This is a genomic window from Rhodanobacter sp. Root480 (genome assembly GCF_001426645.1).
GTDB classification, from domain to species: domain Bacteria; phylum Pseudomonadota; class Gammaproteobacteria; order Xanthomonadales; family Rhodanobacteraceae; genus Rhodanobacter; species Rhodanobacter ginsenosidimutans.
In genome coordinates this window covers 632,835-688,270 of record NZ_LMEX01000002.1, presented here as the reverse complement: position 1 = coordinate 688,270, position 55,436 = coordinate 632,835, and the positions used below count along the sequence as shown (strand labels likewise).

At 66.9% G+C, this 55,436-nt stretch carries 55 protein-coding genes (2 of these 55 cut by a window edge); 14 read left to right on the top strand and 41 right to left on the bottom strand.

Translation table 11 applies throughout. The features are described 5' to 3' along the window. Positions 1 to 149, bottom strand: partial view of a FadR/GntR family transcriptional regulator gene (locus ASD22_RS10115; protein ID WP_082520210.1) — the start only. The gene continues 526 nt to the left of window position 1, outside the view; only the first 149 of its 675 coding nucleotides appear in the window; the start codon lies at positions 147 to 149; its stop codon lies off the left edge, out of view. A 294-nt stretch (positions 150 to 443) separates the two neighbouring features. Here ASD22_RS10115 and ASD22_RS10110 point away from each other — a divergent pair, with 294 nt between their 5' ends. The 3 genes from ASD22_RS10110 to ligB all read left to right on the top strand — a co-directional run bounded on the left by ASD22_RS10110 (position 444) and on the right by ligB (position 4,250). Continuing rightward, complete coding sequence (locus ASD22_RS10110) at positions 444 to 1,613, top strand: aldose epimerase family protein (protein WP_056082588.1); 1,170 nt, start codon at positions 444 to 446, stop codon at positions 1,611 to 1,613. A gap of 72 nt (positions 1,614 to 1,685) precedes the next feature. Further along, positions 1,686 to 2,453, top strand: coding sequence for an NRDE family protein (locus ASD22_RS10105; protein WP_056082585.1), 768 nt, complete (start codon positions 1,686 to 1,688; stop codon positions 2,451 to 2,453). Positions 2,454 to 2,567: 114 nt separating this feature from the next. Next, entirely contained in the window at positions 2,568 to 4,250 is a 1,683-nt protein-coding gene (gene ligB, locus ASD22_RS10100) for an NAD-dependent DNA ligase LigB (RefSeq protein WP_056082582.1), read from the top strand. 27 nt (positions 4,251 to 4,277) lie between these two features. On the opposite strand, the gene ASD22_RS10095 is transcribed toward ligB, so the two are convergent. The 3 genes from ASD22_RS10095 to dinG all read right to left on the bottom strand — a co-directional run bounded on the left by ASD22_RS10095 (position 4,278) and on the right by dinG (position 7,200). Further along, positions 4,278 to 4,679: a YchJ family metal-binding protein gene (locus ASD22_RS10095; RefSeq protein WP_056082581.1), complete on the bottom strand. Its 402-nt coding sequence runs from the start codon at positions 4,677 to 4,679 to the stop codon at positions 4,278 to 4,280. Positions 4,680 to 4,721: 42 nt separating this feature from the next. Then, on the bottom strand, positions 4,722 to 4,919 hold the full coding sequence (locus ASD22_RS10090; RefSeq protein ID WP_056082576.1) for a hypothetical protein: 198 nt from the start codon (positions 4,917 to 4,919) through the stop codon (positions 4,722 to 4,724). 160 nt (positions 4,920 to 5,079) lie between these two features. Beyond that, positions 5,080 to 7,200: an ATP-dependent DNA helicase DinG gene (dinG, locus tag ASD22_RS10085; RefSeq protein WP_056082573.1), complete on the bottom strand. Its 2,121-nt coding sequence runs from the start codon at positions 7,198 to 7,200 to the stop codon at positions 5,080 to 5,082. Positions 7,201 to 7,475: 275 nt separating this feature from the next. Between dinG and ASD22_RS10080 the strand changes: the two genes are divergently transcribed. Together ASD22_RS10080 and ASD22_RS16700 are read left to right on the top strand one after the other, a co-directional pair. Next, positions 7,476 to 10,379: an EAL domain-containing protein gene (locus ASD22_RS10080; protein WP_235577612.1), complete on the top strand. Its 2,904-nt coding sequence runs from the start codon at positions 7,476 to 7,478 to the stop codon at positions 10,377 to 10,379. 69 nt (positions 10,380 to 10,448) lie between these two features. After that, the gene (locus tag ASD22_RS16700) at positions 10,449 to 10,616 is read left to right on the top strand and encodes a hypothetical protein (protein WP_156458986.1); all 168 of its coding nucleotides are present in this window, start codon (positions 10,449 to 10,451) and stop codon (positions 10,614 to 10,616) included. Between the two features lie 55 nt (positions 10,617 to 10,671). Here the strand turns inward: ASD22_RS16700 and ASD22_RS10075 are convergent, their stop codons facing one another. The 10 genes from ASD22_RS10075 to rmuC form a co-directional block, all read right to left on the bottom strand. After that, a complete protein-coding gene (locus ASD22_RS10075; RefSeq protein ID WP_056082566.1) occupies positions 10,672 to 11,325 on the bottom strand; it encodes a DsbA family oxidoreductase in 654 nt (217 codons plus the stop codon). Positions 11,326 to 11,505: 180 nt separating this feature from the next. Further along, complete coding sequence (locus ASD22_RS10070; protein ID WP_056084131.1) at positions 11,506 to 12,852, bottom strand: type II toxin-antitoxin system HipA family toxin; 1,347 nt, start codon at positions 12,850 to 12,852, stop codon at positions 11,506 to 11,508. A gap of 32 nt (positions 12,853 to 12,884) precedes the next feature. Continuing rightward, positions 12,885 to 13,142, bottom strand: coding sequence for a helix-turn-helix transcriptional regulator (locus ASD22_RS10065; protein ID WP_082546030.1), 258 nt, complete (start codon positions 13,140 to 13,142; stop codon positions 12,885 to 12,887). A 77-nt stretch (positions 13,143 to 13,219) separates the two neighbouring features. After that, positions 13,220 to 14,860: an NAD(P)/FAD-dependent oxidoreductase gene (locus ASD22_RS10060; RefSeq protein ID WP_056082561.1), complete on the bottom strand. Its 1,641-nt coding sequence runs from the start codon at positions 14,858 to 14,860 to the stop codon at positions 13,220 to 13,222. Positions 14,861 to 14,973: 113 nt separating this feature from the next. Beyond that, positions 14,974 to 15,480 carry a DUF1993 domain-containing protein gene (locus ASD22_RS10055; RefSeq protein ID WP_056082558.1) on the bottom strand — a complete coding sequence of 169 codons (507 nt, stop codon included), beginning with the start codon at positions 15,478 to 15,480 and terminating at the stop codon, positions 14,974 to 14,976. Further along, positions 15,477 to 16,748, bottom strand: coding sequence for a TCR/Tet family MFS transporter (locus tag ASD22_RS10050; RefSeq protein WP_056082555.1), 1,272 nt, complete (start codon positions 16,746 to 16,748; stop codon positions 15,477 to 15,479). The genes ASD22_RS10055 and ASD22_RS10050 overlap by 4 nt, the downstream gene beginning before the upstream one ends. Positions 16,749 to 16,850: 102 nt before the next feature. Continuing rightward, complete coding sequence (locus ASD22_RS10045; protein WP_056082552.1) at positions 16,851 to 17,201, bottom strand: hypothetical protein; 351 nt, start codon at positions 17,199 to 17,201, stop codon at positions 16,851 to 16,853. 35 nt (positions 17,202 to 17,236) lie between these two features. Then, positions 17,237 to 18,439, bottom strand: a complete 1,203-nt coding sequence (locus ASD22_RS10040) for a GGDEF domain-containing protein (protein WP_056082550.1) — start codon at positions 18,437 to 18,439, stop codon at positions 17,237 to 17,239. 67 nt (positions 18,440 to 18,506) lie between these two features. Continuing rightward, positions 18,507 to 19,109 (bottom strand): GTP cyclohydrolase I FolE, encoded by a 603-nt coding sequence (gene folE / locus ASD22_RS10035; RefSeq protein ID WP_007081559.1) that lies wholly within the window; start codon positions 19,107 to 19,109, stop codon positions 18,507 to 18,509. A 100-nt stretch (positions 19,110 to 19,209) separates the two neighbouring features. After that, complete coding sequence (rmuC, locus tag ASD22_RS10030) at positions 19,210 to 20,655, bottom strand: DNA recombination protein RmuC (RefSeq protein ID WP_056082547.1); 1,446 nt, start codon at positions 20,653 to 20,655, stop codon at positions 19,210 to 19,212. A gap of 122 nt (positions 20,656 to 20,777) precedes the next feature. Between rmuC and ASD22_RS10025 the strand changes: the two genes are divergently transcribed. Beyond that, positions 20,778 to 21,971, top strand: a complete 1,194-nt coding sequence (locus tag ASD22_RS10025; protein ID WP_056082544.1) for an FAD-dependent oxidoreductase — start codon at positions 20,778 to 20,780, stop codon at positions 21,969 to 21,971. 8 nt (positions 21,972 to 21,979) lie between these two features. On the opposite strand, the gene ASD22_RS10020 is transcribed toward ASD22_RS10025, so the two are convergent. The 8 genes from ASD22_RS10020 to ASD22_RS09985 all read right to left on the bottom strand — a co-directional run bounded on the left by ASD22_RS10020 (position 21,980) and on the right by ASD22_RS09985 (position 28,432). Then, positions 21,980 to 23,050, bottom strand: a complete 1,071-nt coding sequence (locus tag ASD22_RS10020) for a DNA topoisomerase IB (RefSeq protein WP_056082541.1) — start codon at positions 23,048 to 23,050, stop codon at positions 21,980 to 21,982. A gap of 55 nt (positions 23,051 to 23,105) precedes the next feature. Then, positions 23,106 to 24,278: a class I SAM-dependent rRNA methyltransferase gene (locus tag ASD22_RS10015; protein ID WP_056082538.1), complete on the bottom strand. Its 1,173-nt coding sequence runs from the start codon at positions 24,276 to 24,278 to the stop codon at positions 23,106 to 23,108. Between the two features lie 49 nt (positions 24,279 to 24,327). Next, positions 24,328 to 24,663, bottom strand: coding sequence for a VOC family protein (locus ASD22_RS10010; RefSeq protein WP_056082535.1), 336 nt, complete (start codon positions 24,661 to 24,663; stop codon positions 24,328 to 24,330). Between the two features lie 25 nt (positions 24,664 to 24,688). Continuing rightward, a complete protein-coding gene (locus tag ASD22_RS10005) occupies positions 24,689 to 25,123 on the bottom strand; it encodes a hypothetical protein (protein WP_056082532.1) in 435 nt (144 codons plus the stop codon). A gap of 54 nt (positions 25,124 to 25,177) precedes the next feature. Further along, positions 25,178 to 26,359 carry a glutathionylspermidine synthase family protein gene (locus tag ASD22_RS10000; protein ID WP_056082530.1) on the bottom strand — a complete coding sequence of 394 codons (1,182 nt, stop codon included), beginning with the start codon at positions 26,357 to 26,359 and terminating at the stop codon, positions 25,178 to 25,180. Further along, complete coding sequence (locus ASD22_RS09995) at positions 26,359 to 26,901, bottom strand: DUF1190 domain-containing protein (protein ID WP_056082527.1); 543 nt, start codon at positions 26,899 to 26,901, stop codon at positions 26,359 to 26,361. The genes ASD22_RS10000 and ASD22_RS09995 overlap by 1 nt, the downstream gene beginning before the upstream one ends. A gap of 81 nt (positions 26,902 to 26,982) precedes the next feature. After that, complete coding sequence (locus tag ASD22_RS09990) at positions 26,983 to 27,945, bottom strand: serine/threonine protein kinase (protein ID WP_056082524.1); 963 nt, start codon at positions 27,943 to 27,945, stop codon at positions 26,983 to 26,985. 46 nt (positions 27,946 to 27,991) lie between these two features. Beyond that, positions 27,992 to 28,432 carry a hotdog fold thioesterase gene (locus ASD22_RS09985; protein ID WP_056084129.1) on the bottom strand — a complete coding sequence of 147 codons (441 nt, stop codon included), beginning with the start codon at positions 28,430 to 28,432 and terminating at the stop codon, positions 27,992 to 27,994. Between the two features lie 120 nt (positions 28,433 to 28,552). Here ASD22_RS09985 and ASD22_RS09980 point away from each other — a divergent pair, with 120 nt between their 5' ends. After that, positions 28,553 to 29,605, top strand: coding sequence for a 2Fe-2S iron-sulfur cluster-binding protein (locus ASD22_RS09980; RefSeq protein WP_056082521.1), 1,053 nt, complete (start codon positions 28,553 to 28,555; stop codon positions 29,603 to 29,605). A 30-nt stretch (positions 29,606 to 29,635) separates the two neighbouring features. On the opposite strand, the gene ASD22_RS09975 is transcribed toward ASD22_RS09980, so the two are convergent. The 3 genes from ASD22_RS09975 to ASD22_RS09965 all read right to left on the bottom strand — a co-directional run bounded on the left by ASD22_RS09975 (position 29,636) and on the right by ASD22_RS09965 (position 31,147). Then, positions 29,636 to 30,082 (bottom strand): rhodanese-like domain-containing protein, encoded by a 447-nt coding sequence (locus ASD22_RS09975; protein ID WP_056082518.1) that lies wholly within the window; start codon positions 30,080 to 30,082, stop codon positions 29,636 to 29,638. Positions 30,083 to 30,170: 88 nt separating this feature from the next. Next, a complete protein-coding gene (locus tag ASD22_RS09970) occupies positions 30,171 to 30,578 on the bottom strand; it encodes a hypothetical protein (protein WP_056082516.1) in 408 nt (135 codons plus the stop codon). Positions 30,579 to 30,646: 68 nt separating this feature from the next. Beyond that, positions 30,647 to 31,147 carry a YiiD C-terminal domain-containing protein gene (locus tag ASD22_RS09965; protein ID WP_082520261.1) on the bottom strand — a complete coding sequence of 167 codons (501 nt, stop codon included), beginning with the start codon at positions 31,145 to 31,147 and terminating at the stop codon, positions 30,647 to 30,649. Positions 31,148 to 31,210: 63 nt separating this feature from the next. On the opposite strand from ASD22_RS09965, the gene ASD22_RS09960 reads away from it, so the two are divergent. The 3 genes from ASD22_RS09960 (at position 31,211) to ASD22_RS09950 (ending at position 34,587) form a co-directional block, all read left to right on the top strand. After that, on the top strand, positions 31,211 to 32,005 hold the full coding sequence (locus tag ASD22_RS09960; RefSeq protein WP_056082512.1) for a uroporphyrinogen-III synthase: 795 nt from the start codon (positions 31,211 to 31,213) through the stop codon (positions 32,003 to 32,005). A gap of 180 nt (positions 32,006 to 32,185) precedes the next feature. Next, positions 32,186 to 33,334: a uroporphyrinogen-III C-methyltransferase gene (locus ASD22_RS09955; RefSeq protein WP_056082510.1), complete on the top strand. Its 1,149-nt coding sequence runs from the start codon at positions 32,186 to 32,188 to the stop codon at positions 33,332 to 33,334. After that, positions 33,331 to 34,587 carry a heme biosynthesis HemY N-terminal domain-containing protein gene (locus ASD22_RS09950; protein ID WP_056082507.1) on the top strand — a complete coding sequence of 419 codons (1,257 nt, stop codon included), beginning with the start codon at positions 33,331 to 33,333 and terminating at the stop codon, positions 34,585 to 34,587. The genes ASD22_RS09955 and ASD22_RS09950 overlap by 4 nt, the downstream gene beginning before the upstream one ends. Before the next feature lie 68 nt (positions 34,588 to 34,655). Here ASD22_RS09950 and ASD22_RS16695 read toward each other — a convergent pair whose 3' ends face one another. From ASD22_RS16695 to polA, 4 genes are all read right to left on the bottom strand, one after another. Further along, positions 34,656 to 35,330: a hypothetical protein gene (locus tag ASD22_RS16695; protein ID WP_156458985.1), complete on the bottom strand. Its 675-nt coding sequence runs from the start codon at positions 35,328 to 35,330 to the stop codon at positions 34,656 to 34,658. Between the two features lie 252 nt (positions 35,331 to 35,582). Beyond that, complete coding sequence (locus ASD22_RS09940) at positions 35,583 to 37,853, bottom strand: 3'-5' exonuclease (protein ID WP_056082501.1); 2,271 nt, start codon at positions 37,851 to 37,853, stop codon at positions 35,583 to 35,585. Positions 37,854 to 37,940: 87 nt separating this feature from the next. Next, entirely contained in the window at positions 37,941 to 38,162 is a 222-nt protein-coding gene (locus ASD22_RS09935; protein WP_056082498.1) for a hypothetical protein, read from the bottom strand. A gap of 322 nt (positions 38,163 to 38,484) precedes the next feature. Further along, on the bottom strand, positions 38,485 to 41,229 hold the full coding sequence (gene polA, locus ASD22_RS09930; protein WP_056082495.1) for a DNA polymerase I: 2,745 nt from the start codon (positions 41,227 to 41,229) through the stop codon (positions 38,485 to 38,487). Between the two features lie 135 nt (positions 41,230 to 41,364). Here polA and ASD22_RS09925 point away from each other — a divergent pair, with 135 nt between their 5' ends. Together ASD22_RS09925 and ASD22_RS09920 are read left to right on the top strand one after the other, a co-directional pair. Then, positions 41,365 to 41,838 (top strand): DUF2782 domain-containing protein, encoded by a 474-nt coding sequence (locus tag ASD22_RS09925; protein WP_056082493.1) that lies wholly within the window; start codon positions 41,365 to 41,367, stop codon positions 41,836 to 41,838. A gap of 51 nt (positions 41,839 to 41,889) precedes the next feature. Then, on the top strand, positions 41,890 to 42,321 hold the full coding sequence (locus ASD22_RS09920) for an EamA family transporter (protein ID WP_056082489.1): 432 nt from the start codon (positions 41,890 to 41,892) through the stop codon (positions 42,319 to 42,321). Positions 42,322 to 42,328: 7 nt separating this feature from the next. Here ASD22_RS09920 and ASD22_RS09915 read toward each other — a convergent pair whose 3' ends face one another. The 12 genes from ASD22_RS09915 to cutA all read right to left on the bottom strand — a co-directional run bounded on the left by ASD22_RS09915 (position 42,329) and on the right by cutA (position 53,474). Then, positions 42,329 to 43,039 (bottom strand): glutathione S-transferase, encoded by a 711-nt coding sequence (locus ASD22_RS09915; RefSeq protein WP_056082488.1) that lies wholly within the window; start codon positions 43,037 to 43,039, stop codon positions 42,329 to 42,331. Between the two features lie 170 nt (positions 43,040 to 43,209). Next, positions 43,210 to 44,820, bottom strand: coding sequence for a bifunctional phosphoribosylaminoimidazolecarboxamide formyltransferase/IMP cyclohydrolase (purH, locus tag ASD22_RS09910; protein ID WP_056082485.1), 1,611 nt, complete (start codon positions 44,818 to 44,820; stop codon positions 43,210 to 43,212). Positions 44,821 to 44,909: 89 nt separating this feature from the next. Then, the gene (locus ASD22_RS09905) at positions 44,910 to 45,209 is read right to left on the bottom strand and encodes a helix-turn-helix domain-containing protein (protein ID WP_056082481.1); all 300 of its coding nucleotides are present in this window, start codon (positions 45,207 to 45,209) and stop codon (positions 44,910 to 44,912) included. Between the two features lie 203 nt (positions 45,210 to 45,412). Further along, positions 45,413 to 46,210, bottom strand: coding sequence for a zinc-ribbon and DUF3426 domain-containing protein (locus ASD22_RS09900; protein ID WP_056082477.1), 798 nt, complete (start codon positions 46,208 to 46,210; stop codon positions 45,413 to 45,415). A gap of 91 nt (positions 46,211 to 46,301) precedes the next feature. Then, positions 46,302 to 47,198: a 50S ribosomal protein L11 methyltransferase gene (prmA, locus tag ASD22_RS09895; protein ID WP_056082474.1), complete on the bottom strand. Its 897-nt coding sequence runs from the start codon at positions 47,196 to 47,198 to the stop codon at positions 46,302 to 46,304. 95 nt (positions 47,199 to 47,293) lie between these two features. Next, positions 47,294 to 48,661 carry an acetyl-CoA carboxylase biotin carboxylase subunit gene (gene accC / locus ASD22_RS09890; protein ID WP_056082471.1) on the bottom strand — a complete coding sequence of 456 codons (1,368 nt, stop codon included), beginning with the start codon at positions 48,659 to 48,661 and terminating at the stop codon, positions 47,294 to 47,296. Between the two features lie 46 nt (positions 48,662 to 48,707). Continuing rightward, entirely contained in the window at positions 48,708 to 49,091 is a 384-nt protein-coding gene (locus ASD22_RS09885; RefSeq protein ID WP_056082468.1) for a four helix bundle protein, read from the bottom strand. A gap of 17 nt (positions 49,092 to 49,108) precedes the next feature. Then, on the bottom strand, positions 49,109 to 49,567 hold the full coding sequence (accB, locus tag ASD22_RS09880; RefSeq protein ID WP_056082466.1) for an acetyl-CoA carboxylase biotin carboxyl carrier protein: 459 nt from the start codon (positions 49,565 to 49,567) through the stop codon (positions 49,109 to 49,111). A gap of 65 nt (positions 49,568 to 49,632) precedes the next feature. Next, entirely contained in the window at positions 49,633 to 50,085 is a 453-nt protein-coding gene (aroQ, locus tag ASD22_RS09875) for a type II 3-dehydroquinate dehydratase (protein WP_056082464.1), read from the bottom strand. A 153-nt stretch (positions 50,086 to 50,238) separates the two neighbouring features. Further along, positions 50,239 to 50,772, bottom strand: coding sequence for a TlpA disulfide reductase family protein (locus tag ASD22_RS09870; RefSeq protein ID WP_056082461.1), 534 nt, complete (start codon positions 50,770 to 50,772; stop codon positions 50,239 to 50,241). Beyond that, positions 50,769 to 52,952, bottom strand: coding sequence for a protein-disulfide reductase DsbD (locus ASD22_RS09865; RefSeq protein ID WP_056082458.1), 2,184 nt, complete (start codon positions 52,950 to 52,952; stop codon positions 50,769 to 50,771). Before ASD22_RS09865 ends, ASD22_RS09870 begins: the two co-directional genes overlap by 4 nt. Positions 52,953 to 53,129: 177 nt before the next feature. Then, positions 53,130 to 53,474: a divalent-cation tolerance protein CutA gene (cutA, locus tag ASD22_RS09860; protein WP_235577611.1), complete on the bottom strand. Its 345-nt coding sequence runs from the start codon at positions 53,472 to 53,474 to the stop codon at positions 53,130 to 53,132. Positions 53,475 to 53,700: 226 nt separating this feature from the next. On the opposite strand from cutA, the gene ASD22_RS09855 reads away from it, so the two are divergent. Both ASD22_RS09855 and groL read left to right on the top strand, forming a co-directional pair. Beyond that, entirely contained in the window at positions 53,701 to 53,994 is a 294-nt protein-coding gene (locus ASD22_RS09855) for a co-chaperone GroES (protein WP_007081521.1), read from the top strand. A 129-nt stretch (positions 53,995 to 54,123) separates the two neighbouring features. Then, on the top strand, positions 54,124 to 55,436 hold the 5' portion of the coding sequence (groL, locus tag ASD22_RS09850; RefSeq protein WP_056082455.1) for a chaperonin GroEL. The gene runs 343 nt beyond the window's last position; the window shows 1,313 of its 1,656 coding nt (coding positions 1-1,313); the start codon lies at positions 54,124 to 54,126; the stop codon falls past the right edge of the window.

Sequence of the window (55,436 nt, the reverse complement as noted above, 5' to 3'; positions counted from 1 at the left end):
TCCACCAGCCCCTTGGCCGACAACACCTTCATCGCCTCGCGCAGTGCGGTGCGGCTCACGTTCATCTGTTCGGCCAGCAGTTCCTCGCGCGGCAGCACATCGCCGGGGCGCAACTCGCCACCCACGATGCGCCGCCCAAGCTCGTGCATGACGTGGCCGTGCAGGTTTCGGGGAGATGTCGACCTGATCATGGTCGCAGGCCTGCCGCACCGGCATCGATGGGTGGCCGGACGAGCGGGCGTCCAGCCACTCGCTGCCGGTCGCCTTGCTGAGAGCGGGGTGCAGTCGTCATAGTAAGTACGATGATCGGAAGGGGCGCTGGCAAGGGTGTGCGGAAGGCCGGATGGCGTTGGGTATCGGCCCGGCGGATAGTTCAATTAGTCATACAATATTATCACACGGGCCGGCCGCGCATGGTGCTGTGCCCTTCAACGAGGCCGGACATGAAGCGAGCGAATCGGATCAGGCGGTGGTTGGGTTGGGCGGTGGTCGCGCTGCCATTGACCGCGGTGGCCAGCACGGCCACCAGCGTCACCCGTGGCGATTTCGGCACCATGCCCGACGGCCGCAAGGTGGGCGAGGTCACGCTGGACAACGGTCATGGCCTGGTGGCGCAGGTGATCACGCTGGGTGCCGCGGTGCGCTCGCTCAGCGCGCCCGATCGCGACGGCAAGCCGGTCAATATCGTGCTGGGCTCGATCGACCTGGCGGAGTACCTGGCCAGGCCGCAGTGCTTCGGCGCCACGGTGGGGCGCTATGCCAACCGCATCGCCAAGGGCCGCTTCACGCTGGACGGCCACACCTACCAACTGCCGCTCACTGACGGCGTCAATTCGCTGCACAGTGGCCCGATCGGTTTCGACAAGGTGTTGTGGACGGTGGTCGATACCACGCACGACGCCAACGGCGCCAGCGTCACCCTGCGCTATGTCAGCCCCGATGGCGACATGGGTTTTCCGGGCAAGCTGACCGCCACCGCCGTCTACACGCTGGGCGCGGACAACCGGCTGACGATCGACTATACCGCCACTACCGACAAGCCCACGATCGTCAACATCACCAACCACATCTACTGGAACCTGGCGGGCGAGGCGTCGGGCAACGTGCTGGACCAGCGCCTGACGATCCCCGCGGATACGTATCTGCCGGTCGATGCGGGGGCGATCCCCACCGGCAAGTTCGCCGACGTCACCAGCACCGCTTTCGATTTCCGCCAAGGCAAGCCGATCGGCCAGGACATCCATCGCAACGGCGAGCCGCAGTTGCTGATTGCCCATGGCTACGACCACAACTGGGTGATCAGCCGCCATCCCGACAACAAAATGCGGCTGATGGCGCGGGCGGAAGATCCCGCTTCCGGCCGCGTGCTGACCCTGCATTCCAACCAGCCGGGCCTGCAGTTCTATTCCGCCAATCATCTGAACGGCACCTCGATCGGCACCAGCGGGACGCACTACCAGCACAACGCCGGGTTCGCGCTGGAGCCGGAGCTGTTTCCCGACACGCCGAACCAGCCGGCGTTCGGCTCGGCGCGCCTGATGCCCGGCCAGACCTACCGCAACCACATCGTGTATGCGTTCTCCACCACGGATGCCGTCGCGCCGTCGCCCTGAGGCCGGCCACGGCTGGCCGAGCCGTGGCGCATCGCCCACAATGGTCGGCATGTCGACCATCATTGTTCCGCCATGTGTCTGATCGCTTTCGCCTGGGATGCCCATCCACGCTGGCGCCTGCTGCTGGCAGGCAATCGCGACGAAATGCACGCACGCCCCAGCGCCGCGCTGGCGCGCTGGGACGACCTGCCGATCATCGGCGGGCGCGACCTGCAGGCTGGTGGCACCTGGCTGGGCGTCACCGATGCGGGACGCTGCTGCGTGGTCACCAATGTGCGCGATCCCAGCGATCCGCAATTGGGTGTGTCGCGCGGCATGCTGGCCACCGACTATCTGGCCGGTGCCGCCGATGCCGCCACCCACGCCACCCAATTGCTGGCATCGGCGGCCACGTTCCGGCCATTCAATCTGCTCACCTTCGACGGCCGTGACGGCTTCTACCTGGGCAACCGGCCGCAGCCGCGGGCGCAGGCGATCACGCCGGGCGTGCACGGCTTGTCCAACGCCGATTTCAATACGCCGTGGCCCAAGACGCGCAACTTGATGCAGCGCTTGCAGCAGTGGATCGACGAGGGCGGCGATGACGGTTTCGAGCCGCTGTTCGAGGCGCTGGCCGACGAACAGCCCGCCGCCGATGCGGAACTGCCGCAGACCGGCGTGGGGCTTGAGCGCGAGCGGCTGCTTTCGGCCGCCTTCATCCGCGGCGAACACTACGGCACGCGCGCCAGCACGGTGGTGGCGATCGACCGCCACGGTGCGGGCGTGATCGTCGAACGTCGCTACGGACCGAATGGCCGTATGGACGGCCAATCGTCGATACCCATCGGCGGCGCGGGCTAGCGATCGGCTGCGCCGCGTTGCGGCGACCGACTACGAAGGGTCAGGTCATGGGCCGCTACTCCGCAACCGGGCGTGCCCATCACGCTGCGGTGACGATCACGATGCGGAACACACATGCGCAAGCGATGGCGGTGGCTGGGCGTACCCGGTTTCCTGGCGGCCACGATGGCGGGGGCGACCTGTCCCCAGTGGCCTGCGGCGCAGGCCCGGCAGGAACTCGGCGCGCTGCATGACCGGCTGGATGGCTGGAACCACGCCTATCGCGTGACCGGCCAGTCGCCGGTCGATGACGCGGTGTACGACCAGGCGCTGCAGCGGTTCGACCGCTGGCGCGCCTGCTTTCCCCAGCAGGCACCCCCACCCCTCGCGCATCTCGCTGACGCGAGCGGTGCGGTCACCGCGCCAGTGGCGCAGACGGGGCTGGCGAAGTTGCCCGATGCCGCCGCGGTGGCAACGTGGATGCGGTCGCACGGCAGCGATCTGTGGGTGCAGCCCAAGGCCGACGGGGTGGCGGTGACCTTGCTATATCGCGATGGCGAACTGCGCCAGGCGACCAGCCGCGGCGATGGCCTGCATGGATCGAACTGGACCGCCAAGGCGTTGCGGATCGCTGCGATCCCGCGCCACCTGCCCAACGCGCCGTCGCGGGTGGTATTGCAGGGTGAGCTCTACTGGCGCCTGTCCAGCCATGTGCAGGCGCGCGATGGTGGCGTCAACGCACGTTCGGCGGTGGCTGGCGCCATGGCGCGCGACACGCTGGACGCGGCGACCGCGGCACACATCGGCTTGTTCGTGTGGGACTGGCCCAGCGGCCCGGCCGACATGCCCTCGCGGTTGGCCGGTTTGCGCGCGATGGGCCTGACCGACAGCGCGGATTACACCCAGCCGGTGGGCACACTTGCCGATGTTGAGCGTTGGCGTCGGCGGTGGTACCGGCAGCCGATGCCGTTTGCCGCCGATGGCACCGTGCTGCGCCAGAGCCGGCGGCCGGGAGCCTCGACCTGGCGGGCCGAGCCGCCGGAATGGGCCGTGGCGTGGAAATATCCTGCCGCCCAGGCGCTGGCCGAAGTGCGTGCGGTGACCTTCACCGTCGGTCGCAGCGGCCGCATCACGCCCGTGCTGGAACTGGAGCCGGTGCAATTGGACGATCACCGCGTGCAACGCGTCAGCGTGGGTTCGCTGCGACGCTGGCAGCAGCTGGATATTCGTCCGGGTGATCAGGTGGAAGTGGCGCTGGCCGGGCTGACCATCCCGCGCCTGCAATCGGTGGCGTGGCGGGCGCAGCAACGCCCGCCGGTGACGCCGCCCGATCCGGCGCAGCACGATACCCTCAGTTGCTGGCGATGGGCGCCAGGCTGCGAGCGGCAGTTCCTGGCGCGGCTGGTCTGGCTGGGCGGCAAATCCGGATTGCAGCTGGATGGCCTGGGTCCCGATACGTGGCAAGCCCTGATCGACGCCGGACTGGTGCACGGGCTGCTCGACTGGATGGATCTCACGGCCGCGCAGTTGGCGGCGGTGCCCGGCGTCGGCGATGCGCGTGCGGAGGCACTGCTGCACGCGTTCGCCGCCGCCCGTGCGCGTCCTTTCAAACGTTGGCTGCACGCGCTGGGCATGCCTGCCAGCGGCACCATCGCACTGACTGATTGGCACACCCTGGCGGCGCGCAACGATGATCAGTGGCAAGCCAGCGGAGGCATCGGGCCGGGGCGGGCGCAGCACCTGCTGGCGTTCTTCCGGCATGCCGACGTGCGTGCTTTGGCAGCGCACCTCCATGCCCTGGGCGTGATCGGGTTTTGAAGAAAGCCGCCGCGTCGCTGCGGGCGGTCAGGCCTTGATCTCGCCATCGCGATAGAACCAGCGATCGTTTACCCGCACGAAGCGGCTGGTTTCGTGCTGGCGTTGCGCGCGACCTCCACCGAGCCGGTAGCGGGCCACGAACTCGACGGTGGCGTGATCGCTGTCGATGACGTGATGCTGGCGGATATCCAGCCCCAGCCAGGTCGGCGCCGGTTGCTGCGCGGCCAATCGCAGCGACGCCGGCCGCGTATCGGCATGCCAGCTGGCCAGCAGGTAATCCTCACGCAACAGCACATACGCGCTGTAGCGCGAGCGCATCAACTGCTCGGCCGACTCAGCCGGCTTGCCGTCGTGCAGCGGGCCACAGCAAGCGGCGTAGCCGGCGTCGTTGCCGCACGGGCACGGCGTCATGGTGTCGATGGATTTCATGCCGCACTTGTACCCGGTTTGGCGGCATTGTGCAGGTCGCGCTCAGGCGGGACGCCCACGCAGCACGCGCGCCGGCAACATCATCAGCGCACCGAGGAAGGCAAACACCGCCGTCACTGTAATGCCCACCAACCGCAGCGGCAGCAACAGCAACCACACGATCGGGTACAGCACCAGCGCCAGCAGCGCCAGCGGCCAGCAGAACACCAGCAGCAACAACCAAAGCAGGAAACCGGCCATGTCGTGTGCCTCGCGGATCGGAGAATGCGGTCACTCTAGCGCAGGGCCGTCGTGCGGCGTAGATGACTTTCGGTACCTCCGGGTTGCGGGAGCGCGAGATCAAGAGCGACCTAACCCGGCCCTCCCCTGCGAGCAGGGGAGGCAGCAAGGCGCGCGCCGTTCAGGCGGTGCGCTCAATCACCCGCCGGAACGGAGGCAGTGCCTTCAGCATGCCGCTGCCGTAGCGCTTGGTGACCACGCGTCGATCCAGCAGCACGATGCGGCCCTGGTCGGTTTCGGCGCGGATCAGGCGGCCGCAATATTGGGTGAGCAGGCGCGTGGCCTCGGGGATGCTGACTTCGATGAACGGGTTGCGGCCGCGTGATTCCAGCCACTCGGCGTAGGTGGCGCCCACCGGATCGGTGGGTACGGCGAACGGCAGCTGGGTGATCACTACCGTCTCGCACAGCTTGCCGGGCAGGTCCAGACCTTCGCCGAAGGAGGCCAGCCCGAACAGCGTGCTGCCCTTGCCGGCTTCGATGTCGGCGCAGTGCTCGGCGACCAGTTGCGACTTGCCCAGCGAGCCTTGGGCGCGCACCTTGCGCACCATCGCGATGGGCAGTTTTTGCAACACGCGGTCCAGTTTCACCCGCGAAGTGAACAGCACCAGATTGCCCGCATCCCAGTCCAGATGCTCGGCCAGCCATTCACTGATTTCCTCGGCGTGCGCCTCGCGTGCGTCGGGCAGTGTGCGCATCATCGGCACTTCCAGCCGTGCCTGCGCGGCGAGGTCGAATGGCGAAGGCAAACTCAAGGTCACCGCATCGCCGGGCAGCCCCACCGCGTCGGCGAAGCCACGAAAGTTGCCGCCCGCGCTCAACGTGGCCGAGGTCAGCACCACGCCGCTGGCGTTGCCCCACAGCACGCTGCGCAGCAGGCCACCGGCGGAGACGGCCGAGGCGTGGCAGACCAGTTGCTGATCGCCGCCCAGGGTGACCCAGCGCGCCATCGGTGGGGCGTTGTCGGGGTCCTCCGCCGCCCATGCGCGCCAGCAGCGGGCCTGTTTGTCGATCCGCTCCAGCGCGATGCCCAGTTCGCGCGACAGCGCCTCCTGGGTGGGGCCGCCGTCGGTCATTTCCACCACCGCGCGGCGCACGGCGGCCAGCCAGCGCTGCACCTCGTTGGTGTATGCGCTGAGCACTTGCGCGTGCGCCACCCAGGCCTCCGGCAACTGGCCCAGCGAGCCGCGGTACATCGGCTCGGTCTCGGATGGATCGGGCAGCCAGCCGAGGTGGATTTCCTTCTCCAGTTCCTCCAGCGTATTGCTGAGTTCCTGCAGTTTCTCGTCGCCCTTGTCCAGGCTGAGCTTGCCCAGGGTTTCCTTGTCGGTCAGTGAATAGGCCGCGTGCACCTGCCGGCCAAGCCGGCTCAGCTGGCGCACGGTGACGTTCATGTACACCTCGGCGGCGCCTCGATCGATCGCCTTGCCCGGCACGTGGTGGCCTTCGTCGAAGATGTACAGCGTCTCGTCCGGTCGCGGCAGGATCACGCCGCCCCAGGCTGGCTCGCCGTTGCTGGCGCTCTCGCCCGGCATGGTCAGGTCGGCCAGCACCAGATCCTGGTTGGCCACGATGATCTCGGCGTCTTCCACCGCGCGCCGCGCGGTGAAGAACGGGCAGTTCATGAAGTGCGCGCATTTGCGGTTGGTGCAGCCGCCGGCGCTGGTGGTGAGCATCGGGCGCAGCAGGTCGCTGACCGGCTCCGGCGCGCTGTCCATGTCGCCATTCCACTCGTGGCTCTCGAACGCGGCGCCGAGTTTGACCAGTGCCTGCTTGTCGCGTGGCTGCGGCGGCTTGGTCCACAGCACCAGGTCGGCATCGAAGCCGGCCAGGCCCATCTGCGCGGTGTCGTTGATGCTGTTGGCGGCCAGTGCCAGGTTGCGCGGACACAGATAGCGGCCGCGACCCTTGGCCAGCGCCACTTTCGCCTCGATGCCGTTGAGCTGCAGGTACAGCGGGATGTCGCGTTGTACCAGTTGCTCCTGCAGCGCCACGGTGGCGGTGGCGATCAACAGTTTCTTTTTCTGGAAGCGCGCCACTTCCACCCCGGCAATCAGGTACGCCATCGACTTGCCGGTGCCGGTGGGCGCCTCGATCACCGCCACGCCGCCTGCCTGGCCGAACGCCTTGGCCACCTCGGCGATCATCCGGCCCTGCGAGGCGCGCGCGCGGAAACCCGGCAGGCCGTCTTTCAGGCGTGCATAGGCGGCGCGGATGGCATCTTTGGTGGTGTCGGCAAGCATGCGTGGGTAAACCTGTGACGCTGGAAGGGCATCGCCGCGGCCGATGATGGCAGGCGCGGATGATGCCGCGGGCACCGGCCGTGCGCGCGGTGCGAGCAGCACAGTTTATATCGGTATTGCGCCGACGCCCGCTTGCGGGCACGCTCATGCGACGCGCAAGGGAGCGATGCGCGACAATAAGCCGTCGGCGGCCAACAGGCGTTGGCGGGCCGCGATTGGGGAACCTCAGAATGATGCAGGCGGGTGCTGTGCGATCGACGCCGTCAGAAGGCTCTTTGCAGCTGATATGGCTGGCGCGCCTCGCCGCTGCGCACACGCCCGACGAAGTCGGCGTGACGATTGCTTCACTGGCGCAGGCCCAGCCCGGTTGCGAGAAGGCGTTCGTGGTGTGGGGGCTCGGTGATCCCTCCAACCATTACAGCGCGCCGCCATGCTGGGTCGATTCTTCCGACTGGCCGTGGTTGCAGGATGCCGCGCGCTCCAGTTCGGCGTGCCCGCATCCGGAACAGAACCGCGTGGCCCTGCGCATCTGCCAGCGGCCCGAGCCGGTGCTGCTGGTACTGACGATCGCGCAAGGTCAGGACGGCACCGCGCTCCTCGATGGCCTGGCGGCGCCGCTGCAATTGGCCGGTCAGCACCTGCGCCGGGCGCTGGAATGGTTCGAACTGCAGGATTCCCACCGTCAACTGGCGCGCTCGGAAACCCTGCAGCGTGCGCTGTTCGCCATTTCCGACCTGGCCGGTTCCGACCGCGACATGCCGGACATGCTCAGCGACATCCACGGCATCGTCAGCACGTTGATGTACGCGGAAAACTTCTGCATCGTGATGTACCACCCCGCCAACGACACGATCCGTTTCCTGTATTTCGTGGACGTGGAGGAGCCGGCCGTACCTGGCGATGGCCAGGACCTGCCGCTGAGCGCCATCGAGCACACGCTCACCTGGTACGTAATCCGCGACGGCAAGGCGCGCATGGGCAACACCCGCGAGCTGCGCAGCCAGGTGTCCGGCCCGATGAATCTGCAAGGCCCGGAAAGTTACGACTGGCTGGGCGTGCCGATGCTGCGCGACGGCCAGTTGGGCGGTGCCCTTGTGGTGCACAACTACCAGCAAGGTTTGGGCTTCACCAATGAGGACCTGGCCCTGCTGGAGTTCGTCGGCAGCCACATCCTCACGGCGCTGGAGCGCAAGCAATCCAAGGCCGATCTCGAGCAGCGCGTGCAACTGCGCACGCTGGAACTGGCCGAAGCCAACCGCGGCTTGCAGTTGGAGATCGTGGAGCGCCAGCGTGCCGAGCACCTGCAGGCGGCGCTGTTCCAGATCGCGCAGCTGGCGACCGCCGACATCGGCCAGGACGAGTTTTATCGCCGCGTGCATGCGGTGGTCGACGATTTGCTCAACGCCAAGAATTTCTACATCGCGCTGGTGTCCGACGACGGCAAGCGGCTGATGTTTCCGTACTCGGTGGATGCGGCCAATCCGCAGCTGGCGGAGCGCCCGCTGGGGCGTGGCCTCAGCGAATACGTATTGCGCCACGGCAAGGCGCTGCTGGCCAACAAGGCCGACATCCGCAAGCTCGTGCGCAGCGGCGAGGCATCGTCGGCGCAGGCCGGTGCCAAGGCGACCTGCTGGTTGGGCGTGCCGCTGATCGTGGGTGACGAGGTGATCGGCGTGGTCACCGTGCAGAGTTATTCGCGCGATGTCGTCTATGACCAGGCGGACCAGGAACTGCTCAGCTTTGTCGCCACCCAGATCGCCAGCAGCCTGATGCGGCGGCGCTCGGCCGAGTCGTTGCGTCGCGCCTATGAAGAGCTGGAGCAGCGCGTCGAGGAGCGCACGCTGGCGCTGCGCAAGGAGATCATCGAGCGCGAACGCGTGCAGGACCAGCTCAAGCATCAGGTCATGCACGACCTGCTCACCGGCTTGCCCAACCGTGGCTACCTGCGCGATCGCATGGATCGCGTGCTGGCCGCCATCCGGCGCGAGCCCTCGCGCCGCTGCGCCTTGCTCTACCTTGATGTCGATCGCTTCAAGATCATCAACGACAGCCTCGGTCACCTGGCCGGCGACGAGGTGCTGAAAGAGGTGTCCAACCGCCTCGCCAACTGCGTGCGTTACCCCGACCTGGTAGCGCGGTTGTCCGGCGACGAGTTCGCCATCCTGGTGGAAGAGGTGGACAAACCCGCCGACGCCATGATGGTGGCGCAACGCGTGCTCGACGCCCTCAGCGCCTCGATGATGATCGCCGGCAAGGAGCTGCAGACCACCGCCAGCGTGGGCATTGCCATCGGCGACGGGCAGTACAACGCGGCCGACGAGATGTTGCGCGACGCCGACATCGCGCTGTACCGCGCCAAGGCGCTGGGTCGCAAGCGCTATGCGTTGTTCGACGAGACGCTGGCCAGGAACGTGATCGACGTGCTGGCAATGGAGGGCGAATTGCGCCAGGCGCTGGCGCAGGATCAGTTCGAGCCGTACTTCCAGCCGATCTGCCACCTCGATGGTGGCAAGGTGGTTGGTTACGAGGCGCTGATCCGCTGGAACCATCCGCAACGCGGCGTGCTGCGCCCGGCCGACTTCCTCAAGATCGCCGAGGACAGCGGCCTGATCGAGGCGATCGACTGGCGCATGTTCGAGCTGAGCTGCACGCATCTGATGCGCGACGGCGCCGCCGACACTTTCATGACGATCAACGTTTCGGCGCTGCACCTGCGCCACGCCGATTTCGACGAGCGACTGATCGCCCTGCTGGAACGCACCGGCCTGCCACCTGCGCGGTTGATCGCCGAGGTCACCGAAGGCGCGTTGCTGGACAACCCCGAACGCGTGCGCGCGACGCTGGAGCGCCTGCGCGCCGCCGGCGTCGGCGCCGCACTGGACGATTTCGGCACCGGCTACTCATCGCTGAGCTACCTGCACTCGCTGCCGCTGCGGATGCTGAAGATCGATCGCGCCTTCGTGCACGAGCTGGACAAGGGCGCCAACACCAACAGCACCACGGTGGTCGCCGCGATTCTGGCGTTGTCGCGCGCGCTGGGTATCGAGGTGATCGCCGAAGGCATCGAAACCGACGTGCAATACGGTGCGTTGCAGGCGATGGGTTGCGAGCTGGGGCAGGGTTATCTGATGGGCTACCCCTCGCCCATCGCGCACTGGCTGACGTCCGAGAGCGCCTGACGCTCGCACGGCATCACGAATCCATCAGTGGCGGCGGCCTAATCTGGGCGAAAACCCCGGAGGAGCGCCATGACCCGTCCACCCGCTGACCGCAAGCACGGCACCGGCGATCGCAACGAGAGCGACGTCGCCAAACACGACGAGAAGCTGCAGGATCGCCGCGATGACAAAAAGGAAAAAGGCGCCGAGGAAGTGAAGCGCCAGTCGCATCGCGACATGGGCATCGAGCACCCCTGAAACGCTGGACTAGTACGTACCTGCGCGGTCAGCGAAAGCAACCCGCGCGGGGATTTCAGGCTGCCGCAACGATCTGACGCAGCGCCTGCTCGAAGGCCTCCGGCGGCTGCCCGCCGGAAATCAGGTGCTGACCGTTGACGATCGTGGCCGGCACCGAATGGATGCCGCGCGACTGGAAGAACTGCTCCTGCGCGCGCACCTCGTCGGCAAATTCGTCGCCGGCGAGAATCTGCCGCGCACGCTCCGCATCGAGGTCCGCTTCAACCGCCAGTCGCACCAGCGTGTCGTGCGCGCTGACGTCTTCGCCGTCGGTGAAATACGCGCGCAGCAGGATCTGCTTCAACGCGATGTGCCGCCCTTCCAGCTCGGCCCAATGCAGCAGCCGGTGCGCATCGAACGTGTTGTAGACGCGGCTGCGCCGATCCATGTTGAAGGTGAAGCCCAGCGCGGCGCCACGCTCGCGGATCATCGCGCGGTTCGCGTCGATCTGGTCGGCCGAGCTGCCGTACTTGCGCACCAGATGCTCGGTGGAATCCTCGCCCTCGGCCGCCATCTGCGGATTCAACTCGAACGGCTGGAAATGAATCTCGGCAGCCACCTCGCCATCGAGTTTCGTCAGCGCCTGCTGCAAGGACGTCAGCCCGATCGCGCACCACGGGCAGGAAACGTCGGAGACAAAGTCGATGCGGACGGAGGCGGGAGTGGTCATGGTTTGTCTGCCAATGAAGTGAACAGACAGGAGATTGGGGGTGGGGCTGACTGCTTCAAGGCGCTGCAGCGACGCCCATTGCAGGAAGCGCAGCGAATTGCACGGCGCCCGGCAGACGCTTTGCGACGACCTGCATGGCAACCACAGGCATGTGCGCGTGGGGCCTGGGCGAGGTTCAGCTCAACGTTTGCCGATTGACGTTGCTGATCGACGATCAGGCTCTCTGGCCAGCCGTTTGACGGCATCGGTCATGCCGCTTGCCACACGGTCGAACAGCTCCGCGGGGAAATCCTCCGGCAAGCGCTTTGCCATGGCATCGAGTGCGCGCGGGGTACGGTCGATGAGGTCTTCGATCATCGCCGAAATACGATCGCCGAGTCCCAGGCTTTCGGCCATGCCGACCCAGTGCCAGCGATGGATGTCGTGAATCAGGTAGTGGCGGTTGTCGCCTTCCACCGCCATCGCCAGCCGCGCCTTGCGCGCATCCATGCGGTTTGCGCCGCGGCCCTGGATGGGCCAAGTGGACAGGATGTCGTATAGCGGCGTGCGTCGATAGCGCCCGCCGGCGAGCAGGGTGAGGCTGAAATTCTTGGCGTGGCCGTCGGTGGCGCCCATGATCCAGAACACTATTTGCGTCCGGAAGAAGTTCTCGCGGTCCGTGTCGGCGTTCTCGGAACCGCGCAGGACATCCATGATCTGACGAATGCCCGGGCCGCCGTCGCTTTCGTACTTGCGGTTCGGCGGCAATCCGGTGACCTGGCAGAAATCCTCCTGCGGAATGCGCAGCCAGTAGTGGCCGTCGCGTGCGCGAACGCGATCGAAGCGCTCGACGATCAGGGCCTTCTGGTCTTCAAAACGGCCAATTTCAGCATGGGCAACGGGCAGGCCGTATTCGCGCACCAAGGCCATGCAAAGCCATTCCAGTTCGACCGACATGCGCATGTCGGCCTGCACATTGCCGACCAATCCCAGGGGCAACTTGAAAATGTGGGTGGATGGCGTGGCGCCGTGCGGGATACACCAGCGTCCGCGATGCCGCAGCAGCGCGGTCTTTTCCTGCGCACCGGCAATCGACAGGCGAAACGCGTCGTCATCGGCCGTTTGGCCCGGATATCGGGACAGCGTGGTGTTGCGCAATACATCCGCGACCCCCGCTTCGTTGAGCGACGTGGCCTCGATGTGGCGGATGTCGCCCGGGTCCACTCCTGCGGGCAACAACTGGATGGCGCCGACGCAGTCGCGGCCGATCGCCGCGAGCAGGTCGAAGGGGGTCGTGGAGCGCGCGCCATGGCGATCGCGCAAGCGTTGCAGGATGCGCTCGTTGTCCGGAATCAGGTTCTCGAAATAGGCCGCGACCTTGTCGCCGCGCAAGACCGGTATGTCATTGCTGCGTCCATGGGCGTGTCCGAACGGCAGCGACAGTGACAACGGGCGTCCTGCTTCGGACTGGATCCAGCCGGCGTCGTAGGTCAGCCGATCGGCGGCACCTTTGGAGCGTTCCCAGGTGCCGACGTACTGGCCGTTCATCCATAGGTCCAGGGCCAGCGAGCGCGGCGTGGTTACCACTCCGGCGCGCCTGCGTCGCGCAAGTTCATTGTGGGTTTGTCCTGCACAAGCAGTTCGAGCCCCAGCACCTGGCATAACCGGTGGATCCGGTCGAACGAGACCCGGGCGGCATTGTTCTCCAGCTTGGATACGGCTTGGGTACTGATGCCGAGTTGCCGGGCGATATCGGTTTGGGTCAGACCGCGATTCAGCCGGGCACTACGCAGAATATCGCCCAACTGAGTGGGAAGGAGGATTGGCGTCGAATGCATGCACTTCAACCTATAGGTTGATATGGTGATGTTCAACTTACAGGTTTAAATGCGGCATTTCAACCCTTGGGTTGAAATTATGCAGACAAGCCTCGCGCCGCGATATCCCGCGCCACCGCTTCCGCCACCTTGATCCCATCCACGGCGGCGGAAAGAATGCCGCCGGCATACCCGGCACCTTCGCCGGCGGGATACAAGCCGCGGGTGTTGAGGCTTTGCAGGTTGTCGTTGTCGCGGGTGATGCGCACGGGTGAGGACGTGCGGGTTTCGACGCCGGTGAGGATGGCGTCCGGCATCGCGTAACCGCGGATCTGCCGTTCGAACGCGGGCAGCGCTTCGCGGATGGCGGCGATGGCGTAATCGGGCAGCGCGCCGTCCAGGTTGCCCAGCGTCACGCCAGGTTGATACGACGGCTGCACGTCGCCGAAGTCGCGCGACGCGCGGCCGGCCAGGAAATCACCCACGAGCTGCGCGGGAGCACTGTAGTTTTCACCGCCCAGGACATAGGCGTGACTCTCCAGCGCGCGCTGCAAGGCGATGCCGGCCAGCGGGCCTTCGCCATACGGCGCGAAATCGGCGGGCTCGATGCCGACCACCACGGCGGCGTTCGCGTTGCGCTCGTTGCGCGAGTACTGGCTCATGCCGTTGGTGACCACGCGGCCGGGCTCGCTGGTGGCCGCGACCACGGTGCCGCCGGGGCACATGCAGAAGCTGTAGACCGAGCGTCCGCCTTTGCCGTGATGCACCAGCTTGTAGTCGGCCGCGCCGAGCATCGGATGACCGGCCTGCGGCCCGAAGCGGGCGCGGTCGATCACCGACTGCGGATGCTCGATGCGGAAGCCGATGGAGAAGGGTTTGGCTTCAAGATACACGCCGCGTGCATGCAGCATCTCGAAGGTGTCGCGGGCGCTGTGGCCCAGCGCCAGCACCACGTGATCGGCGCGGATCTGCTCGCCGCTGGCCAGCGCGACGCCACGGATCCGCTGTTGGCCATCCGCACCCGCTTCCAGCAGCAGATCATCCACGCGCTGGCTGAAGCGGATCTCGCCGCCCAGCGACTCGATCGTGGTGCGCATGTTCTCCACCATCGACACCAGCCGGAACGTGCCGATGTGCGGCTTGCTGACGTAGAGGATTTCCTCCGGCGCGCCCGCCTTGACGAATTCGGTCAGCACCTTGCGGCCGTGGTGCAGCGGGTCGCGGATCTGGCTGTGCAGCTTTCCGTCGGAAAACGTGCCCGCGCCGCCCTCGCCGAACTGCACGTTGGATTCCGGATGCAGCTCGCGCTTGCGCCACAGATCCCACGTGTCTTTGGTGCGCTCGCGCACTTCCTTGCCGCGGTCCAGGATGATCGGGCGAAAACCCATCTGCGCCAGGATCAACCCCGCGAACAGACCGCAGGGCCCGAAGCCGATCACCAGCGGACGGTGTTCGATTCGCGGTGGCGCCTTGGCCACGAAGTGGTAATTCGTATCCGGCGTGGGTCGTACATGCGTGTCGTCGGCGAAGCGCTGCAGCAGTTCGGCTTCGCGCGGCGTGTCGATATCCAGTGCATAGATCAGCACGATCGCGCCGCGCTTGCGCGCATCGTAGCCGCGCCGCGCCACCTGGTAACCGGTGAGGTCGGCCGCCTCGATGCCCAGCCGCCTGAGCAGCGCGGCGGTGAGTGCCGCCTCGCTGTGGTCGAGCGGCAGCTTGAGGTCGGTCAATCGCAACATGGGTAAATCCGGCGCATGGGTACTGCATTTTCGCAGATGTGGGTGGGGTGGGATCAAAGCGCCCCTCACCCCAACCCTCTCCCCGGACGTCGTCGGAGGAGAGGGAGCAGGGCTTACGCCTGGCCGACGAAATCCATCTTGCCGATCTCCGTGCCCGCCTCGCGCAGGATGTTGTACGCGGTGGTGCAGTGGAAAAAGACGTTCGGGATCAGGAAGTGCAACAGGTACGTCTGGCCTTCGAAATTCAATTCGCCGCTGCGCATTTTCAGCTGGATAGCGCGGGTTTCGCTGCCGTCGATCTGCTCGGGCTTGAAACTTTTGATGTAGTCGGTGGCGCGCGCAATGCGGTCGTACGCCTGCTCCAGCGTGGTTTCGTTGTCCTCGAAGCTCTGCGGTTCCACGCCGGCCAACCGGGCCATGCCGCGGGTCGCCATGTCGCAGGCAATCTGGATCTGCTTGATCAGCGGCAGCATGTCGATGATCAGCCGCGTTTGCAGCAGGGCTTCATCGGTGACGTTCTTGGCCTTGGCGTGGGCCTCGCCTTTTTTCAGCACATGGGTGAGGTTGCCCAGGGCGCGGATGAAGACGGGGGCGGAGGCTTGGTACATGGACAGGGTCATGGTTGTTCCTGGGTTTCGTGGAGAAGGGGCACGGCCACCGCCGGCGGTGGATGCCGGGTGACGCGGGCGGCAATCACCAGGCCCACCAGCATCAGCGTGGCCGAAAGCACGAAGGCTACACCGGGCAGGTGGATCGACGCGGAGGGCGCGATCGACAGCGCGAAAACCTGCGCGAAAAGATACGGTCCGAAGATGCCCGCGAAACTGCCGAGACTGCCGATCGCGCCCTGCAGCCGGCCCTGTTCGGAGGGCTCCACATGCTGGGTCATGATCGACTGGATCGGCGGCATCGCCAGTCCCCACAGCGCCAGCAACGGGACGCCGAACAGGAACACGCTGCCGCTGTCAGCCACACCCATCACCAGGAACGCGCCGACGCCGAACGCCATGCCGGCCAGCAACACGCGGCGCTCGCCGAAGCGCGGCGCCAGCTTGCCGGTCAGCACCGCCTGCACGAAACCGTCGCAGGCGCCGACCAGCATCAGCACATAGCCCACCGCCTGCGGGCCCCAGCTGTAGCGGTAATCCGCGTACAGCACGAACACCGTCTGCAACACGTAATGCGCCAGGTAAACCAGAAACAGCACCACCGCCAGCCCGAATACTTGCGGCTGGCGGCGCAGCAGCTTCAGCGCCCCGAACGGGTGCGCGCTGTGCAGTTCGATGCGTGCGGTGCGACGTTCCTTCGGCAACGACTCGGGCAGGATGAAGCAGCCGTACAGGAAGTTGCACAGCGCCAGCCCCGCCGCCACCCAGAACGGCAGCCGCAACGCGATGCCGCCCAGAAAGCCACCCAGCCCCGGTCCGATGATGAAGCCCAGCCCGAACGCGCTGCCCAGGATGCCGAACGCGGCCGCGCGCTTCTCCTTGGGCGTGATGTCCGCGATATAGGCATTGGCGGTGCTGAAGCTGGCCGCGGTCATACCCAGCAGGATGCGCGCCACGAACAGCAGCCACAGCGTGGGCGCCAGCGCCAACACCACGAAATCCACCGCCAGGCCGAGATTGGAGATGAGGATCACCGGCCGCCGTCCGAAGCGGTCCGACAACGCGCCCTGCACCGGCGAAAACACGAACTGCACGATCGCGAACACCGTGCTGAAAATGCCTACCCACCACGCGGCCTTGGCAATGCCGCCGCCGGCCAGCTGCTCGATCAGGTGCGGCAACACCGGGATGATGATGCCGAACGCCAGCATGTCCAGCAGCACGGTGACGTAGATGAAGGCCAGCGCGGCGCGATGGCGAGTGGCGGTCGGCGGGTTCATGGGGTGGCGCAGGAAAAGAAGCGCACGATAGCGGAATCATGGCGGCATGGCGCGCATTCGCCATCCGCGCCGTACGCTCGCATGTGGATGCTGCCCGACTGTTCAGCGTGGCGGCTGGGCCAGTTCCTTCGCACTCAGCGAGCCGTCGCCGTTGCGGTCCAGCCGGTGGAATTGTGCGGCGAGGTCGGCCTGGAACGCCGCCAGGCTGCGCGGCGTTTGGCGCGGGCCGGGCGGCAGTTCATCGGCATCGAGCACGTTGTCGCCGTTGCGGTCCATGCGGCGAAAGCCGGCGCTCAGGTAGCCCACGTATTCCGCCTCACTGATGCGGCCGTCACCGCTCGCATCGATCATGGCCAGATACCCGGACGGCGTGGCCGGATAGTCGCGCCCGTGCGCGGCGGCGCAGCACAGGGAAAACAGCAGGATCAGCGGCAGGGTCGGCGGTAAGCGCATCGGCGCATTGGATCAGTTTGGCCGCGCGCTTGCCATCAGCCGCCGCATTCCGCGACGCCGCGGGTCGGGGTGGGCTGCGTGGCGTCCAGCGTGGCCACCCGATCGCGGCCGGCGTTCTTGGCCGCGTAAAGCGCGCGGTCGGCGCGTCGAACCAGGGCGCCGGGGCCTTTGTCTTCCGCCTGCCGCACGGCGACGCCGATCGATATCGTTACCGTTTGCGGCTCGCCATCCAGTGTCACCTGGATGCCGGACACCGTCGTGCGCAACCGTTCGGCCAGCGTCAGCGCGTCGTCGATGCCGGTACCGGGCAGCAGCACCAGAAACTCCTCGCCGCCCACGCGGCCGAGCACGTCGTCCGCGCGCAGACACTGGCTGATACCGCGGGCCAGCGCAGCCAGCATGCGGTCACCGCCGGCGTGGCCGAAGCGGTCGTTGATCGTCTTGAAGTGGTCGATGTCGATCATCAACACCGCGCCGGAATGCGGTGAAGTCTGCTGGAAAAGCCGCTGCGCCATCTCGTCCAGCGCAAACCGGTTGAGCATGCCGGTGAGCGCATCGGTGCGCGCCAGGCGCCGCAATTCCGCCTGCGCGAGTTCGTTGTACATCAGCAGGAACCCGACGCTGGCGAATACCGGCTCCATCGCGCTGTAGATCATCTGCGCGATATTGCCCGGCGTGGCGGCCAGCAGGCCAGGTGTCGGCACGTCGCCGAATATCAACTCGCACACGCGGAAAAACCAGCCCGCCGTTGCACCCAGCAACACCAGCAGCATCACCCGCTGCGCGGTCGACCCGCCCGGTCGCAGCGCATGCCGCAGCGGCCACAGCAACAACAGCAGGAAGCCGCCCAGCGACACGGTCGCGATATACACCCGCATCGGGTAATCCGGTTTCACCTGGGCGAACCACACGATGCCGAGCCAGCCGCTGATGCCGATGGCCGCCAGCAGGCCGCGTCGCGGCGGCACGCCCAGCAGCAGGCGCAAGGCGCGCGTCGTCTCGGCGTAGGAGATCATCAATACGCCGTTGGCCAGCACGATCGACAGCCAGCCGCTGATCTGGTCGCGCGCACCCATCAGCGCCCAGCCCAGCGCCTGCAACACCAGCACCGTGCCCCAGATGCGCAGGCTCTGGCGCGCCACGCCGGTGTAGGCGCGGGTGGCGGCAAGCAGCAAAGGCGCCAGCAGCAAGGCCTGCAGCGCGCCGACCAGGCTCAGGGTGACCAGATCAATGTGCACAGTGGGGAGGGGTCAGGGCGGCCGTGCTACAGCCGGTGGCTCCTCATCGGCCGGTGCCGGAAACTCTTCAGTGATGGCCGCCCTGCAGGCCGATGAACTGCAGAAACTCCATCCGTGTGCGGGCGTCGTCGCGGAACGAGCCCAGCATCTGGCTGGTGACCATCGACACGCCGCGCTTGTGCACGCCGCGGGTGGTCATGCATTCGTGGCTGGCGTCGATCACCACCGCCACGCCGGCCGGCTGCAGGGTTTCCTGGATGCAGTGGGCGATCTGCGCGGTGAGCTTCTCCTGCACCTGCAGCCGCCGTGCGAAACCGTCGACCACGCGCGCCAGCTTGCTGATGCCGACCACGCGGTTGGTCGGCATGTAGCCGACATGGGCGCGGCCGATGATCGGCGCCAGGTGATGCTCGCAGTGGCTTTCAAACTGGATATCGCGCAGCACCACCATCTGGTCGTAACCGCCCACCTCCTCGAAGGTGCGCAGCAGGAACTCGGCCGGATCGGATTCGTAGCCGGAAAACCAGTCGCGGTAAGCCTTGGCCACACGCTTGGGCGTGTCGATCAGACCCTCCCGCGCGGGATCGTCGCCGGCCCAGCGCAGCAGGGTGCGGACTGCCTCTTCGGCCTGCTCGCGGGTGACATCGGGTTGGTTGGCGTGGTCGCTCATGCCGGATCCTTGAATGATCGAGCGGGCAGTTTACCCGCATGCGGGCCGGGTCTGGCCGTGGCGTGCCCGCCGCGGGGTGTGATCCGCGGGGTACGTGCCCTCAATCGTCGCCCGCGTCCTCGGTGCCATCGTCCAAGGCTGGCATGTCTTCCAGCAACGCCTCGCCGGCGCCGCCGGACAAGGATTCCACGTCGCGCAGTTTGCGTTCGATGGCGCGGGTGCGCTGGCCGGCGCTGTCGATGCTGTTGCGGGCGGCGTCGAGTTGTTTGCGGGTTCGGTCCAGCACCGTGCCGAACTTGCCGAATTCGTTCTTTACCGCGCCGAGGATTTTCCAGACCTCGCTGGAGCGTTTGGCGATGGCCAGGGTGCGGAAGCCCATCTGCAGGCTGTTGAGCAGGGCGCTCAGCGTGGTGGGGCCGGCGACGGTGACGCGGTGCTCGCGTTGCAGGTTTTCGAACAGGCCGGGGCGGCGGATCACTTCGGCGTAGAGGCCTTCGGTGGGCAGGTACAGCACGGCGAAATCGGTGGTGTGCGGCGGCGCCACGTATTTGCCGTGGATGCGTTTGGCCTCCTCGCGCACGCGCAGTTCGAGTGCGCGCCCGGCGGCCAGCGCGCCTTCGGCGTCGGAGACCTCCTGCGCGTCGAGCAGGCGCTGGTAATCCTCGACCGGGAATTTCGCGTCGATCGGCAGGTAGACGTGGTCGCCTTCGTCCTGGCCCGGCATGCGGATGGCGAACTCCACCCGGTCGTTGCTGCCCGGAATGGTGATGACGTTGGAGGCGTACTGCTCGGCGGTGAGCATGTCCTCGAGCAGTGCGCCCAGCTGCACCTCGCCGAAGATGCCGCGTTTCTTCACGTTGGTCAGCACGCGCTTGAGGTCGCCTACACCGGTGGCCAGGTTCTGCATTTCGCCCAGGCCGCGCTGCACCGCTTCGAGTCGTTCGGACACCAGCTTGAACGATTCGCCCAGGCGCGTTTCCAGCGTGGCGTGCAGTTTTTCATCGACGGTGGCGCGCATCTGTTCGAGTTTCGCGGCGTTGTCCTGCTGGATCGCGCCAAGCTTGGCCTCCAGCGTGGCGCGCATCTCGCCCATGCGTTTTTCGTTGTCGGCGGTGAGCGCGGCCAGCCGCTGCTGTTGCTGTTCGCCCAGCCGGTTGAGCGTGGCGGCGACTTCCTCGCGGCCCTTGCGGGCGTCGTCGATGAGGCGCTGGGTCAGGGACTGCAGGCCGTTGTCGGTGCGTTCGGTGAGCTGGGTCAGGCGCTGGCCGAAGCCTTCGATGCGCTCGGCCTGCTGTTGCGAGGCGTTGCCGAGTTGTTCACCCAGGTGGCCCCGAAAGCGGTCGAAGCCTTGCTGCAACTCCTCGCGGCCGGCGCGCTGCTCCTCGCGAAGGGTGCGTTCCACGCGAGCGCTGTCATCCTTGAGGGCGTCGAGTTTCACGCCCAGGCCGGGATCGCCGCGGCCGCGCAGCAGCGCCACCACCTGAAGCAGCAGCACGGCGGCGACCAGCACAACGAGGAGAATCAGCAGGATCTGGATGAGCGGCATGGAACGTTTTCCCGGGTAGATGCATCCAGTGTACGTCGCGCCGTCTCACCAGCTGCGTCGGGCTTGCCGCTCCGCCGCCGTCACTAGGCGCATCATGGGCTGACGTCAGCCAGGAGAACATCATGGAATACGTACACGATTACCTGATCATCGGCGGCGGCATGGCGGCCGATGCGGCGGCCAAGGCCATTGCCGAGATCGAGCGCGGCGCGAATATCGGCATCGTGGGCGATGATGTCTCGCCGCCGTACCAGCGCCCGCCGCTGAGCAAGGCGTTGTGGAAGGGCGACAAGTCGCCGGCGGACATCGACCTGGCCACGGCGAAGACCGGGGCGAGCTTCCACCTGGGCCGGCGCATCGTCTCGCTGGATCGCGCGGCCCACGTGGCGCGCGACGAACAGGGTGATACCTATCGCTATCGCCGCCTGTTGCTGGCCACGGGCGCCACGCCGCGCGCGCTGGGCTTCGATGGCGGCGAGCGGCTGATCGATTTCCGCACCCTGGCCGACTACGAGGCGTTGCGCCGCTATGCGAAACCCGGCGCGCACATCGCGGTGATCGGCGGCGGCTTCATCGGCAGCGAACTGGCCGCGTCGCTTTGCGGCATCGGCTGCAAGGTAACGATGCTGTTTCCCGGCAAGTCGATCGGCGCGGGCCGCTACCCGGACGGGTTGTGCAGTTATCTCGATGCCTACTATCGCGAGCACGGCGTCGAACTGCGTGCGGGCACCAAGGTGACTGGCGGTCGCGCCGTCGACGGTGGCGTGGAGCTGGAGCTGTCCGAAGGCGGCACCTTGCGTGTGGACGCGGTGGTGGCCGGCATCGGCGTGACACCGGACACCGCCCTGGCCGAACAGGCGGGCCTGACCGTCGACAACGGCATCGTGGTGGATGCGCAGTTGCGCAGCAGCGACGCGGATATCTGGGCCGCCGGCGACGTGGCCAATTTCCACAGCGTGGCGCTGGACCGGCGCATGCGGGTGGAACACGAGGATGCCGCCATCGGCATGGGCCGGCACGCCGGTCGCGCCATGGCCGGCGTCGCCGAGGATTACGTCAGCCAACCGTTCTTCTACTCGGACCTGTTCGACCTGGGCTACGAGGCGGTGGGCCTGCTCGACACCCGGCTGCAGGTGGTCGAGGACTGGCGCGAGCCCAACCGCGAGGGCGTGATCTATTACCTCGACGGTGGCCGCGTACGCGGCGTGCTGCTGTGGAACGTGTGGGATCAGGTCGACGCCGCCCGCGCCTTGCTGGCCGAACCCGGCCCGTTCGACGCGGCGAGTCTGCGCGGGCGATTGCCAGCTGCGGGCTGAGGCGCACCTCAGCCGCCGCGACGGGCAAGCCGCAGCTGGCGGCGCAGGTAGCGCAGCGTGTGTTGTTCAAGCTGGCGCGGATGGGCCGCCACGGTGGGCGCGATGGCCTGCTGCAGGCTGCCGTCCTGCCAGCCCTGCAGGATCAGCGGGTGGATGTAGGAGGCGCGGCACACCGCCGGTGTATTGCCGAGAATCGCGGCCACCTCCTTGATCGCCGCGGCCAGCGTGCTGCGTACGGCGCGCTCTCCGCCGGTTTCGGGCAGCGGCGTGCGCGCCAGCACGCCGGCGGCGTTCACGGTGCCGCCCCAGGTGCGGAAGTCCTTGGCACTGAAGTCCTCGCCGCAGGCCTCATGCAGGTAGTCATTCACCTCACCCGAGTCGATCGGCTGCCGTTGGCCGTCGTCGTCCAGGTACTGGAACAGGCGTTGGCCGGGCAGTTGCTGCACGCGGCGCACGATACGCGCCAAGCGGCGGTCGCTCAGTTCCACTTCCTGCTCCTGGCCGCTCTTGCCGCGGAACGCGAAACGCAGGCGGCCGCGTTCGGCGCGTACGTGGCGCGAGCGCAAGGTGGTCAGCCCGTAGCTCTTGTTGTCGCGGGCATAGCCTTCGTTGCCGACGCGGATCAGGGTGTCGTCGAGCAACCGCACGACCAGGGCCAGCACCTTTTCGCGGGGGAGGCCGGGTCGGGCCAGGTCGCGGCGCACACGTCGGCGCAATCCCGGCAGCGCCGCACCGAAGGCCAGCACGCGATCGAACTTGCCGTGGTCGCGCAGCGCCCGCCATTGCGCGTGATAACGGTATTGCTTGCGCTGGCGCGCATCGCGTCCGGTGGCCTGCAGGTGGCCGCGCGGGCTGGCGCAGATCCACACGTCCACGTAGGCCGGCGGAATGGCCAATGCGCGGATGCGTTGGAGATGGCCTGCGTCGCGCACACAACAGCCATCGGCGTCGCGATAACTGAATCCCTTGCCGCACCGCTGCCGGCGGATGCCGGGCTGGTCGTCGTGGACGTAGACGAGGCCGGCGGCGCGCACTTCGCGGCGCAAGGCGGGGTCGATGTCATCGGGAGAGCTGGCCATGCGCGGATGGTGCGCGAGGCCACGGTCAAGCCGATGTGAGCCTTAAGGCGTCGCCTTAATCCACCCGGCAGAACACCGCTTTCAGGTAGCGCCCTTCGGGTACGTCGGTGCGGAACGGATGGTCGGCGCCGGCACCGCGCACTTCGAGCACCTGGATCTCGCGGCCGGCGTTGAGTGCCACCCGGCGCAGCATTTCCAGGAATTCGCTCTCGCCGACCAGGCCGGTGCACGAGCAGGTCAGCAGCAGGCCGCCGGGCGGGATGATGTCCAGCGCCATGCGGTTCATCGCGAAGTATTTCTTCAGCGCGTCCATCACCTTGTTGCGGTCGCGGGTGAGCTTTGCCGGATCCAGGATCACCGCGTCGTACTGTTCGCCGCGCGCCACCGCGGCACGCACCCAGTCGAAGATGTCGGCCTGCTCGAACGTCACCGCCACGTTGTTGGCCTGCGCATTCGCGCGGGCGACGTCGAGGATGCCCGCGTCCAGATCCACGCCCACCGCCTCGCGTGCGCCGGCCGCCATTGCATGCACGGCGAAGCCGCCGGCGTTGCAGCACAGGTCGAGTACGCGGCGACCCTTGGCCAGCTCGGCGAAGCGCTTGCGGTTGTCGCGCTGGTCGGCGAAGAAGCCGGTCTTGTGGCCGGAGCCGGGCGCAGCGTGGAAGCGCAAGCCGTGCTCGTGCACTTCGAACGCGGCGGGAACGTCGGGGCTGCGGCAGTCGAAGGATTCCTGCTTCTGCACGTGTGATTCGGCGAACCAGTACAACTGCGCGCCGGGGAAATGCGTGAGCAGCGCGGCGTGGATGGCCTCGCGGAACTTCCACATGCCAGCGGCGAAATACTCGATCACCAGCACGTCGGCGTAGCGGTCGACGATCAGGCCGGAAAGCCCGTCGCCCTCGCTGTGCACCACGCGCCAGGCGTCGCTGACCTTGTCCAGTTGCAACCAGTCGCGACGCAGCTGTACGGCGCGGGCGATGCGCGCGGCGACCCATGCGGCGTCGACGGTTTCATCCGGATGCGTTTCCAGCAGGCGCAGTGCGATGCGCGCGTGGCCGTTCCAGAACGCGCGGCCCACGAATCGGCCCTTCGCGTCCTGCACCTCAACCACGCTGCCTGGCGGCAGTTTCGACTCGGGCTTGTAGATCTGTGCCGACCACACCCACGGATGGCCGGGGCTGCGGTCGGATTTCAGGCGGATGACGGGGAGCGTGGCGGGAGCATTCATCCGCCCATGATAGCTGGTGGCCGGGTGCCAGCTGCGCTGCGCGAAGTGCTCAGTCAGCCTGGACCACCGCCAACTCGTTGCCATGCGGGTCGAGGAACTGGAAGCGCCGGCCGCCGGGGAAGGCGAAGATCGGGCGCACGATGCTGGCGCCCGCGGCCGTCACCGCGAGCAGCGCGGCTTCGAGGTCGTCCACCGCGATCACCGGCAGCGGCGCGCGGGTGGCCTCGGCCGGATCGCCCTGCAGGCCGACGTCCACGTCGCCGGTCATGGTCGCCGCGTAGCTGGGGCCGAAATCCGTCAGTTCCCAGCCGAAGGCCTGGCTGTAGAACGTCCTGGAGGCCGCGATGTCGCTGGCCGGCAGTTCGATGTAGTTGGGACGTGCCATCACGGGTTCTCCGGGGTTGAACGCATCAGCGCAATCGCAACACCAGCCACGACAGCAGCGCCAGCAGGTTGATGCCCAGCCGCGAGACCGACGGCCCGGCCACCGCAAGCACGAAACCCTGCGAGCCGACATGCCAGTCGATGCCCAGCCGCGGGGTCGCCTGCAAGGTGGCAAACACATTGACGAAGGCACCACTGTGCAGCGCATAGCTGAACACCGGCGTGGCGATCAGCGGCAATTGCAGCAGTTGCGCCCAGCGTGAAAGCCGCACGCCCTGTTCGCTGCCCTCCACCAGCAGCACGCCGGCCACCAGCACGAAGGTGAACACGGCCAGGCCGATCAGCGCCAGCACGCTGTCATGGGAGCCGAGCGGCAGCAGGCGGTTCAACATCTTCACCGCGCCGTACAGGCCGCCAGCGATTTCGAAGATGCCGATCAGGCGGAACAGAAGAGTGCGCACGCTTGGGTCCTGTCCAGAAAAGACGACGAGCTTAGCCGATGCCGCAGCGGGCGGTTACGCGATCAACACGCCGCTGGGTTCCTCGACGATGAGGTGCGGCACGAAGCGGGCGGTGTCCTTGGTAATCAGCGAACTGTCCTCGCGGATACCGATGCCGCAAGCGCGATCGCCGACCACCCAACTGCCGATCAGCGGGTAATGGCCGTCGAAGCGGGGCAGCGGATGGCAGGCCTGGCGGATGCTCGCGCCATGCAGGTAGGGTCCGTCGGTACGCAGCTCGCGGCCGTCGTCCAGGTGCATCGCGATATTGGCGCCTTCGCGCGAGTGCAGCGGCTTGCGCACCCAGCCGCGCGGCAACGCGCCGCCGTTGTCGAACTCGGCCGGCAGCAGGTTGGGGTGGCCGCGGTGCGCGTCCCACAGCAGCGGCAGGATGCCCTTGTTGCTGAGCAGCGCCTTCCACGGCGGCTCGATCAGCTGCAGGCCGGAACGCGGCAGGTGCTGGCCGAACGATTCGCGGAACATGTCTTCCAGCGGATACAGCTTGAACAGGCAGCCGATCACGTTGTCGTCCAGATCGGTGAAACGGCCGTCATCGGAGACGCCGACGTCCTCGATCGCCAGCGCGCCGCATTCGATGCCGGCCTGCAGCGCGCAGTCACGCAGGTAATCCACGGTGCCCTGGTCTTCCATCGAGTCGCGTACCGCGGCGAAATGGAACGGCCGCGCGATGGTGCGCGCGATGGTGCCGAACGCTTCCACCAGGGTTTCGTAAATCGAATTGAACTGGTCGCTGCCGGCGGGCAACTGGCCACGTGCCAGCTGGTCTTCCAGCCATTGCCACTGGAAGAACGCCGCCTCGAACAGCGAGGTCGGGGTGTCGTAGTTCAGCTCGTACAGCTTGGCCGGGCCGCTGCCGTCGTAGGCGAAATCCATGCGGCCGTACAGGTGCGGCTGGCGGTCGCGCCAGCTCTGCGCGATCCAGTCGCGGTACGGCTCGGGGATCGCCAGCTGCTGCATGTGTTCTTCGCTGCCGACGATACGGTCGACCATGTCCAGCGCCATCGTGTGCAGCTCTTCGGTGGGCGCTTCGAGATCATCCTCGATCTCGCGCAGGCTGAACGCGTAATACGCCGACTCGTCCCAGTACGGCGCATCGTCGATGGTGTGGAAACCGAAGCCGCACGCGGCGGCCTTGTCGCGCCAGTCGGGGCGCTCGGCCGTGGCGACGCGGCGCATCAGCCGCCGAAGCCGCGGCTGTGGCCGGAGGTGCCGAAGCCGGAGCGGCTGGTGGTGACGGCGCGGTTTGGTGTGGCGCTGATCGGCACCATCGCCGTGCGGCTGCTGCCGCGATACACGCCGCCGGTCGCGCCGCCGGCGGCCGGGCGCTGCCAGCTGCCGCTGCTGTCGCGGAAGGCCGGGCCGCTGTTGAAACCGTTCATCGGTGCGCCGTTGCGCGACAGCATCTGCGACAGGAAGAAGCCGGTCATCAGTGGCCCGAAGAACGAATGCTGGGCACCGTCGCTGCGTTCGGCGCACTTTTCCTTGCCGTAGTTGGCCTCGCACTCCTCGCGATTGGCGAAGCGCGGCGCGGTGGTGGCGGCTTGCTGCTCGGCCTTGGCATAGGCCTGCTGGCAGGTGTAGCTGTCGTTGGTCTGCGCCACGCAGGCCTCGACCGAGGTGTACAGGCCTTCGCGCGCCGGGCTTTCGCTGTCGCAGGCGGTCAACAACAAGGGGGCCGCGCTCATCAGCAACAGGGCGGCGGTCTTGGATCGCTTCATGGGGATGCTCGGGGAAAGTATCCGGTCAAGCATGCCTGCTCGCGCGCGTGGGGGAAAGCCCGGTTTTCGCGCGCGTGGCGCTTATTCCAGATCGTCGGCCAACTCGTGCAGGTCGGCCACGTGCTGCTCCCACCAGCGCGGCTCGGCGGCGAATGGGAAGGCGGTGGGGAAGGCGGGATCGTGCCAGCGCTCGGCGATCCAGCCGGCGTAGTGCAGCTGGCGCATGGCACGCAGCGCGGGGACCAGCGCCAGCTCGCCGGGATCGAAATCGCGGAATTGCTGGTAGCCCTCGAGCAGCGCCTCCATCGCCGCATCGTCGCCGGCCAGCATCCACAGATCCTGCACCGCCGGGCCGCTGCGCGCGTCGTCGAAATCGACGAAGTGCGGGCCGTTGTCGGTCCACAACACATTGCCTGGATGGCAATCGCCGTGCAGGCGGATCTGCCGCACCGCGCCCACTGCCTCCTGTCGCTGCGCGATGGCGTTATCCAGCCGATGGGCGGCCGCGCGGTAGTTGCCTTGCAGCGATGCAGGCAACAATGTGGAGGTGAATACGGCCTGCATCGGCTGCTGCACCATCGTGTCGCGATCGAGCCGGCTGCGATGGACGAACGGCTGGCGCGCGCCCACCACGTGCATGCGGGCGATCAACCGACCCAGCCACTGCAGCTGTTCGGCCGATTCCAGTGACGGCGCCCGTCCGCCACGTCGCGGCGTCAGCGCGTAGCGAAAACCGTCGTGGTGCAGCAGCGTCTTTCCATCAAACGCCAGCGGCGCCACGACGGGTAGCTCGTCGTTCGCCAGCTCCTGCGCGAAAGTGTGCTCCTCCTCGATCGCCGCATCGCTCCAGCGACCGGGCCGGTAGAACTTGGCGATGACCGGCGTCGCCGGCGCGTCGCCCGTGGCTTCCAGTCCCACCTGCCACACGCGGTTCTCGTAGCTGTTCAACGCCAGCAACCGGCCATCGGGCCGCAGGCCGCAGGCGCCGACGGCATCGAGCACCAGGTCGGGGCTCAGCCGCGCATAGGGTGCTTGCGCGGTCATGGCGTGCCGCACGCCGAGAGGTTGGGTGGAGCGTGGCGAGGCGCGTTCAACGCGGCGCCACCACACGTGCCGGGATCACCGCCATGGTGATGCGCGAAATGCACACCAGCACGCCGTTGTCACCTTCGATGCGGATCTCCCACACCTGCGTGGTGCGGCCCAGGTGCAGCATGCGCGCGGTGCCGGTGACGGTGCCTTCGCGCACGCCGCGGACGTGGTTGGCGTTGATGTCCAGGCCGACCGCCACCTCCTTCTCCGGGTCCAGCGTCAGCATCGCCGCGGTGCTGCCCAGCGTCTCGGCCAGCACCACGGAGGCGCCCCCGTGCAGCAGTCCGTAGGGTTGGTGGGTTCGGTGGTCGACGGGCATGGTGCCCTGCAGCCAGTCGTCGCCGACGGCGGTAAAGCGGATGCCCAGGGTCTCCATCATGGTGGCCTTGCTCCAGCCGTTGATGCGGGCCAGATCGGTCGGCTGTTTCCAGATGCTCATCGTTGCTTCCTCTCGGTCGAAACCGTATTGTTGATCGCTGATATCGCCGCAGCAATGCGATACGTCACCTGTGTCGTTGTATTTACGCTGCCGCGTGCAGCGGATCATTCGGGGCTTGCCTTGTTTACCGTCACTCTCCAAGCGTCTGGCCGCCAGTTTCCCGTGGCCGTTGGTGAAACCGTATTGGGGGCGGCGCAACAAGCCGGAGTGGCCTTGCCCTATTCGTGCCGCGCCGGCGTGTGCGGCAGCTGCAAGGCGATCATGCTGGAAGGCAGTTGTGAATATCCCAGCAATCCGCCGCTGGCACTGAGTGCGGGCGAGCTGGCGCAGCACGCAATCCTGCCGTGCCAGGCGGTAGCCACCAGCGACATGTTGCTGCGCGCGCGCGAGGTCACCTCGGTCGAGGACATCGCCCGTCGCCAGCTCAGCGTGATGGTGGTGGAGAAATGGACGCTGGCGTCCGGCGTGATCGGCTTGCGCCTGGTGCCGGCCCCCGGCGAGCGCCGCCTGCTGCGGTTGCCGGGCCAGTATCTTGATGTGGTGCTGGACGATGGCCAGCATCGTCCGTTCTCGATCGCCAACGGTCCACAGGACGACGGCATGATCGAGCTGCACGTGCGCCACGTGAACGGCGGCGAGTTCACTTCCTGGGTGGACGGCAAGCTGCAGGTCGGCGACCGGCTGCGCATCGAAGGGCCGTTGGGTACGTTCGTGCCGCGCGAGGATTCGGAGCGGCCGATGATCTTCATGGCCGGCGGCACCGGTTTTGCGCCGGTCAAGGCCATCGTCGAACACTTCATCGGGCTGGGTTCGCGCCGCCCGATCGACGTGTACTGGGGCGCGCGCAGCGCGGCCGACCTGTACCTGCGACCGCTGGCCGAGCGCTGGGCGGCGAGCACGCAAAACGTGCGTTTCCACGCGGTGATTTCAGGGGCCGACGTGGGTGCCGGCGAGCGGCCCGGCCTGGTGCACGAGGCGGTGCTGGCCGATCACCCGGACCTGTCCGGCCACGATCTCTACATGAGCGGCCCGCCGCCCATGATCGACGCCGGCCACCAGCTTTTCGTCGAGGCGGGCCTGCCGGAAGAGCGGCTGTACTACGACTCGTTCGATTACGCGCCCGAGGTGCTGGCGCGCATCATCACCGGTCGCGCGGGTTTCACCGGCTTCTGACCGGCGGCGCTTTTCGCCGCCACGCGGCGGTTATTTGTTGCCTTTGGCCATCGGCAACTGCGCCGCCTGCCAGGCCAGCACGCCACCGGCGAGGATGTGGACCTTGCTGAAGCCGGCCTTCACCAGCCGCTGCGCCGCCTTCGGCGCGTTGCCGCGGCCGTCCTTGTCCATCAACACCACGGGCAGGTCGCGCGCGTTGGCGAGGTCTTTTTTCTCGGGGTCGAACTGGCTCATCGGCAGGTGCTTGGCGCCGGGCACGTGCCGCTTCTCGAAATCGTTGATCGCGGACAGGTCGATCATCAGCGGGCTTTCGCGGTTGATCAGCGCGGTCAGGCCGGCCGGGGTCAGCTCGCGCGTCTTGCTGAAAAGCATGCTGACCTGGATCACGATCAGCGCCAGCAGCAGAATCACGAACAGGGCCGACAAGGCCAGGTGGTTGCCGACAAATTCCGGCAGCTTGTGCAGTATTTCGTTCATCGTGTGTCCACAGGCGCGGCGACCGCGCGGGTTCGGGTGAACCGGCGATTATACGGGCAGCGTGGCGGCAGCGCCGCCGTGGCCGGGCTTATTCCTGGGTGACGTCCGGCAGGCCGCTGGTGAGCCACCAGCGCTTCGCTTCAGGGTCGTAGCGCCAGGTCTGGCGGTCGATCACGGTGCGCTCGGACTGCGTGTGGATGTTGATCAGGTGAAGTTGCACCACCTGCTGCACCTCGTTTTCCGCCACCACGCTCGGGCCGGCGCCCTCGTCGTAGTCGCTCACGCGCACCTGCTGGTAGCGCGCCATGTCCAATGAGGTGGGCGGGTTTGTCTCCAGCACCTTGGGGTCGACGAATTTCAGCGCGCTCTGGAAATTGCCCCAGCGCAAGGTGGCGGCGTAGGTGTTGAGGGTGCTGGTCAGCGCGTCTTTGCGCTGGGCCGTGGCACAGCCGGCCAGCAAAACGACGGCGGCAACGACGATAAGGATGCGACGCATGGATGGCTCCCCCGGCAAGCGCGATACCCCGCATTCTGCCGCAAGACGTGCGTCGCTGCGCGCGGCTCTCAGTGCGTGCCGTCGGCGACGGCCGCCGACGCGTCGCGGCGTTTGGCCACGAAGCGCGCGATCAGGGTGGCGGCGGGCTTGCTGTTGTCGCCCGGAATCAAGCAGCTGACCTCGATGCGTGCCTTGCCGCGGCTGTCCAGTGAACGGAAGAAGCTGGTCCAGCTGACATCGACCGGCAAGCGGGCCACGCTGGTGAAGTCGGCCCACACCGGGCTCAGGTAGCGCACCGTCGATTCGCCCACGAAAACGTCGCAATCATCGCCGCGCTGGCGCAGGGCCAACTCGACCAGGGCCCAGCCGCTGAGGGTCATCACGCTCACCAGGCTGCCACCGAACGCGCAGCCCTTGTCGTTGATGTTGGGTTGCAGCGGCGCGAACAGGGTGAGGCTGTCGGCGTCACAGCCGCCAAGCTGCAGATCCATGGCCTTGGCCAGCGGAATCGTCGAGCGCATGAACTGGATCAGCTGCCGGGCCAGCAACGGTGTATCGGGCAAGGTCACGTCGGTGGAATCCAAACCAAAGGAGCAAACCGCATAGTGTAGGGCGCCGCTACACTGGTCACCATGATTATCGGTGAATCGAATCACGCGCGCGCTGTTGCCGGCACGTCGCCGGCGGGGCCTTTGCGCGGCCGCACGGTGGTGATCACGCGCCCGGTGGGCAGTGGCGCGGGGCTCGCGCGCAAGGTGCGTGCGCTGGGCGGGCTGCCGCTGCTGCTGCCCGGGCTTGCCCTGCGCGAGGTGGTGGACAAAGCCGCGGCGCGCCGGGAATGGCAGGCGGCATGCGCCGGCGAGGTGCTGATTTTCACCAGCCCGGCGGCGGTGCGCTATGCCGTGGCGCTGGCGCCGCCGCGAACGGCCGGGTTGGTGCTGGCGGTGGGCCAGGGCACCGCCCGGGCATTGCGGCGCCACGGTTTCAACGACGTGCGTGCGCCGCAGCGGCAGGACAGCGAGGGCTTGCTGGCGCTGGCTGAACTGCGCGAGCTGGATGGCCGCGCCGTCGCGCTGATCAGTGCACCCGGCGGTCGCGGCATCTTGCGCACGACGCTGGCCGAGCGCGGCGCCGCCTTGCGCGAGGTGCATGTCTATCGACGCGTGCCGGCGCGGCTGGACCGGCGCCATGTCGACGCCGTGCGGCGATTGTCGGCGTCGGCGTCGCTGCTGCTGTCCAGCGCCGAGAGCTGGCACAACCTTGCCACCGCGCTACCGCCGGACGCGTTGAGCCGCCTGTGCGCCACCACCGCGGTGGTGAGCAGCGAGCGGTTGGCAGGCATCGCGGCCGCGGCCGGCTTTGCGCGGATCAGGCAGGCCGCTTCGGCGATGGCGGATGACCTGCTGGCGGCGGCCATGGGCAAATGACTTGCCGCTGTCTTCACGCCGGGTCGCCAGGCTGACGGGTTAAGGTCGCTGGCGGTAGCCACGGCGCGCGGTGTGCTGCCGGGGCCGTCGATGAGCCACCCTTCCACGTCGAAAAAGCGCGCGGCGTTTCGCGTTTCATCCTCGCTCGCTTTCTCCCTTCCAGCCTCTTAGCATGCCGTTATGACCACTCCAGACGAACCGATTGCGCCCCGCGATTCCCGCCCCGACCCCGTGCCGGCACGTCCCGCCCGGACTCCCGCCGCCGCGCGCCCCGGTGGCGGCATGCTGGCGCTGGCGATCCTGCTGGCGCTGGTCGCCATCGCCGTGGCCGCGTACGTGGGCTGGCGGCAGTGGCAACAGGAGCAGGGCAGCGACGCCAGCCGTCGCGGCGCCGTGGCGCTGACCCAGCGCATCGACGCGCTGGAGACCACCGTGGCCACCATCAGCGGCGAGCGCGGCAGCGTCGACCATCGCCTCAACGAGGCGGCGCAGGTCAACCAGTCACTGCGCGAAAGCCTGCTCAGCCAGGCCCAGCGCACGCGGCATCTGGAGGACGCGGTGGCGCAGCTGGCGGAAAAGAGCCTGTCCGGCCATGACGCCATGTTGCTGGACGAAACCGAATCGCTGCTGCGGATGGCCAGCGAGCGCTACACCCTGTTCCATGACGCGCAAGGCGCCGCCGCCGCGTACACGCTGGCCGACCAGACCCTGGCGGGCGTGGACGATGGCGCTTTCACCGGTCTGCGCCAGAGCATCGATGCCGAGCGCGACGCCCTGGCCAAGAGCCAGCCGGTCGATCTGACCAGCACGCTGCAGCAGCTGAATGACTTGCGCGGCACGTTCACCCAGTTGCCGCTGAAACCGCTGGATAGCGCCGCCTCGGCGCCGGCGGCGGATGGCTGGGCGCGCATCGGTCGCGCGCTCGCCAGCGTGGTCAGCGTGCAGCGTGATAACGGTGCCCCGCTGGCCGTAGCCGACGCGCGCTTTGCGCGCGAGTTGACCGCGATCGACCTGGCCCAGGCGCAAGCCGCTTTGCTGGCCCATGACGGCAAGGCCTACGCCGAGGCGTTGCAGCGGGTGGACGCCAGCCTGTCCACCTGGTTCGACCCCGATGCCAGCCCCGTGCAGCAGGCGCGGGCCACCATCAAGAAGCTCATCGCCGCGCGACCTGCCGGCGACGAAGTGGTGTTGGGCGCGGCCCTGATCGAGTTGCACAACCTGCGCGCCGTGCATGCGTTGAATGCGGGCGGTAGTGGCCCCGCCCATGCGGCCAGCAACGCGGCACCGGCGCGCTCGGGCAGCGCCGCGGCGGGCGGAGCGCGGCGATGAAGCTCTGGCGCTGGATCCTGCTGCTGGTGGTCGTGGCGGCGCTGGCTGCCTTCGGCTGGCATTGGATTGCCGAAGACCCCGGCTACGTCCTGCTGCGCCTGCGCGGCTGGCGGGTGGAGACCACGGTGGTGGCGGCCGTGGTCATCCTGGTACTGGTGTGGGCCTTGCTCAGCCTGGCGTGGCGGCTGCTGCGCTGGCCGTTCGGCGCGCTCTCGCGACGCCATCGGCGGCTCAGCCAGCAACGCCTGGGCGAAGGTCTCATCGCCCTTTTCGAAGGCCGCCATGGCGACGCCGAGCGCGATCTGAACCGCGCCTCGCGCCTGCCCAGCGTGCGCGGCCCGGCTCTGCTGGCGTCCGCCGAGGCCGCATCACGCCGCGGCGAACACGGTCGCGCGCTGGAAGCGCTCAACCAGGCGGCGCAGTCGGCGCCGCAGGCAGCACGCGTGTTGCGGGCCCGCGTATTGCGCCGCGAAGGCAAGTCGGCCGAGGCGCTGGCCCTGCTGGCACCCGAGGCGGACAAGGGCAGCCTGGCACCGGCCGGGTGGCGTGAACTGGCACTGGCCGCACTGGCCAGCGGTGACCTGCGCCGCGCCCGCGAGGCCCTGGCGCCGCTGCAGAAAAGCGCCGCACTGGGCACGCGCGGCTACGCCGCGCTGGAAATCCAGGTGCTGTCCGCCACCATCAACGCCGCCCCCGATGGCGCCACGCTCAATACGCTGTGGTCGCAGCTGCCCAAGGCGCAGCGTCGTGTACCCGCCATCATCGATGCGTATGCCCGCCGTGCCGCAAGCTTCGGCCTGACCCTGCCGGCCATGGACGAAGTGGAATCCGCGCTGCGCCGCGAATGGTCGCCACTGCTGATCGAAACCTACGGCGCGCTGGCCGGCGAGGACATCGAGGCGCGCCTGCATCGCGCCGAAAGCTGGCTGGACGCACACCCGAACGACGCGAACCTGCTGCTCACCCTGGGCCGCATGTGCGTACGTCTGAAGCTGTGGGGCAAGGCCCATCAATACCTGGACCGGTCGCTGGCGCTCGCCCCCAGCGGTGCCGCCTGGGAAGCCTCCGGCGACGCCTTCGCAGGGCGGGGCGACTTCACCAATGCACAGCGCTGCTATCGCAACGCGCTGGCCGCAACCCGCGGCGAAACCGTTGCACCGCTGGCACCGGCCGCCAACCCGGCCTACCCCGACACCCACCCGACGGCGGTGGAAGAACGCGACGTGCATGGCGTGCCGCGTTTGCGGGAGTGATCAGCGGAACATCTGTACAAATGCCGCGATGACGTGGCGTGCCTCTTGGCGCGCCTCCTCTTCGCGGATCAGAAATGCAGCCCCGGCGGCCTGTTGCAGTCGTACTTCTCGTCAGCTTTGTCCACATCGCCGGGCGAGAGATGTCGCGTACTCAACTCCTCCGGGGTGAGCTGGCGCCGGACATCGACATCGATGCAATGGCTGCTTCGGATACCAAGGGCGCGCTGCGCCGTGCGCATCACGGCGCCGAGGCCCTGATCCATCGGATCGACCAGACGGATGCCCGGCACAAGAGACGTATGGAATCCAGGCAACCCGCGAACGTCGTAGGCGCGTTGGGCACGGCGTAATCGCGCGTGAAAGCCTCCGTCGTCGGGAAAATCGTCGCCACTTCCGCTCGGGTGCAGCGCGAGGGACGGAAACTCTTCCGTTTGCACGTCAGGCCGTGCGGGTCGCTGAACCGCTCGCGGCTTCGACAACGGCCTTGCCGGCGTCATCGTCTGGCTCTGCAAAGTCGCCACAACGGGACGACTTGTCGGATGTGTCGGTGTTGGTGGGCGTGGCAGGAAGCGCAACTTGAGCATCCGCGGATCATTCCTGACGAGGCGAGGGCTCCGATGAAAGACGGCTGGCTGCAACAACACTATCGACGCACCAAGATGCCCGGCGATCACCACAACCAGAATCGCGATACGGCGGGCCGAATCGCGCAGATTGCGGGAATTTTCCGGCACACTTTTCAAAGTCGGCCTTACCCTGGCACAGACTTGGAAGACTGTTCGATCACGCGCCAAGTTCCCGGTTTCCCGCACGCGTCAGGTTATTCAGCCGACGGCATCGGACGATCGCGATGTGCATAGTGTTGCTGCGCTTGCCGGAGTGGCCAGTGGGAGCGACTTCAGTCGCGATGCTCCTGGCTCGGAAGCTTCAGAGCAAAAGCATCGCGACTGAAGTCGCTCCCACAAGAACAAGAAGCCGGCGCCACTTCAGCCGTTTTACAGCGGCGTGAGGTTGGCGTACGCCGCCACCAGCCACTTGCTGCCCGCGCCTTCGAAATTCACCTGCAATCGGGTGTGCGCGCCGCTGCCTTCGGCGCTGATCACCACGCCTTCGCCGAAGCTGGGATGGTTCACGCGCTGGCCCAGTTTCACCGGCAGGGATTCTTCCAGTGACGAGGAAACTTCGCTGGGGCGGCCGGCGTACATTGGGCGCGTCACGTGGACGCGCGGACGGACTTCGTCGATCAGTTCGGCCGGCATTTCGCCCAGGAAGCGCGACGGGCGGGCCAGCATCTCGGTGCCGTGCATGCGCCGCGATTCGGCGTGGCTAACGATGAGTTTTTCGCGGGCGCGCGTGATGCCCACGTAGGCCAGGCGGCGCTCCTCCTCCAGCCGGCCTTCGTCGTCCACCGAGCGTTGGCTGGGAAACAGGCCTTCCTCCATGCCGACCAGGAAGACCACGGGGAATTCCAGGCCCTTGGCCGAGTGCAGTGTCATCAACTGCACGCAATCGTCGCCGGCCTCGCCCTGGTTTTCGCCGGCTTCCAGGGTGGCGTGCGACAGGAAGGCGGACAGCTCGCTGAGTCCCAGCTCGTTGTCTTCGTCGGTGCGTTCGAAGCGGCTGGCCACGTTGATCAACTCGTCGAGGTTCTCGACGCGTGCCTCGCCATTGCCGCGGCTGTCTTTCTCGTAGAAATCGCGCAGGCCGGTGTGGGTGATGGCGTGGTCGATCTGTTCGGCGAGGGTAAGGACGGGAATCAGGAATGGGGAATCGGGAATGGGAGGATCAACAGCGGGAAGCGTGGTATCTGTTTTATCGATTCCCGATTCCCCATTCCCGATTCCCGTGAAGCTGCGCGCCATTTCATCGATCAGGCCAAGAAACGCCTTCACTGCATTCTTCGCTCGCCCCGCCAGTTCGCCGCCGCTGCTCAATTCACCCAACGCGGCTTCCCACATCGAGACATCCTCGCGACGGGCACGGCGACGCAGCGCATCCAGCGTGCGATCGCCGATGCCGCGGGTGGGTGTGTTCACTGCGCGCTCGAACGCGGCGTCGTCATGGCGATTGGCGGTGAGGCGCAGGTAGGCCAGCGCGTCCTTGACCTCGGCGCGGTCGAAGAAGCGTTGGCCCCCATAAACGCGGTAGGCGATGTTGCGCTGGACCAGTTGCTCCTCGAAGTTGCGCGACTGCGCGTTGGAGCGATACAGGATGGCGCAGTCCTTCGCATCGCCGTGCTCGGCGATGAATTCACGGATGCGTTCGATCACGAAACGCGCCTCGTCCTGCTCGTTGTAGGCCGCATACAGCGCGATGCGTTCGCCCTCGTCGCCCGCCGTCCACAACTGCTTGCCCAGGCGGCTGCCGTTGCGCTGGATCACGCTGTTGGCGGCTTTCAGGATGGTGGAGGTGGAACGGTAATTCTGTTCCAGCTTGATGGTGCGCGCACCGGGAAAGTCGCGCAGGAATTGCTGCACGTTTTCCACCTTGGCGCCGCGCCAGCCGTAGATCGCCTGGTCGTCGTCGCCGACCACGAACACCTGGCCGGTGGCGCCCGCCAGTACGCGAATCCATGCGTATTGCAGCGTGTTGGTGTCCTGGAATTCGTCCACCAGCAGGTAGCGCCAGCGCTGCTGGTAATGCTCCAGCACGGCGGGATCCTTCAGCCACAGTTCGTGCGCACGCAACAGCAGTTCGGCGAAATCGACCAGCCCGGCGCGGCGGCAGGCGTCTTCGTAGGCCTGGTAGATCTGCACGAAGGTGCGGGTGACGGGGTGGTCGCGGTGTTCGATGCCGTGCGGGCGCTTGCCCTCGTCTTTCCAGTTGTTGATCTGCCAGCTGGCTTGGCGCGCGGGGAACTTGGCATCATCCAGGCCCAGGCCGGCGACCACGCGCTTGACCAGACGCAGCTGGTCGTCGGCGTCGAGGATCTGGAACGTGTCGGGCAGCCCGGCTTCGCGCCAGTGCCGGCGCAGCAGGCGGTGGGCGATGCCGTGGAAGGTGCCCACGGTGAGCCCCTGCGTGCCGCCGGGGATCAGCGCACCCAGCCGCGCGCGCATTTCGCCGGCGGCCTTGTTGGTGAAGGTGACGGCCAGGATCGCCCATGGCGGCACACGCTCGGCCTGGGTCAGCCAGCCGATGCGGTGAGTGAGCACGCGGGTCTTGCCGGAACCGGCGCCGGCAAGTACGAGGTAGTGGCCGGGCGGGGCGCAGACGGCTTCGCGCTGCGCGTCGTTGAGCGGGTCGATCAGGTACGAAACATCCATCGCGCCATTGTAAGGGCGCGTTGCGCCGCAAACGAAAAAAAACCGCCGCAAAAGCGGCGGCTTTTCGTTTCTTCCCAAGCTCCGAGATCAGCGTTTCTTGTTGGCGATGCCGCCCACCAGCAGCAGGCCGCCGACCACGATGCCGGCGATACCCACCCATTGCGGCACGGCGCGGTCGTGGGTGGCTTCGATCTTGGCCGGCCCAAGCTGCGCCACCGTGTCGGTGTCCTTGTAGCTGGCATTGCCCACGGTTACCCAGATGCCGGCAATCAGCACAATGATGCCGGCGATGATCAGTCCCATACGCATGGATACGTCCCCTCTGTGGATGTGCAGAGGAGTATGCCGGCCGAGGGTGTGCAGGAAAGGTGGAGATGCGCCACAAAAAAGGCCCCGAAGGCCAGGGGGGACCTTCGGGGCCGGGGGAAGGCGAGGCCCAGGGGAGAGGCTCGCATTCCGGTCGGGTGGTTCAGGGAGGTGAGCCAACCGTGGATGCCATTGCGTGCATCCGATGGATTGGAACGCGCCGGGCCCACAAAGTTGCACGATGGCCGAAAGAATTCAGAGCCGATTCATGCTTACGGAACGTTAACCTGCAAGCCGTTGTGCGCCATGGGAATCGCTCTCCCCATCAATGCGCCTCGTCCCAATTCGCGCCCACGCCCACGTCCACCAACAGCGGCACCTCCAGTTCCGCCGCGCCGGACATCCGCTCGATCACCGCGGCGCGCACGGTGTCCACGGCGTCGTCGCGCACTTCGAACACCAGTTCGTCGTGCACCTGCATCAGCATGTGCACGTCGTCGCGGTCGTCGATCCAACCGGCCATGGCGATCATCGCGCGCTTGATGATGTCGGCGGCGCTGCCCTGCATCGGCGCATTCACCGCGGCGCGTTCGGCGCCCTGGCGCAGGCCGTGATTGCGCGAGTTGAGGTTTTCCAGATACAGCCGACGGCCGAAGATGGTTTCCACGTAGCCATCGCGATGGGCCTTCTCGCGGGTGGCATCCATGTAGCCGCGCACGCCGGGATAGCGGGTGAAATAGCGGCCGATGTAATCGCTGGCCTCGCCGCGATCCACGCCCAGCGCGCGGGCCAGGCCGAACGCGCTCATACCGTACATCAGGCCGAAGTTGATCGCCTTGGCCGCGCGCCGCTGGTTGGTGGTCACCTCCTGCGGTGCCACGCCGAACACCTCCGCCGCGGTGGCGCGATGCACGTCGCCGCCTTCGCGGAAGGCGCGCAGCAGGCCTTCGTCGGCCGACAGGTGGGCCATGATGCGCAACTCCACCTGCGAGTAATCCGCCGCCATCACCTTCCAGCCGGGCGGCGCGATGAAGGCCTGGCGAATGCGTCGGCCCTCCTCGGTGCGTACCGGAATGTTCTGCAGGTTCGGGTCGGACGAGGAAATCCGCCCGGTCGCCACCGCACCCTGGTGGTAGCTGGTGTGCACGCGGCCGGTGCGCGGATTGACGATGCCGGACAGCTTGTCGGTATAGGTGGAACGCAGCTTGGCCAGGCCGCGGTATTCCAGGATCAGCCGCGGCAGCTCGTGCATGTCCGCGATCGCCTCCAGCGCCTCCTCGTTGGTCGATGGCTGGCCCTTCGGCGTTTTCAGTTTCGCCTGCAGGCCCAGCTTGTCGAACAGGATTGCCTGCAGCTGCTTGGGCGAATCGAGGTTGAACTCGCGCCCGGCCAGGCCGTGGCATTGCTGCTGCAATTCCAGCATGCGCTTGCCCAGTTGCTGGCTCTGCCGGCGCAGCTCGTCGCCGTCGATCAGCACGCCGCGCCGCTCCATCGCCGCCAACACCGGCACCAGCGGAATCTCGATGTCCTCGTACACGCTGCGCAGGCTGGGTTCCACCTGCAGCTTCGGCCACAGCGCGTGGTGCAGGCGCCAGGTGATGTCCGCGTCCTCGGCGGCGTAGCGGCAGGCGGTGTCCAGATCCACTTGCGAGAACGAGATCTGCTTCGCCCCCTTGCCGGCCACCTCTTCGTATTTGACGGTGTCGTAGCCCAGGTATTTCTTCGCCAGCGAATCCATGTCGTGGCGCGTGGCGGTGGCGTTCCAGATGTAGGACTCCAGCATGGAGTCGTACTTCAGCCCCTGCACCGTGACGCCGTAGTGCGACAGGATGTTGATGTCGTACTTCGCATGCTGGCCCAGCTTGGGCTTGGCCGGGTCTTCAAAAATAGGCTTCAGTGCGCGCACCACCGTGTCGCGATCGAGCTGCGCGGGTGCGCCGGGATAGTCGTGGGCCAGCGGGATATAGCAGGCCTTGCCCAGCTCCACCGAAAAACTGATGCCGACCATGTCGGCGCGCATCGCGTCGATGCTGGTGGTTTCGGTGTCGAACGCGATCAGCTCGGCGTCGTGCAGTCGCTGCAGCCAGATCGCGAACTGTTCGGGCGTGGTCACCAGTTCGTATTCGCCCGGCTGCGACAGCGAAGGGTCGGGCGCGTCGGAGGCAGCGGGCGTTTGGGCAGCGGCCGTGACCGCCACCACTTCGACCACCACGTTACTACCGCCGGCTTCCGCGTCCAGATCCTTCAGCGCCGCCTTGAAACCGTAGCGGGTGAACAGCGCGCGCAGGGTGTCGGTGTCGCGTTCGCGCAGGGTGAGGTCGGTGGGCGCCAGTGGCAGCGGCACGTCGGTCTTGATGGTGACCAGCTCGCGCGACAGCGGCAGCTGCGGCAGCGCGTCGCGCAGGTATTCGCCGATCTTGCCGCCGACCTTGTCGGCGTTGGCCATCACGCCATCCAGCGAGCCGTATTCGGCCAGCCATTTGGCGGCGGTCTTGGGGCCGCATTTGTTGACACCCGGCACGTTGTCCACGGTGTCGCCGGTAAGCGCCAGGAAATCGATGATGCGCTCGGGCGGCACGCCGAATTTCGCGGTGACGCCCTCGATGTCGAGCGTGGTATTGGTCATCGTGTTGACCAGCGTCACCTGCGATCCGACCAGTTGCGCCAGGTCCTTGTCGCCGGTGGAAATCTCCACCTCGATGCCTTGCGCCTGCGCTTGCAGCGCGATGGTGCCGATCACGTCGTCGGCCTCGACGCCGCTCTCGCACAGGATGGGGAAGCCCAGCGCGCCCACGATCGCCAGCATCGGCTGCACCTGGCTGCGCAGGTCGTCAGGCATCGACGGGCGGTTGGCCTTGTACTGGTCGTACAGCTCGTTGCGGAACGTGGGGCCGGGCGCGTCGCAGACAAACGCCAGGTAATCCGGCGCCTCGCGCAAGGTGGCGCGCAGCATGTTGACCACGCCGAACAGCGCGCCGGTAGGCTCGCCGAATTCGTTGGTCAATGGCGGCAACGCGTGGAACGCGCGGTACAGGTAGGACGAGCCGTCGATCAGGACAAGTTTGGGCATGACAGGGCAACCGTTGCTGGCGGCCGGCTTCGCGCTGGCCGTTGGCCGATCATTCTCGCACGCGTGGCCAGCTGCGCTTCACGGTTGGCGGGCATGGGCGCTGTTATTCTGCGGGCTCCGATCGAGGATACCGTCATGAAATCCGTTGTCCTGCTGGCCACCTCCAGCTTGCTGTTCGCCGCCAGCGCGTTCGCGCAGACACCGCCGACCAAGGCGCTGCCACCGCCGGGCATCAACGATCCGGGCGTGCACGCCACGGCTCCCGCCGCCACGCCCGCTAGAAAGCCGCTCGACCTGAAGCCACACGCGGTGCCGTCAACGCAGGCGAACGTGGTTGCGGCGCCGGACACCAGCGATGCGCTGCCCGACGTCGCCGTGCGCAAGGAGGGCGACAACACCATCCAGGAATACCGCCGCAACGGCCAGCTCTACATGGTGGTGGTGACGCCGAAAACCGGCATTCCCCACACCTACACCGTCGACCCGCAGGGCCGGCTGGTGGATGAGCACGGCCAGAAGCCCACCCGCCCGGTGATGTACAAGGTGCTGGAGTGGGGCAAGAGCCCGCCGGCCACGGATGACTCGACCCCCGCCGACACCGGCCGCTGATCGTCCTGACCGCGTAAGCCCAGGAGCGACAACTGGAAGCGGAGACGCGCCATGCCATTGCGTGAAAGCTGGTTGCTGTTTGCGTTGGGCTCGGCGTTGTTCGCGGCGCTGACTGCGTTGTTCGGCAAGCTCGGCGTGGTCGGTATCAACTCCAACCTCGCCACGTTCATCCGCACCGTGGTGATTCTTGTGGTCACCGCCGGCATTCTCAGCCTGCGCCACGAATGGGCCAGGCCTGCCGGCCTGCCGCTGCACAGCTGGCTGTTCCTGGTGTTGTCCGGCATCGCCACCGGCTTGTCGTGGTTGTGCTACTACCGCGCGCTTCAACTCGGCCCGGTGAGCAAGGTGGCGCCGATAGACAAGCTCAGCGTGGCGCTGGCGATCGTGTTGGGGCTGGTGTTCCTGGGCGAACGGCCAAGCTGGCCGCTGCTGATCGGTGGCGTGCTGATCGTGGCCGGCGCGATGGTGATCGCGCTGTTCTGAGCGCAGGTCAGCGCGGGTCGTCCAGTTCCGGGTAGTGGCGGAAAATGCCGTCCTTGTTGAACGCCAGGCGGCGCGGCGATGCCAGGTAGGCGGCAATCCGCGGCCGCTCCGCCACGCGCTGGCTCAACGCGCACAGCAGCGGCAGTTCGCGCTTCAATCGCTGCATCGCGCGGGGAAAGGCGTAGTCCAGGCCGCTCATCAACTGGAACAACGACAAGTCGACGTACGAGTGCTGGCGCAGCGCATGCCGGCCACCGTTGCGTTCCAGCACCTGCTCGAAATAGCCCAGGAATTTCGGCAGGCGGTTTTCGCGCAGGTCTTTGGCGCGGCGTCGTGCTTCGCTGCGCTGGTCCTCGTAATAGAGGCTGCTGGCTATCGGATGATGGCTGTCGTGGATCTCGGCCACGACGTCGGTGATGGTCAGCTGCAACTGGTGCGCGTACAGCCGACGCGAGTCCCCGTCGGGCACCAGCTTCAGCGGTGGCCCCAGGTATTGCAGGATTTCCGCCACCTGCGCGATCACCAGCCGGCCCGCTTTGAGGAACGGTGGCGCGAATGGCAGCGCGCCTTCGTGTTTGCCTTCGAGAAAGGGCGTCATGGCATCGTCGCCCTGGTCGCGGGCTACGTCGTCGTAATCGGCGCCGGCGTCTTCCAGTGCCAGCCGGATGAATTCACCGCGGCCCTGGATACCCGACCAGTAATACAACGCATAGCGCATGGCAGCCTCCCGTCTGGGGCACCAATGCTGTGACTAAAAGCTTCAACAGCGCGTGAGCGCAGTGCTTCCTGTGGGAGCGGCTTCAGCCGCGATGCTCCTGCTGCGGAACCCAAAGCAAAGGCATCGCGACTGAAGTCGCTCCTACAAAAGCCGCTCTGCTGGGGCTGTCATCAATGCCGGAAATGGCGCATGCCGGTGAACACCATCGCGATGTCGTGTTCGTCGGCGGCGGCGATCACCTCGCTGTCGCGCATCGAGCCGCCGGGCTGGATCACCGCGCTGATGCCGGCTGCCGCGGCGGCGTCGATGCCGTCGCGGAACGGGAAGAACGCATCGGACGCCATCACCGAACCGCGTACTTCCAGCTTCTCGTCGGCGGCCTTGATGCCGGCGATCTTCGCGCTGTAGACGCGGCTCATCTGGCCGGCGCCGACGCCGATGGTCTGGCGGTCGCGGGCGTAGACGATGGCGTTGGACTTGACGAACTTGGCCACCTTCCAGGCGAAGATCAGGTCGTCGATCTGTGCGGGCGTGGGCGCGCGCCGGGTCACCACCTTGAGGTCGCCCGCGCCGATCATGCCGGTGTCGGCGGTCTGGATCAGCAGGCCCGAGCCCACGCGTTTCACGTTCATGCCCGGATGCGGCGCACGCAGGTTGCCATCTGCCGGCGGCGGGATTTCCAGCACGCGCACGTTGCCCTTCTTCGCGAACGCCTTCAGCGCATCGTCGGCATAGCCCGGCGCCAGCACCACTTCGACGAATTGACGCTCCACGATGGCCTGCGCGGTGGCGCCGTCCAGCTCGCGGTTGAACGCGATGATGCCGCCGAACGCCGAGGTGGGATCGGTCTGGTAGGCCAGGTCGTAGGCCTTGCCGATGCCGTCCAGGCTCACTGCCACACCGCAGGGGTTGGCGTGTTTCACGATCACGCAGGCCGGCTTCACGAAGCTGCGCACACACTCCCACGCGGCGTCGGCGTCGGCGATGTTGTTGAACGAAAGCTCCTTGCCCTGCAACTGGCGGAACGTGGCCAACGTGCCGGGCACGGGTGCGAGGTCGCGGTAGAACGCGGCCTGCTGGTGCGGGTTTTCGCCGTAGCGCAGATCCATCACCTTTTCGTGGCGGCCGTTGGCCTGCGCCGGGAAGGTCGCGTGGCCGGCTACCGTGGTGTGTGCGTCATCGAGCTGCAGGCCGGAGAGGTAGTCGCTGATGGCACCGCCGTAGTTGGCCACGCGGTTGAACGCGGCCACGGCCAGCTTGAAACGTGTGGCGCGGCGCAGGCCGCCCTCGCTTTCGATCTCGGCCAGCGCGTCGACGTACTGGTCGGGCGAGGTCAGCACGCCCACGTCGTTCCAGTTCTTGGCCGCCGAACGCAGCATCGCCGGGCCGCCGATGTCGATGTTCTCGATCGCGTCCTCCAGCGTGCAGTCGGGCTTGGCCACGGTGGCTTCGAACGGATAGAGGTTCAGCACCAGCAGGTCGATCGGCGCGATGCCCAGCTCGGCCATCACCGCGTCGTCGGTGCCGCGCCGGCCAAGCAGGCCGCCGTGCACTTTCGGGTGCAGCGTCTTGACGCGGCCATCCATGATCTCGGGGAAACCGGTAACGTCGCTGACGTCGGTGACCGCGATGCCGGCCTCACGCAATGCGCGTGCGCTGCCGCCGGTGGACAGCAGCTCCACGCCGCGCGCGCTCAATCGCCGGCCCAGGTCAATCAGGCCGTTCTTGTCGGAAACACTGAGCAGGGCGCGGCGGACGGGGACGAGATCGGGTGTGGGCATGACGTTTTCCAGCGGGGAAAACGTCACAGTATAGCCGTCTGAACGATTGCCCGGTTTTCAGCGAGGAAACGTGGCGCGGGGTGACGCGATCACAGCAGCCCGTAGATGGCCAGCTTCTTGCGCAGGGTGGCGCGGTTGATGCCCAGCGCGGTGGCGGCGCGGCTCTGGTTGCCTTCGTGGAACGCCATCACCTCGCGCAGCAGCGGCCCTTCGACTTCGCGCAGCACCATCGCGTGCAGGCCCTCGCTGCATTCGGCATCGCCGATGTCGGCGAGATAGCGGCGCACGGTGCGGCTGACGCACTCGCTCAACGCGCTTTGCGAAGTACTCTGCGACGGGGGCTGTTTTGCGGCCTCGGCAACAGGCAGTCTGACGGCGTTCACGAGCATTTCCTCTGGCATGCGAAGCGCGGCTGCATAGGCCGCTGGCTATAGTTCTTTCGACTCCGCCGATGGCGGCGCGCATGCAAGGCGATGTGCCGCATGCGGGAAGGGACCGAGTCTACCCGCGCGCGGCAGGAATTTTAAGTGCTGATGCGAGAGTTCGCGTTCGCCATGACGTGTGCAGTCATGTTCGTGCGGCAGGATGTCGCCTATTCAAAATCGAACGCGAACGCGACGGCACGTGTGCCCGGGTCTTCCACCTCGAACAACAAGGCTGTGCGGCTGCCCGGCGCCAGCCCGCGCTGCACGGCCTGCGGGTCATCGAGGTATTCGGCCGGTTGCAGGCGCCGCATCGCCACACGCTTGCCCTGTGCATCGGACAGCGTCAGCGCCACCACCGGATAGGGCTGGCTGAAGGGCGCGTCATTGCGCACGCCGAGGCTGATCACCAGCGCGCCCGGTACGCTGGGGTGGGTTTGCACGTTGCTGGCGAGCAGCCGCAATTGCCCGGGTGCGGCCACCAGTGGCAGCTGGCAATGCAAGGTGTTGCAGATCTGCTGCAGCATGGGCCCGCTTTGTGGATCGCGGATCAGGAAATCCCGCTTGGCCCAGGCCAGCTGGCTGCCCAGCAGCAAGGTCAGGAAGGTGCAGGCGAAGACCCATGGCCAGAACCGTTCGGTCGATTCGCGCCGGTTGCGCGCGAAGCGTGGCGCAAAGGCCTGCGGCCCGGATGCATCGGCTATCGCGTTGCCGGCGGCATCGGCCACGACGACCGCGATCGGCTCCACCGGCGGGCGATACACCGCCAGCTCCAGCAGCGGCGGACGCATCAGCGGCGGGTGCAGCGGCAGTTCCCGGAATGGCTCCGGCGGCAGCTGGTCGGTGAGGTTGGCCAGCGCGTCGAAGGTGTCGCCGCAATGCCCGCACGACACCTGTCCGCCGGCGAGCGTCAGTGTCCCGACGTCCAGCGAAAACACGGTGAGGCAAGCGGGACACTGCGTATACATGGGCGCCTTCGTTCGGTGAGCCGCAAGCTTAGCGCAGCGGCCAGCGGCCAGCGGCCAGCGGTCAGCGGTCAGCGGGCCCGAGCCCGCATGCTCAGCGGCGCCGTCCGCTGATGCGCACCCAGCCCTCGCGGATGTCAACGCGCAACGCGTCGAACCATTCGTCGTAGCGCTGCAGCAGTTCATCCTGCTGGCCGTCGAGGATGCCGGAGATGGCGAACGGCGCGCCGGGTTTCGCGGCGGCGGCAAAGGTGGGCGCCAATGCGCCCAGCGGGCCGGCCAGGATATTGGCGACGAAGATATCGGCCGCGTCGGCGTCCACGTCGTCGGGCAGGAACAGGGCAAGCCGGTCGGCCACGCCGTTGCGTTCCGCGTTGTCGCGCGACGCGGTCAGCGCCTGCGGGTCGTTGTCCACGCCGACGGCGCTGGCGGCGCCCAGCTTCAGCGCCGCGATCGCCAGGATGCCCGAGCCGCAGCCGTAGTCAGTCACGGTCTTGCCGGCCAGCTCCAGCCCGTCCAGCCATTCCAGGCACAAGGCGGTGGTGGGATGGGTGCCGCTGCCGAAGGCGAGGCCGGGGTCGAGCCGCACCACCACCAGGTCGTCGTCGGCCGGCGGTTCGATGTTCCAGGGGTAGATCCACAGCCGGCGCCCGAACGGCATCGGCTTGAACTGGTCCATCCAGGCGCGCTCCCAATCCTGGTCGGCGACCTCGGTGAAGCTGAGCTGGTCGGGTTCCAGCCAGGGCAGCAGTTCGCCCAGCGCGGCGCCCAGACCGCGGCGATCGGTGTGCTCGTCGAACAGCGCATCGAGCGTGATCGTGGGCCACAACGGCAACTCGCCCACGCCGGGCTCGAAGATCGCCTGTTCGTCAGGCGTCTCCGCATTGGCGTCGCGCAAGGTGACCGAGAGTGCACCCAGATCCTCCAGCGCCTCTTCCGCGCGGGGTTGCTGTTCGGTGCGCACGACGAGAGAGAGTTCGAGGAAAGGCATGGGAGTTTTCTGTGGCAGGTAGGAGCGCACCCTGTGCGCGATGCCTTTCGTCCGTAACGAAGAGCATCGCGCACAGGGTGCGCCCCTGCAGGTGGTCAGGCGCCGCTGGCGGCTTTCTCTTTCTGCTCAGCCATGCGCTTTTCGAGGTAATGGATGTTCTGGCCGCCGTGCTGGAATCCGACGTCGCTCATGATCCGCTGCTGCAGCGGGATGTTGCACTTCACGCCCTCGATCACCGTCTCGGCCAGCGCCAGCCGCATGCGGGCGATGGCGGTTTCGCGGTCGGGCCCGTGCACGATCAGCTTGCCGATCATCGAGTCGTAATTGGGCGGAATGCGGTAGCCGTCGTACAGGTGGGTGTCCACGCGCACGCCCGGGCCACCCGGCGCCTCGAAGCGCTTCACCGTGCCGGGGCTGGGCATGAAGGTGTCGGGGTCTTCGGCGTTGATGCGGCACTCGATCGCGTGGCCGCGGATCACGATGTCTTCCTGCCTGATCGACAGCTTCTCGCCGCCGGCGATCAGCAACTGCTCACGCACCAGATCGACACCGGTGATCCACTCCGTTACCGGGTGCTCGACCTGGATGCGGGTGTTCATCTCGATGAAGTAGAACTTGCCGCCCTCGAACAGGAACTCGAACGTGCCGGCGCCGCGGTAGCCGATGCGGATGCAGGCATCGGTGCAGACCTTGCCGATCTCGGCGCGCAGCTCCGCCGTGATGCCCGGTGCGGGGGCCTCTTCGACCACCTTCTGGTGGCGGCGCTGCATCGAGCAGTCGCGCTCGCCCAGATGGATCGCATTGCCCTGGCCGTCGGCCAGCACCTGGATTTCCACGTGGCGTGGATTTTCCAGGTACTTCTCCATGTACACCTGGTCGTTGCCGAAGGCCGCCTTGGCCTCCTGCTTGGTCATCACGATGGAGTTGGCCAGGTGCGCCTCGGTGCGCACCACGCGCATGCCGCGGCCACCGCCGCCGCCGGAGGCCTTGATGATCACCGGGTAACCGATCTCGCGGGCGATGCGCAGGCTTTCCTCGACGTTGTCGTCGAGCGGACCACCGGAGCCCGGCACGCAGGGCACGCCAGCGGCTTTCATGGCGCGGATCGCCTCGACCTTGTCGCCCATCAGGCGGATCACGTCGGCGGTCGGGCCGATGAAGATGAAGCCGGATTGCTCCACCTGCTCGGCAAAATCCGCCCGCTCGGACAGGAAGCCGTAGCCCGGATGGATCGCCTGGGCATCGGTGATTTCCGCCGCCGCGATGATGCGGGGGATATTGAGGTAGCTGTCCGTCGACGGCCCCGGGCCGATGCAGATGCTTTCATCCGCCAGGCCTACGTGTTTCAAGTTGCGGTCGACGGTGGAATGCACGGCCACGGTCTTGATGCCGAGGCTGTGGCAGGCGCGCAACACGCGCAGCGCAATTTCGCCGCGATTGGCGATGACGACTTTTTCTAGCATGGGAATCGGGAATCGGGAATGGGGAATGGGAAGGTCAACATCGTGTTCATCGCGCCCCCTTGGGCTTGTCGAGTGCGTTGAGCAATGCCGTGATTCTTGCAAAAACGCGATTGGTGAGGTCGCTGACGGGTAGGGATTGCTGTGCAAAACCCAATCGAATCGCGATCTGGTATTGGGTATCCAGTTCTGACAGCGAACCCCGGGCGATCGAGAGAAAGCGCTGGTATTCCTGTCTCGAGCGACGAGCAGCGCCTTCTGCGATGTTCGACGCAATGCTGACCGCAGCGCGGCGAATCTGGGACGTCAGGCCGAAGCGCTCGGTGTCGGGAAAGTTCGCGGAGAATTCGTAAACGGCTTCGACCAGTTGCATGGCGTCTTGCCAAACATGCAGGCCCTCATGCGGTCGCTTGAACGATTCCCCACTCTCCATTCCCTATTCCCGGCTCTTCAGGCGATCACGAACATCGGTTCGTCGAACTCAACCGGTTGGCCATTCTCGATCAGGATTGCCTTGACCGTGCCGGAGACCTCGGCCTCGATCTGGTTGAACATCTTCATCGCCTCGATCACGCCCAGCGTGTCGCCGACTTTCACCTGCTGGCCGACCTTGACGAAGGCGGGTGTGCCCGGTGAGGCGGAAGCGTAGAACGTGCCGACCATCGGTGCCTTCACCACGTTGCCGGCGGGCAGGGCGTTGGCGGCGGGGGCTTCGGCAACGACAGGCGCCGGTGCCGCGGCGGCAACCGGGGCCGGTGCGGCGGCCACGGCGACCGGGGCGGCGACGGGCGCGGTGCCCTTGGGGACGCGCGAGAGGCGTACCACTTCCTCGCCTTCCTTGATCTCCAGCTCGGCGAGGTTGGATTCCTCCAGCAAGTCGATCAGCTTCTTGATTTTGCGCAAATCCATCGGATCAGCCCTTCAGTTTCAGTGAATGCCACCGGTGGGTGGCTGGAAAAATGTTGACGGCCAAGTCAGGCGGTCGCGGCCGGCTGCAGGCGGTGAATCGCCGCCTCCAGCGCCAGGCGGTAGCTGTCGCCACCGAAGCCGCAGATCACGCCAATGGCCAGGTCCGACAAATACGAGTGGTGGCGGAACGGCTCACGTGCATGCACGTTGGACAGGTGCACCTCGATGAACGGCACCGCCACCGCGGCCAGCGCGTCGCGCAGGGCGATGCTGGTGTGGGTGAACGCGGCGGGGTTGAACAGGATCAGCGCGGTGCCATCGTCGCGCGCCTGCTGGATGCGGCCGACCAGCTCATGCTCGGCGTTGGACTGGAACCAGACCAGCTCGTGGCCGGCCGCCTGCGCCTGCGCGGCGAGCTGGGCGTTGATGTCGACCAGGGTCAGGTGCCCGTAGATATGCGGCTCGCGCGAGCCCAGCAGATTGAGATTGGGCCCATGGAGAACCAGGATCTTTGCCACATACCACCTGACTGCTTGCTCCGGACGCCCGGAATGCCGCGCAGTGTGCGCGTCGGCATCAAAGTTGTCCAGTTCGGCGCAGATCGGCGATGTTTGAAGAAGAAGTCCCGCTCCCAGCGACGTCGACGATACGCAATCGTACGTTTGGCCGCCTCAATCGGCCTGCGGCGCCAGCCATTGCTGCAGCTGGGCATCGTCCAGTGGGCCGGCATGCTGGGCCCGTACGCGACCATCGGCGCCGATCAGCACGCTGTAGGGCAACACGTCGCTGACGTCGCCAAACCGGTAGGCCGAGCTCGGGTGTGACAGCTGCCCCAGCACGATCGGGTAGCTCACCGGGTGGGCGGCCAGGAACGCGCGGACGGGCGCCGGCTGGTCCATCGCGACGCCGATCACGGTCACGCCGCCGGCGCCGTGGCGCTGCTGGGCGCGATCCAGTGCCGGCATTTCCTCACGGCAGGGCAGGCACCAGCTGGCCCAGAAATTCAGCACGACCGGGTGGCCGCGGTAGTCGGCCAGGTCGTGTGTCGTGCCGGAAAGGTCGGGCAACTTGAGCGCGGGCGCCGGTTGTCCGACCAGGGGCGTGGATGCTGGCGGCGCGTCGGCCTGACGTTGCCAGTAACCACCCACGCCGGCGACCAGCACCGCCATCCCCAGGATGATCCAGTTGCTGCGGCTGAAGATCATTTCGCCGCCTCCGTCAGTGCCTGCTCCACCATCGAGGAGGTCAGCACGGTGGAAAGCTGGCGGCCCGGCCCGCCGTCGCTCGGAAACACCACATATAGCGGCACGCCGGGCGAGTTGTATTGCTGCAGGAAGGCACTGATCACCGGGTTGACGTCGGTCCAGTCACCTTTCATGTAGACCGCGCCGGTGCGCTGCAGCAGCGCGCGGAAGGCGGCGGTGTTGAGTACGGTGTGTTCGTTCGCCTTGCAGGTGACGCACCAGTCGGCGGTCATGTCGACGAAAACCGGCGTGCCGGCAGCGCGCAGCGCGGCCAGCTTCTCGGGGCTGTACGCCACCACGCCTTCCTCAGCCACGGCGCCGGCCGCCACTGGCGGCACGTGGGCCAGCAGATAGAGCGGTGCCAGCGTGGCCAACGCCAGCGGCAGCACCCACGCGCGGCCGGCGATGCCGCGCGAACGGCTGCGCTCGAACCACCACAGCGTCATCGCCAGCAGCACCATTGCCACCAGCACCAGGCCCACCGCGTCCGCGCCACGCTGGTTGGCCAGCACCCACACCAGCCACGCGGCGGTGAGGTACATCGGAAACGCCAGCACCTGTTTCAGGGTTTCCATCCAGCGGCCCGGTCGCGGCAGCAGCCGGCCCAATGCGGGCACGAATCCGATCGCCAGGAACGGCAACGCCAGGCCCACGCCCAGCGCCAGGAACACCCCCAGCGCCGACAGCATCGGTGCCGCGAACGCATAGGCCAGCGCGCCACCCATGAACGGCGCGGTGCAGGGGCTGGCCACCACCACGGCCAGCACGCCGGTGAAGAAATCGCCAGCCGGCCCGGAGCGCGACGCCAGCCCGGCGCCCGTATTGCCCAGCGAGGCGCCGAGCTGCACCACGCCGGACAGCGACAACCCCACCGCCAGCATCACGCAGGCCAGCACGCCCACCAGCAGCGGCTGCTGCAATTGCGAACCCCAACCCAGCGAATGGCCGGCGGCACGCAGCGCCAGGATGCCCATGCCCAGCGCGGCGAAACTGCACAGCACGCCCGCCGTATAGAACAAGGCATGCCGCCGCGCCGCGGCCCGGCTCTCGCCGCTTTCCAGCACGCTGACCGCCTTGATCGACAGCACCGGCAACACGCAGGGCATCAGGTTCAGCACCAGTCCGCCCAGCAACGCCAGCGCCAGCGCGGCAAACAGGCCGGTTCGAACCGGGGAGGAGGGCGTGGTGTCGACAGGTGCCGATGCGCCAGCCGTGGCGGCGCCGCCCAGATCGACCGTGACCGTGCGGGTCATCGGCGGATAGCAAAGCCCGCCGTCCTGGCAGCCCTGGAACGTGGCCTGCACGGTCAGCTGCTTGCGGCCGGCCAGGTCGCCATCCACCGCCACCGGCACGTCGACCTGGTCGAAATAGACCACGACATTGCCGAACTGCGGATCGGCATGCGTGACGCCGTCAGGCCATTCGGGCGGCCGCAGGCGCAAGCCATCGGCGTCGGTCAGCTTCAGCGTGGTGCGGTCGCGATACAGGTAATAACCCTTGGGCATCGACCAGCGCAGCAGCAGGTGGCCGGGGTCTGGTGCCACGGCTTCAAAGCGGAACGCCTCATCTTCGGGCAGCGGTGCGGCGGCCATGCCCGCCGGCGCGCTGGCGCCGCGACTGCCCAGCCCGGTCAATGCCGCGCCCAGGCTTTGCGCGGCCGGCGGGGACGCGACGGCATTGGCTGGCAGCGGCAGGTCGAGGTGTTCGGTGTGGGGCGGATAGCAGATCTTCGGATCGACCTCGTGGCAACCCTGGTACTGCACATCCAGCTTCAGGCGGGTGGTGCCGGCGGCCACGGTGTAGGGCACCGTGGCATCCACGCCGTGGTGGTAGGTCTCCACGTCGCCGAGGTATTCGTCGTGGTGTTTTTCGCCATCGGGCAGCTGTGCCGTGCCCAGGGTGACGCCGGGGCCGGCGCTGAATTTCATGCGGCCGCGGTAGAGGTAATAGTCCGGCGCGATGGTCCAGTGCAGTTTCAGCACGCCAGGAGTCGAGACGTCGGCGCTGAGCTGATAGGCCTCGGTCACCGGCAGCAGGTTGTCCTCTTGCGCCCAGGTGGGCAGCGCGGCGAACAGCAGGCCCAGCAACAGCATCAACTGGACCGGCAGGCGGTGAAAACGGGGGAAATGCAGCGCTTGCATTACAACTCCGGCGGGCGACGCGGGCAGACAACAGGTAAGGGCGGGCTATGGATGGCGGCGTGTCCGCAACGGTTCCGCAGCGGCGCCGTCGATACGCTCCCTTGCACATTATGGATCAGTGGCGGGGATCGAGCCGTGTCGTGCGGCGTTATGCGCGCCCGGCCGCTGGTGTCCTCATCATCCCGCGCTTTGTTCGCGCACCCAGTCGAGGTAGGCACGGTGGCCCTGCGCCACGGGTACACCCACCAGCTCCGGCAGCTCGTACGGGTGCAGCATCAGCAACCGCGTCTTCATCGCCTCGAAGCGGGCGGCGGTGGTCTTGATCAGCAGGAGATGCTCGTCATCGGTGGTGACCGCGCCCTGCCAGCGGTAGGTGGAGGTGACCCCAGGCAGGCAGCTGACGCAGGCGGCCAGTTTCTCGTCCACCAGCGTCGCGGCGATGGCCTTGGCACTGGCCGCGTCGGGACAACTGCAATAGCAAAGCAGCACGGCATCGGCGGGGGGTGGGGTGGCGACCATCATGCCAGCGTAACCGGAAAACGCGATGCTGCCGTCGCCGCCAGGTCATTTGCCCCGGTGCCCTTGAAAGCGTCGCCCATTCACCCAATTAGCTGTCGGGTCACCCGATCAAACCGCTTGCAGTGGCATGCTGTATCGCTAAAATTGGCACTCATATACCCCGAGTGCTAACAAGACCGAGGATCGGGTCTTCGAAGCCTTGTTCCACCTCAACCGTTTGGAGTCATCCATGAGCACACTGCGTCCGTTGCACGACCGCGTCATCGTCAAGCGTCTGGAAGAGGAGCGCGTCTCCGCCGGCGGCATCGTCATCCCCGACAGCGCCACCGAAAAGCCCACCCGCGGCAAGGTCGTCGCCGCCGGCACCGGCCTGATCATGGCCGACGGCAAGGTGCGCCCGATGTCGCTGAAGGCTGGCGACACCGTGCTGTTCGGCAAGTACGCCGGCCAGGAAATCAAGATCGATGGCGAGGATCTGGTGTTCCTGAAGGAAGACGACATTGTGGCGGTGATCGAGGGCTGATGGGCTGGGGCTGCGACAGGCTGAGCGCGAAGCAAAAAAGCGCGCTTGCCAGTCGCCTTTGGCTCCTTCCGGTAGTACCTCGCAAGATTTTCTCCATTCTTAATTCAATTTTTTTGAGGCAAAAAAATTATGGCCGCTAAAGAAGTACGTTTCGGCGAAGACGCCCGCGCCCGCATGCTGAAAGGCGTCAACACCCTGGCCAATGCGGTCAAGGTGACCCTCGGTCCCAAGGGCCGCAATGTGGTGCTCGAGAAGAGCTTCGGCGCCCCCACGATCACCAAGGACGGCGTGTCCGTCGCCAAGGAGATCGAGCTGGCCGACAAGTACGAGAACCTGGGCGCGCAGATCGTCAAGGAAGCCGCTTCCAAGACCTCCGACGTGGCCGGTGACGGCACCACCACCGCCACCGTGCTGGCGCAGGCGTTCATCCAGGAAGGCCTGAAGGCGGTTGCCGCCGGCATGAACCCGATGGATCTGAAGCGCGGCATCGACAAGGCCGTCTCGGCCGCCGTGGGCGAGCTGAAGAAGCTGTCCAACCCGACCGCGAACGATAAGGAAATCGCCCAGGTCGGCACGATCTCGGCCAACTCCGACACCAACATCGGCGACATCATCGCCACCGCGATGAAGAAGGTCGGCAAGGAAGGCGTGATCACGGTCGAGGAAGGCTCGGGCCTGGACAACGAGCTGGACGTGGTCGAGGGCATGCAGTTCGATCGCGGCTACCTGTCGCCGTACTTCATCAACAACCAGCAGAGCCAGCAGGTCGAGCTGGATGACCCGTACATCCTCATCCACGACAAGAAAGTGTCGAACGTGCGTGACCTGCTGCCGGTGCTGGAAGCCGTCGCCAAGGCCGGCAAGCCGCTGCTGATCGTGGCCGAGGAAGTGGAAGGCGAGGCGCTGGCCACCCTGGTGGTCAACACCATCCGCGGCATCGTCAAGGTCGCCGCCGTCAAGGCGCCGGGCTTCGGTGATCGCCGCAAGGCCATCCTGGAAGACATCGCCATCCTCACCAACGGCCAGGTCGTGTCCGAGGAAGTGGGCCTGTCGCTGGAGAAGACCACGGTCGCCGACCTGGGTCGCGCCAAGCGCATCGTCATCACCAAGGAAAACACCACGATCATCGACGGCGCGGGCGAGGCCGAGAAGATCCAGTCGCGCATCGGCCAGATCAAGGCGCAGATCGAGGAGACCTCCTCCGACTACGACCGCGAGAAGCTGCAGGAGCGCGTGGCCAAGCTGGCCGGCGGCGTTGCCGTGATCAAGGTCGGTGCCGGCACCGAGATCGAGATGAAGGAAAAGAAGGCCCGCGTCGAAGACGCCCTGCACGCCACGCGCGCAGCCGTCGAAGAAGGCGTGGTCCCCGGTGGTGGCGTGGCGCTGATCCGCGCGCTGAAGGCCGTCGAAGGCCTGAAGGGCGACAACACCGATCAGGACCT

Coding starts and splice junctions, on each gene's coding strand:
- ASD22_RS10110 (WP_056082588.1), top strand. CDS start 444: ATGAAGCGAGCGAATCGGATCAGGCGGTGGTTGGGTTGGGCGGTGGTC.
- ASD22_RS10105 (WP_056082585.1), top strand. CDS start 1,686: ATGTGTCTGATCGCTTTCGCCTGGGATGCCCATCCACGCTGGCGCCTG.
- ligB (WP_056082582.1), top strand. CDS start 2,568: ATGCGCAAGCGATGGCGGTGGCTGGGCGTACCCGGTTTCCTGGCGGCC.
- ASD22_RS10095 (WP_056082581.1), bottom strand. CDS start 4,679: ATGAAATCCATCGACACCATGACGCCGTGCCCGTGCGGCAACGACGCC.
- ASD22_RS10090 (WP_056082576.1), bottom strand. CDS start 4,919: ATGGCCGGTTTCCTGCTTTGGTTGTTGCTGCTGGTGTTCTGCTGGCCG.
- dinG (WP_056082573.1), bottom strand. CDS start 7,200: ATGCTTGCCGACACCACCAAAGATGCCATCCGCGCCGCCTATGCACGC.
- ASD22_RS16700 (WP_156458986.1), top strand. CDS start 10,449: ATGACCCGTCCACCCGCTGACCGCAAGCACGGCACCGGCGATCGCAAC.
- ASD22_RS10075 (WP_056082566.1), bottom strand. CDS start 11,325: ATGACCACTCCCGCCTCCGTCCGCATCGACTTTGTCTCCGACGTTTCC.
- ASD22_RS10070 (WP_056084131.1), bottom strand. CDS start 12,852: ATGAACGGCCAGTACGTCGGCACCTGGGAACGCTCCAAAGGTGCCGCC.
- ASD22_RS10065 (WP_082546030.1), bottom strand. CDS start 13,142: ATGCATTCGACGCCAATCCTCCTTCCCACTCAGTTGGGCGATATTCTG.
- ASD22_RS10060 (WP_056082561.1), bottom strand. CDS start 14,860: ATGTTGCGATTGACCGACCTCAAGCTGCCGCTCGACCACAGCGAGGCG.
- ASD22_RS10055 (WP_056082558.1), bottom strand. CDS start 15,480: ATGACCCTGTCCATGTACCAAGCCTCCGCCCCCGTCTTCATCCGCGCC.
- ASD22_RS10050 (WP_056082555.1), bottom strand. CDS start 16,748: ATGAACCCGCCGACCGCCACTCGCCATCGCGCCGCGCTGGCCTTCATC.
- ASD22_RS10045 (WP_056082552.1), bottom strand. CDS start 17,201: ATGCGCTTACCGCCGACCCTGCCGCTGATCCTGCTGTTTTCCCTGTGC.
- folE (WP_007081559.1), bottom strand. CDS start 19,109: ATGAGCGACCACGCCAACCAACCCGATGTCACCCGCGAGCAGGCCGAA.
- rmuC (WP_056082547.1), bottom strand. CDS start 20,655: ATGCCGCTCATCCAGATCCTGCTGATTCTCCTCGTTGTGCTGGTCGCC.
- ASD22_RS10025 (WP_056082544.1), top strand. CDS start 20,778: ATGGAATACGTACACGATTACCTGATCATCGGCGGCGGCATGGCGGCC.
- ASD22_RS10020 (WP_056082541.1), bottom strand. CDS start 23,050: ATGGCCAGCTCTCCCGATGACATCGACCCCGCCTTGCGCCGCGAAGTG.
- ASD22_RS10015 (WP_056082538.1), bottom strand. CDS start 24,278: ATGAATGCTCCCGCCACGCTCCCCGTCATCCGCCTGAAATCCGACCGC.
- ASD22_RS10010 (WP_056082535.1), bottom strand. CDS start 24,663: ATGGCACGTCCCAACTACATCGAACTGCCGGCCAGCGACATCGCGGCC.
- ASD22_RS10000 (WP_056082530.1), bottom strand. CDS start 26,359: ATGCGCCGCGTCGCCACGGCCGAGCGCCCCGACTGGCGCGACAAGGCC.
- ASD22_RS09995 (WP_056082527.1), bottom strand. CDS start 26,901: ATGAAGCGATCCAAGACCGCCGCCCTGTTGCTGATGAGCGCGGCCCCC.
- ASD22_RS09990 (WP_056082524.1), bottom strand. CDS start 27,945: ATGACCGCGCAAGCACCCTATGCGCGGCTGAGCCCCGACCTGGTGCTC.
- ASD22_RS09985 (WP_056084129.1), bottom strand. CDS start 28,432: ATGAGCATCTGGAAACAGCCGACCGATCTGGCCCGCATCAACGGCTGG.
- ASD22_RS09975 (WP_056082518.1), bottom strand. CDS start 30,082: ATGAACGAAATACTGCACAAGCTGCCGGAATTTGTCGGCAACCACCTG.
- ASD22_RS09970 (WP_056082516.1), bottom strand. CDS start 30,578: ATGCGTCGCATCCTTATCGTCGTTGCCGCCGTCGTTTTGCTGGCCGGC.
- ASD22_RS09960 (WP_056082512.1), top strand. CDS start 31,211: ATGATTATCGGTGAATCGAATCACGCGCGCGCTGTTGCCGGCACGTCG.
- ASD22_RS09955 (WP_056082510.1), top strand. CDS start 32,186: ATGACCACTCCAGACGAACCGATTGCGCCCCGCGATTCCCGCCCCGAC.
- ASD22_RS09950 (WP_056082507.1), top strand. CDS start 33,331: ATGAAGCTCTGGCGCTGGATCCTGCTGCTGGTGGTCGTGGCGGCGCTG.
- ASD22_RS09940 (WP_056082501.1), bottom strand. CDS start 37,853: ATGGATGTTTCGTACCTGATCGACCCGCTCAACGACGCGCAGCGCGAA.
- ASD22_RS09935 (WP_056082498.1), bottom strand. CDS start 38,162: ATGCGTATGGGACTGATCATCGCCGGCATCATTGTGCTGATTGCCGGC.
- polA (WP_056082495.1), bottom strand. CDS start 41,229: ATGCCCAAACTTGTCCTGATCGACGGCTCGTCCTACCTGTACCGCGCG.
- ASD22_RS09925 (WP_056082493.1), top strand. CDS start 41,365: ATGAAATCCGTTGTCCTGCTGGCCACCTCCAGCTTGCTGTTCGCCGCC.
- ASD22_RS09920 (WP_056082489.1), top strand. CDS start 41,890: ATGCCATTGCGTGAAAGCTGGTTGCTGTTTGCGTTGGGCTCGGCGTTG.
- ASD22_RS09915 (WP_056082488.1), bottom strand. CDS start 43,039: ATGCGCTATGCGTTGTATTACTGGTCGGGTATCCAGGGCCGCGGTGAA.
- purH (WP_056082485.1), bottom strand. CDS start 44,820: ATGCCCACACCCGATCTCGTCCCCGTCCGCCGCGCCCTGCTCAGTGTT.
- ASD22_RS09905 (WP_056082481.1), bottom strand. CDS start 45,209: ATGCTCGTGAACGCCGTCAGACTGCCTGTTGCCGAGGCCGCAAAACAG.
- ASD22_RS09900 (WP_056082477.1), bottom strand. CDS start 46,210: ATGTATACGCAGTGTCCCGCTTGCCTCACCGTGTTTTCGCTGGACGTC.
- prmA (WP_056082474.1), bottom strand. CDS start 47,198: ATGCCTTTCCTCGAACTCTCTCTCGTCGTGCGCACCGAACAGCAACCC.
- accC (WP_056082471.1), bottom strand. CDS start 48,661: ATGCTAGAAAAAGTCGTCATCGCCAATCGCGGCGAAATTGCGCTGCGC.
- ASD22_RS09885 (WP_056082468.1), bottom strand. CDS start 49,091: ATGGAGAGTGGGGAATCGTTCAAGCGACCGCATGAGGGCCTGCATGTT.
- accB (WP_056082466.1), bottom strand. CDS start 49,567: ATGGATTTGCGCAAAATCAAGAAGCTGATCGACTTGCTGGAGGAATCC.
- ASD22_RS09870 (WP_056082461.1), bottom strand. CDS start 50,772: ATGATCTTCAGCCGCAGCAACTGGATCATCCTGGGGATGGCGGTGCTG.
- ASD22_RS09865 (WP_056082458.1), bottom strand. CDS start 52,952: ATGCAAGCGCTGCATTTCCCCCGTTTTCACCGCCTGCCGGTCCAGTTG.
- cutA (WP_235577611.1), bottom strand. CDS start 53,474: ATGATGGTCGCCACCCCACCCCCCGCCGATGCCGTGCTGCTTTGCTAT.
- ASD22_RS09855 (WP_007081521.1), top strand. CDS start 53,701: ATGAGCACACTGCGTCCGTTGCACGACCGCGTCATCGTCAAGCGTCTG.